This is a genomic window from Flavobacterium sp. (assembly GCF_031422135.1).
GTDB lineage: Bacteria > Bacteroidota > Bacteroidia > Flavobacteriales > Flavobacteriaceae > Flavobacterium.
On the sequence record NZ_JANOQD010000035.1, the window covers coordinates 1 to 57671 of the forward strand.

Consider the following 57671-nt stretch of genomic DNA (forward strand, 5'->3'; position numbering starts at 1 on the left):
TCCTGAAACCACTCCTGTGTTTGAAATCGTTGCTATTGCTGGGTTGGAAGACAACCAAGGGCTTATTGTAGCTGGCGTATTGATGGCTGATAAGGTGATACTATTGCTCACACAAACAGAAACTACTGCATTTGAAATTACTGGCAGGGCATTGATGGTAATATTTTCTGTGTCTTGACATCCGTTTATATTAGTATACGTTATAATCACTGTTCCTGCTGCAACACCTGTGACCAATCCTGTATTGCTAATCGTAGCTATTGCTGGATTGGAAGACAACCAAGGAGTTGTGAGTGATGGCAAAGTCGTAGCGGCTAATTGGGTTGTGGCATTGGAACAAATAGACAGAGTACCTGCTACAACTGGAGATATTACTGGACTAGCATTAATAGTAACGGTTACATCTCGATGAAAAAAACCACAACTCGGTGTATTAATGTCATAATTAACTGTAAAATTTCCAGGAGTACTTAGACTTGGATTTATAGCTCCTGTATTGAGATCCAAACTTAATATACCAGGTCCACCAAGAGGAATCGTAGCGTAAGTGTATTGTCCATTGGAAGTAACTGTTCCTGTCATAGGTTGAGCCGTCGTTGTACCTGTGCAAAATGGACTTCCAGAATAGGCTATGGAACCTGTAGGAGAGGCACTTACTGATAAAACAATAGGAGTAATTACATAACATCCTGTATTTCTATCTTCAATACGTACCCAAATGGTAACTGGAGAAATGGTTATTGCATAATTAATTAAACTAGCTGGCGCAATAACGTTTGGACCAGATAAATCTCCATTTTCAGCTGTTGTTCTATCTGTATAATATATTTCGGAATAGTCAGTCAAACTATATCCACTTGAAATGACCAAATTTTGATTTATTGTTGGGAATACATAAGGTAGAGTTCCACAATCACTCAAATTGACTGGACTGTTTACAGGTATATCTGGAAGATAAATAACATCCATAGCGTCAGAAACCTCAAAACAACCTCCTGGTCTAGTAGTGGTTACAGACCATGTTCCTGCTTGATTGACAGATATGGTTTGTGTTGTATATAATGGTTGAATAACTCCATTTAATCTCCAAACATAAGTAGGAGTTCCAGTTGTAGGTGGTGAAGCAAAAGTAGCAGTTAATGGAACAGGCGTACTATCACATTCTGTTATATCAGCTCCTAGTGTAACCCCACAAACAATATCACAGTCCGAATAACCAGGTAAAGGATAAGGAACACCTGAAGGATCAAATGTTCTTTGTTGCAATTTTATTTTTCCTTGTGCACCATTAAAATTAGTAACAAGAATAAGATAATATTGCCCTATAGTCGCACCATTAATTGTTAATGTTTCAATTGCGGCTGAAGAATAACTACAATCAATCAGGTTTCCTATTGGGTAAGCACCACCAATTCCTATATTAGTAGGACAGGCTGTAGGTGTACATACAGGATTACCGTACAAACTTGAACAATTCCCACTTGGACTTGAAAAAGGCCCCCAAGCAGCAAAATCAACATCTAATTCATTTAATGGTCCAACACCTATTGGATCCCCAGCAGCATTAAAAGTAGTATTCTGAATGATATCGTAGGCTAAAGTGCCGCCTGTATCAACCTTTAAATAAAACCAAGTTGGATTTCGAATCAATCCTAAACAAGCAATACCAGGTGAAAAAGGTTGCCCAAAAGTATTATCATATATTAATGTTTGTGTTGTGGGATTTGCAGAATTAGATCCACAAAAAGCTACGGAAGCATTGCAATTGTCATTTTGTGAAAACAAAAAATTTGCACATAAAACAAAAACAATTAAAAAAATATTTTTTTTCATCTTAAAAACTAATTAATAAATGAATAATAATTCCAATCTGAAGATTTTTCACAAGAATTGGAAGTAATTAGAGTTCTGTATTTGAAACACTTACTCATCATTTCTATGTGTTTGAACACTTTGGAACCTTTAATGGTGTTTAACTTACCATCAATAGTAAGAAAAAGTGTCTCCTTATAATGTTTGGCATTTTCATTCTTATAACAATCTAAAATAGGAATTATTTCTATTTTTATGTTTTTATTCTTACTACCAACTTGTGTGAAATCCCAATTTAGGGTGACAAATTTATCAGCATTCGAAGTTTCATCTGGAGAAGCTATGGTTTCTAGCTTGTAAACAAATTCGCAATTCGATGTTGTTTGCGCTTTTATACCTTGGGAGAATAAAAGAATTAATACTAATTTTATGTATATTTTTTTCATTTGTTAAATAATTGTTTATAAATCGAGCGAAATTTACATAAATTTAAGAAAAGTTTAATATTAATTTTTTGTTTTTTATAATTTTAACATACAAAATGATTATTTCAATGTATTTCTATTTTTATTAATTATATTTGCAGGTATAACTAATTTACAATATAATTCCTTATTTAATGGCTCATAACGACGATTTTCAAGAAGAAATTGGAGACAATCATATTGCAACAAGCGCTATAAATCCTATAAGAAAAGACGCATTTGACTTATCTGACGAACAAAAAATAGAAGCTATCAAGAAGGATGTGGAAAGCATTCTAAATACGCTTGGTATGGATTTGACTGATGATAGCTTGAGCGGCACTCCAAACCGTGTAGCAAAAATGTTTGTTAAAGAAATTTTTGGCGGTTTGAATCCTCAAAGAAAGCCAAAACCATCTACTTTTGAAAATAACTATAAGTATGGTGAAATGCTGGTTGAGAAAAACATTGTAGTTTACTCCACTTGTGAGCATCACTTATTACCTATAATTGGTCGTGCTCACGTGGCCTATATTTCCAATGGTAAAGTTATTGGGTTGTCAAAAATGAATCGGATTGTGGAATATTATGCTAAGAGACCCCAAGTTCAAGAACGTTTGACAATGCAAATTGTACAAGAATTACAACTGGCTCTTGGCACACAGGATGTTGCTTGTGTGTTGGATGCCAAACACTTGTGTGTAAATTCCAGAGGAATTAAAGACATTGAAAGCAGCACTGTAACTTCTGAATTTGGCGGTAAATTTAAAGAAGAACAAACCCGCAGAGAGTTTCTAGATTACATTAAACTGGAAACAAAATTTTAAATTGAAATCACGATAATAGCCCTGATAGAGCCGATATCCTTTGTGAAGAATGAACAAAGATAAAGGCGAAAGCAGGAAATAGCTCCAAAAAAAATGCAACTTTACAAAAATCAAAGCTTAAAAATATACAATACGCTTTCGGGCGAAAAAGAAAATTTTGAAACCATTCACACAGGAAATGTGGGTATGTATGTATGTGGACCAACGGTTTACAGCCATGTTCATTTGGGAAATGTACGTACTTTTATGAGTTTTGACATCATTAATCGATACCTTTTGCACCTAGGTTATAATGTTAGATATGTACGAAATATAACCGATGCAGGACATTTGACTGATGATGGCGATGTGAACAACGACCGATTTGTGAAACAAACTCGATTGGAAAAGTTAGAACCTATGGAAGTGGTTCAGAAATATACGGTTTACTTTCATAAAGTATTGGATTTGTTTAATTTTTTACCTCCAGATATAGAACCTACCGCAACTGGGCATATTTTAGAACAAATCGAGTTAGCACAAAAATTAATTGCTGACGGTTTTGCTTATGTAAGTAATGGTTCAGTCTATTTTGATGTATTAGAATACAATAAAAAAGGGTTGAATTATGGTGAGTTGAGCCATCGAAATGTAGAAGAATTGCTAGCCAATACAAGAGATTTAGACGGACAAAACGAAAAGAAAAATCCTCAAGATTTTGCGTTGTGGAAACAAGCTTCGCCTGCGCACATTATGCGATGGAATTCGCCTTGGGGAGAAGGTTTTCCAGGCTGGCATTTAGAATGTACTGCTATGAGTACAAAATATCTAGGCGAAAAATTTGACATTCACGGTGGTGGAATGGATTTAAAATTTCCGCACCACGAGTGCGAAATTGCACAAGGAAAAGCTTCTCACGGTGTCTCTCCTGTTAAATACTGGATGCACGCCAATATGCTTACTATGAATGGATTGCGAATGAGCAAATCAACTGGAAATTTTATTCTACCTATGGAATTGATTGAAGGTGGCAATGCTTTTTTTGAAAAAGCTTTTCATCCAAATATTGTTCGTTTTTGTTTCTTGCAAGCTCATTACCGTAGTGTTTTAGACATTTCTAACGATGCAATGGTGGCCAGCGAAAAAGGATTTGCGCGACTAATGGAAGGCATCAAATTGTTACCAACTATTGAGCCTAAAACAGTTTCTTCAATAAACATTCAAGCGTGGAAGCAAAATTGTTTTGATGCGATGAATGACGATTTTAATACCCCAATTCTGATTGCTCATTTGTTTGAAGGAATCAAGTTTATTAATTTGTTGAATGACACAAAAGAAACTATAACTGCTGAAGATTTAAAGGAATTACAAAATACAATGGCAATCTTTGTTTTTGATATTTTAGGCATTAGTAATGAAAAAGAAAACACTAACAATACTGAAAAGCTGGAAGGTGTTGTCAGTATGTTAATCGGCATGCGGAACGATGCTCGTGCCAACAAAAACTGGCAATTGTCTGATGATATTCGAGATCAATTATTAAAACTCGGTATTCAATTGAAAGATGGAAAAGACGGAACTGGGTTTAGTATTCAGTAATCAGTGTTTAAAATTAATTGCTTGTAGGTTATGCTGAAAAAAATTCTAATTTTTCCATTTCTGTTTTTGGTACGATTTTATCAAATAATAATTTCTCCGTTGTTACCAGCTACTTGCCGCTTCACTCCTACTTGCTCCCATTATATGATTGAGGCTTTAAAAAAACACGGGCTATTTTATGGAAGTTACTTAGGCATAAAAAGAATTTTTAGTTGCCATCCTTGGGGGAAAAGCGGTTATGATCCTGTTCCTTAGTTTTAGATAAAAATAATTTTTCAATTAAAGAATCTAAAATTGCTTTTCAAGAAATACTTTTGTCTAATTCTTTTTTAATTTATACTTTTGGCTAATGCCTTATGGCTTTTAACACTATAGAAATGACACACTTTTTACACTTTGTTTGGAATCCATCAGAAGGTTTTGAAATAGGTAGTTTTACACTTCGATTTTACAGTTTAATGTTTGTAATTGCTTTTACTTTAGGTTTTTTCTTAATGAAAAAAATATTTGAGCGTGAAGGTGAATCAATGGAAAAACTAGACAGTTTGTTTATGTATATGTTTTTGTCCATATTATTAGGAGCTAGATTAGGACACGTTTTATTTTATCAAACGGAGTTAATAACCGAAGATCCACTGAGTATTTTGCTTCCTTTCCGATTCAATCCTACCTTTGAGTTCACAGGATTTCAAGGCTTAGCAAGTCACGGAGCTGCAATAGCAGTTATTGTTACGATGTATTTTTATACTTCAAAAATTTTAAAGCGACCTATGCTTTGGATACTCGATAGAGTTGTAATTCCTGTAGCAAGCGGTGCTATTTTAGTACGATTAGGGAATTTTTTTAATTCTGAAATTGTGGGTGACAAAACGACATCTCCTTTTGGAATCAAGTTTGTTCAAGATGCTATTCGACCAAATGAAGCCATACAACTCACTAAAATAAGCAATTCAAAAGCTGCTTATAATGCTATTGCTACAGATCCAAATTTCGCTAGTATTTTAGATACAATACCTGCCAAACATCCATCACAATTGTATGAAGCTTTTGGGTATGTGTTTGTCTTTTTTATACTATTGTTTTTGTATTGGAAAACAGATGCTCGTTTGAAACAAGGTTATCTTTTTGGGATGTTCCTCGTTATGCTTTTTTCTGTTAGAATTGTAGTGGAATTTGTAAAAGAAAGTCAAGGTGGTTTTGAATCCGCATTAGGACTTTTATCTACAGGACAATGGTTGAGTATTCCTTTTGTGATTGTAGGATTGTACTTTGTGATTAAAGCTAAAAAAGTGGTGGTATAGTTTTGAGGTTATTTTAAAGTTTTAGGATAGTTATCTTAATAATCTATCTAATACATTTTTGATTATATATAACCAATTTTTTTTCAACATATATGCTCAAAAAATAAAACCCGTAAAAATTATTTTTTTACGGGTTATAAATAGTTTTAAAAGAAAATTATGGAGTAGACGGTCCTAAGATATTTTTGAAAGCTTTAGCAAAGAGTGCTGCATCAATATTAATACTTAAATAAGGACCACCAATATCCCATTTTTTTCTTGTTTCTAAATTTCCTGTAAATAATTGATTTCCGTAATCAAAATCATCATAACCAACAGCATAATTAACTTGACTGTAATGTAAACCACCATTAAGAAAAAGCCCATTTGTAATTTCAATATTCAAACCAAGAAAGAAATTAGTAAATGATTTATCATTTAAATTTGTTCCAACTGAGATGCCAACCCTCTCTTTAAGTGTTCTTGGCTTAATATCAAGATTACGTGGTGTTAAATGAAAAGTCAAAAACAATCCTAAATAAGCTCTAGTTTCTTTATTATCAGCTATTAATGTTGTTTCACCATTTGGCTTTATAAAAGTAGCAATATTTTCTGGATTTTTTAACCATGATGCAATTACACTTGTTCCTAAACTAACTCTATTCGTTTTTAATAAAATAATTTTTTTGGCTAATATTTCTGTTCCATTTTTCTCAATTGTAAAAGGAAAAGATGTTGTATATGGACCAAAAATTTGAGAATCATATACTTTAAGTGAAGGATTTAAAGAGGTTGCTACAGCAGCATTAGGATCAGTTTGTTGAATTTCATCTACAAGCGGTTTTGGATTAAAAACACCTTTACTCTTAATAATATATCTTAAACCTTTACTAGCAATAATGTGAAACTGAAATTTATCGTAATTATCTTTTGCACTAACTGGAAAATCATTATAAATTGGATTACAATCTTCATCTAGATAAATGTGAATAATACCTTTATTGTCTACTATAACATTTGATTGACCACCAATATAATTATATCCTTTTTCTGAAATGTCTTCTTTAACAAAATCGATTAAATCATCAAATGATTTAATACTATTATCTCTAGATTGATTATTTATTATTTCTTCACAATTTGTTTTATTTTTTGAAAATAATTTTATAGAATCACAGTAAAATATAGATTCTGCATTTTTTTTATCTTGATTTTTTATCCAAAATAATATTTTATTTTCAGCTTTTGTTAATTGATAATTTATATTACCGCAAGACTTTTCCTTTTCATCAAGTTCAGTGTAATCAGATATCTTTATGTCAACATTTCCTGTACTATCGGAATCATTTATAATTCGAATTGTATTATCTGTTCCATCTTTTCCAATTATTAATTGTGATGCATTTATTTTAACTTCAATTTGTCCATAAAAGTATTGAAATGACAAAAATGCAAAAAAGAGTGTGATTGATTTTTTCATAGTTTGGTTTTTAAGTTGTTGATTTTTAAGTTATTGATTTTTAACGTTTAAATTATATTTCTCGAAACATATATGCATAATTATCACTTTTAGCAACTAATATACCTGTACAAATCAATTCTGAATTGTCAGTAGTTTTAATTTTATAATAGATCGTTGAACCACTATCACCGTTACTTACATTTGAAATACCCGAAGTTGAAGTACCTATTTTAAATAAATAGAGTTCTTTTTTGAAATGAGAATAAGATACAGTACACATTGTTGGATTTCTATAGGAATGAAAATTTAAATATTTACTTACAGCACCAAACATACTCATAGAATTTTCATCAATTTCTATTAATTTATTGGTATCAATGTTATTAATAAATACATCATACAATTCCTTATTAATTTCACATATGCAATAATCTATTCCGTATCCATTGTAATTGCCAAATTTATATTCTAGAATAGTTCCTTTGAAAGGATTATTATTACCAATTACAAACAAAACAACTTTGTTCTTTATAATAAAATTAGGATTAACTGAAAAATTTGCAAATTCATCATCATTTGCAAAAACATGCAAATTACTCTTTGCAAAGTATTTTTTGCCTTTTTTAAAAACACTAAATGACCCTTTTGAATTTGGAGATTTAGCATTATAAGCATAACATATAGGTAATGTATCTATACCACTTATTGCCAAAAGCTCACTAGTATATAGAATTTTTAAATAGTCCTTCAAATAAAATGTATTGTAATTCAACACTATGGAGCCACTATTTTGTAATTCTAATAATTGCGTTTGTGCTGTAGCATTTGTATACTCAACTTCAATTATTTTTCTAAAAAGATTTGAACGATTATCTTGAATTGTGTTTAACCCATAAGAAACAACTCCTTCTATCTTACTAATGTCATTTTTATACAATTCAAATAATCGTTCTGCAACTTCATACTGTGATGTTTCGGCAAGTGCCATTAACTTATCTGCACTGTCATAATTGCTATAGGTCTTATTGTTAGAAAGTACTTGTTGCGTATTTTTAAATTTAAACAATATATCGAGTAAATCATGCCAAAATTTAGAACCAAGGCTCAAAAAAATACCTATAAAAATATAACCAATTGTATGATTTATTATTTTTAAAAAATAGGAATCTACATTACCTTGACTTAATAATAAAATAATAATAGAAATAACAATCCATATTAAAAATGGGGATTTAACATAGTATTGATTGACATTAGTATTGTTTTCCTGAAGTTTATTAAATAGCATTAAGCTTAAAGACCAAAGAAATATTAATAGATAGATAAATCCAAAAACTTTTTCTTTATTAATATCACTCATTAACCAACCTTGTACTATTATTGCATCATTATTGGTAAAACTTGAACTTATTTTTTTTACAATTTCAAAAAAATTAGCATTAGCCAAAGCAGCTATGATAATTCCAATTATAATATTAATTATCATTATTCTGTATTCTCTTTCCTTTTCAGCTCCCTCGGTTGGTTGACTATAAGCTAATATTTCAAGTTTTGCAGAAAGAAAAAATTTCCATTTTTTATGCTCATTTGTATAGAGAAATGGGATGTATATTATCTTGCCTTGAAAATATAATTTTATAAAGTTTGAAGCTCTTTCAGAAACAATACTCAACATCATCATAATAATGCTGAAGGATATTAAAAAATCAGTCAATCCCATATTTTCTTTTATAAATATTACCAACATAATGATATTCTTTTATTTATTAATTTGCATCTTCAACGAGCAAATTATCTTCAAAAAAACAGTATTAATGATTTTATAAGTTCTAATTATCAATTCAATAAGAGTTTTAATACAGTCGTCTATTTTTGTAACTAAAAACATTAAACTAAAAAAAAGCGTAAACACTTGTTTTTTAATGTTATAAATTTAACACTTTTTTTTTTACATAAAAAAGGGGAAAAACACCCTTTTTTCCATTAAAAAAACCATTATGAACTCTAAGTCCATAATGGTTTTTTTATTCGAAAATTTATTATCTACATTACTTCCCGATACAAAAATTAGCAAAAATATTCCCTAACAATTCATCATTGGTCACTTGTCCTGTAATTTCACCAAAGTAGTACAAGGCTTGTTTAATATCAATCGCCATTAGGTCTGACGATAAGTTTGTTTGCATACCGTATTTTACTTTCTGAATTTCTTCAAGTGCTTTAAGTAATGAATCGTAATGTCTTGTATTAGTTATGATTGTCTCATTATTACGTAATGCACCAGTATTAACAAACGATAGTAATGTGTTTTTCAAATCATCGACACCAATATTCTCTTTGGCAGATATTGTTATGAGTTTTGAGTTATGAGTTTTGAGTTGCTCCTTGATAATCTCAACTTGTTTTTCAGAAATCTTATCAATTTTGTTGACAACAATAATTAAAGGTTTTAAAGGGAATTGATTTTTGATTTTCTCTATTTCTACTTTAACAGTCTCTAAACTCACAACCGATAACGCATAACTATCCATCAAGAAAAGAACAACCTGAGCTTGTTCGATTTTCTCAAAAGTTTTCTTGATTCCGATACTTTCAATAACATCTTTGGTTTCGCGAATACCAGCAGTGTCTATAAACCGAAATCCAATACCACCAATAACCAATTCGTCTTCGATTGTATCTCGAGTTGTACCTGCAATTTCAGAAACTATGGCACGTTCTTCGTTTAGTAAGGCGTTGAGAAGTGTCGATTTTCCAACATTTGGTTCACCTACAATTGCTACTGGAATTCCGTTTTTGATAACGTTTCCTACGGCAAATGAATCGATTAATCGTTTCAATACAAACTCAATTCTGTTTAGTAATTCTTTAAATGCCCTTCTATCAGCAAACTCGACATCTTCTTCCGCAAAATCCAATTCTAATTCGATTAAGGAAGCAAAATTTAGGAGTTCTTCCCTGAGTTTAGAAATTTCGTTGCTAAAACCGCCACGCATTTGTTGCATTGCGATTTGATGCGTTGCTTCATTGTCAGACGAAATCAAATCGGCAACAGCTTCTGCTTGGGATAAGTCCATTTTTCCGTTCAAGAACGAACGCAACGTAAACTCTCCAGGTTGTGCCATTCGGCAACCCTTTCTGAGTAGTAATTGTATGATTTGTTGTTGAATATAAGAAGAACCATGGCACGAAATTTCGATAGTGTTTTCGCCAGTATAGGAATTTGTTCCTTTAAAAATAGAAAGCAATACTTGATCCAAAACTTTAGCATCATCTACAATATGACCTAAATGTAGTGTGTGTGATTTTTGTTTTGAAATATCTTTACCTGAAACAGATTGAAATACAATAGAGGCTATTTTAAGAGCATCGAAGCCAGAAATTCTAATTACAGCAATAGCACCAGCTCCTGATGGTGTGGCAAGTGCAACAATGGTATCGTGGTAAATCATTTGATGAGACGTTTCAGAGGTACAAAGTTACAACGTTGCAAAGGTTATTTAAAGGAAAAAGTATGAATTTTACTAAAACTTTAAAACCTTTGCGATTTGTATCTCAAAGCGTTAGAAACTATAACAACAATCGTTTTACTCTCAATATTAACTCAATTGGGTTAAAAGGTTTGGCTACTAAATCATCAGCACCCAATTTAAACGCTTCAATAATAGTTAAATCTTCTTTTCCTAATGCCGAAACAATGATTATAGGAATTTTAGGAAAATTGTTTTTCACGTATGAGGTAACTTCCAACCCTGATTTGTATGGCAACATAATGTCTGTGATAATTAAATCAGGTGGATTGTTCGCAATTCTTTCCATTCCTTCGTTTCCATCATTGGCAATATCAATTTCGTATCCTTCTTTTTTTAGCAGAAATTCAATAATGTTGTTTATGATTTTATCGTCTTCAATTACTAATATTTTTTTCATTACGGGTAAAATTAGGGGATTTATATATTAGAATTTGTATTGCATTGAGATAAAAACATCGTACTCATTCTGAAAATTATCTAGCTTATACTCTTGTCTATTTACTGATCCTTGAATTCCAAAAATGTAGTTCTCCCAAATTTGTTTGTGGTAACCCATTCCAAATCGATAAGAGCTAAACTTGAATCGTTCTTGGAATTGTCCTAATGTAATTCTCTCGTCTGGTGATGTGCCATATCCAAAAAATGCAGTTGCATAATCGTATTTAGTATCAAAATAGTATCTCGCTGTTGCGGTAAATGAAGGATACGATTTACTTTCAAAAAACTGCAAATAGGATTTTAAATTGAACCAGTAGTTGCCAACATATTTACCAACTCCAAATACTGCAGCATAAAACTCAAAATTTGTCGTTTTTGTATAACGTAATCCAGCATCGGCTTCCCAACCTTTATTAAAGCTATGAAAATAAGAATAAGCTAGTCGTAATTTGGGAAATACCTCATCATCATAACTGTAGGCTATATCAAACATTGAGTAGCTTTTTTTGTTATTTTTAAAATAACTTTCAATTCCAAACTGAACACCACTTGTGGAACTGTCAAAAGAAAGTCGTTTGGCATAATTTAGGTACCCAATTAATGATAGTTTTTTACGTTCCCGAATGTATTGTAATCCTATTAAGTGCCAAGGTCCAACTCCATCTCGACTAAAACTGGTATTATTATATGATATTCCAACACGATTGGAACTGCTTTTGGTTTTGAGCTTAACTAATTGTTGCTTTAAATTTTTATCGTCTGGATATTTTTCTAATAATACATTCAAATAGTCTATAGTTTGTTCATCATTTTCTTCTGCAACTACTATTTTTAGTCTTAGTAATTCAAACTCTTTATTGTCTGGAAAATGAACTAAAGCCTTATTAACCGCAGTTATTGCTTCAAAAAGCCTGTTCTGATTAATTTCAAGCTGTATTAAGTTAGTAAAAGCTTCGTTGTATTTAGGGTTTTTATCTATTACATAATTAAAATAATGTCTTGCACTATCTATTTGTTGTGTTTTATAATAAGCTCGTCCTAATGCCAAATGAAAATCTAAATAATTAGGTGCCTTTTTGATCCCTAATTGTGCCAATTTAATTGCATTTGGATAATTTTTTAAAGTATTTATTTCATAATGCGTTTTTATCAAAAGACTATCTGTATCCACTTTTTGAGCAAAAAGAGACAGATTTAAAATAAAAATTACAAAAATAGTAATACTAAATTTTTTCATATTATTCTTTTACTTTAGTAAACCCTTGTCTAGTCATAACTCCCCATTTTATTTCTTTTTTCTGTAGAAATTGTAAATAACCACTAATTGAAGCATACACATTTATAGGATGGTATAAAAGCGGTTCTAAAAAAACCATAATTATCAATATTGATAATTCTTTGATATTAGAATACTGTTGATGAATTAGCTGATCTAAATATATAGAAATTAACGTAACTACCGTATAAAAAAAGTAAACAAATACGGAAACAATGAGTAAAAAATCATAATTTATACTAAAAAATAGCATATCTATAATTAAAACGACCAATCCTAACACTTCCAGAATAGGTACAAAAAATTCGAAGAATACATAATGTGGCATTGTTACTAATCCTGTTCTACCATATTTAGGATTGAATATCATTTTTCGATGCAAAAATAGCGTTTGAACCAGTCCCCTAGCCCATCGTTTACGTTGCGTTAAAAACACTTTCATATCTGATGGAACCTCTGTCCAACATAAAGATTCTGGGATGTATTTAATTAAAAAATTTTCTTTTTTCTCATACATTAATTTTCTCATGCGTGTGATGAGTTCCATATCTTCTCCAAGTGAACTGTGCCAATAACCTCCCGCTTCGATCACTGTTGCTTTGTCAAACATTCCTAATCCTCCTGAAACCAGTAATAAACAATTGGTTTTACTCCAGGCCATTCGTCCAAACAAAAAGGCTCGAATGTATTCTAGTTCTTGAAAACGAGCAAAAAAATTGTCAGGAAAATGAGACTTATATAACATTCCATCTTTGAATTCACAAGAATTTGAAATGCGGATGGCTGCTCCACTAGCAATTACTTTGGTTGTGTTTTCAATAAATGGTTTGGTGAGCATTACAATGGTATCTTTTCGAAGGATACAATCTACATCTGTACAAATGAAAAGTGCATATCGAGAGGAATTTATTCCTGCGTTCGAAGCATCAGCTTTACTTTTTCCATTTTCTTTATCTACAACTAGTAATTTTGCATATACTGGATTTGTAGATTTGTAATGCCCTCTAACTGGTTTTGTGACAATTTTTTCTCTGTAAAAAAAGTCAACTTTAATTAAACTGAACTCGTCAATTAATTTCTGCAAAGTGTCATCAGTACTACCATCATTAATGATAATCACTTCAAACTTTGGATAATCCTGAGATAATAATGATTTAACATTGTATACAATGGTTGTAGCCTCATTATATGCTGGCGCAATAACTGAAACTCCTGTTGTATGATTGGATTTTATTAAAACGTCTTTGTGCAAGTAGTATTTAGAATTGTAATAATTCTTGATGGCCAAATACGACAAAACAGACAAAACGAGATAGATGAGAACATAAATAACAGCATATGTTCCTGAAAAAATTTCAAAATTATCAATAAATTTTTCTAAATTACTCAAGCTAAATAAGGATTGTTAACGTGTGAATAAATTTTATTTATGAGCTCATTTTCTGAACTGTTCACAAGTTCAATAGTATCAAAATGTGTATTGTCAATTTTGTGAATACAATTTACCAATTCAAATTTGATATCAATTTCAGTTTCAGTTTCTAACAACTCAATGGCAAAGTTTTTAGTTTTATAATCTCCAATTACACCTAGTGTTTTAAGTATAGAGACTTTGTTTCGAATGTTTTTTTCTTTTTTGTAATGTTCCATCAATAATTGGGAAGCATCCACTATAAATAATTCTCGTATTGCAAAAATGGTTTGTTTCCTAACCTCATCATCAGGATTTAGCAATAAAAATTTAATTTTTGGTAGACATAATTTTTCTCTATATCGAACTATTAGCTTAATACCAAGAATTACTACGGAACTGTTGCCGCTTTTAACCCAAGAATATATAGACGATGGTATTTCAGATTTTGTTTGATATATCAAATCTAAAATTTTCATTTCATCAGCACTTGGAATTTTTTTAGGATAATTATTCAAAACATCAAATTTTTCGTCAGATAATGCAATAAGAGCAATCAAAGCGTTTGATTTCAAATATTTATTCCTACTATTCAAATAAGGTTTGATTTGACATTTTTTAATTTTATAATCTAGACTTTGATAGTGATAAAATCCAAGTGATTTATAGTACCATTTACTTCTATTAATCAATTTCTTGCTATAATTGTTTAAACCAAAGTGCTTGTATATTATCAAAATTAAATAAGGATTAACTTCTCTTATGTTTTGTTTAATGTGAATGAGCTTGTTTAGAATAAGATATTTACACCATTTATTTCTAAAAACCGGCGTTTTTTTGAAGTCCCTAATTCTTGCTTTTGTTTCTTGAAAACTAAAATTAGAAAAGATTAATTCTGTCAAAAAATTATTAATCTGTTGTTCAATTTCCTTTTTTTTATTAGCTAATGCATCAAAATAATACCTGTTTAAAAGGAGCGAACCAATAAAACATAAAACTAAAATTACAAGAAAAGGAATGGCTACATACTTTAAAACATTATAAAAAAAACGAGCCGTAAAAGTTTCGTCTACATAGCGTAGTACTTGATTAAACTTTATTAAAGTAGCTATAAATTGCATTATATTGATTATAAATTATAATATTTTCATAAAAGTATAAATTATAATCATCAAATGAAACTTTTGACTGCAATATCACTAATTATATTTAATTTTAATCACTAATATTAGTGATATTTTAAAAATCTTCAAAAACTCCTAATCCAAATAATGCAAAATCATATTTTACAGGATCAATGGAATCTAAAACTCTGAGATTTGTATCTAATTCAAAAAGTGCTTTTGCATCATTTTGTTTTCGAACAAGTAGTTTTAATTTTCGAGCTACATTTCCAGAGTGAACATCTAGTGGACAAGAAAGTGACGCTGGAGAAATGGTTTTCCAAATACCGAAATCGACTCCTTTATTATCTTGACGAACCATCCAACGAAGGTACATATTCAGTCGCTTTGCTGCTGAATTATTCATTGGATTTGAAATGTGCTTTTGGGTTCGAGGTAAATGATCAATTTCGAAGAATATTTTTTTAAATTCTGAAATGCTTTTTTGCATTGAATATGATTCCGCGTTATTTGTAAAAACAGTCTCTAAACCTTTATGATTCAAATAAATATTTTGCAAACTTTTTATGAAATACGTAAAATCGTTTCCATTAAAAGTTCGGTGTACAAAACCGTCTAAAGTTTCTAATTGACTTTCTGAATGTGACATTACAAAATCATATGGGGAATTTCCCATTAGATTCATCATTTTGTGAGCGTTTTGAATAATCATCTTTCGGTTACCCCAAGCAATAGTAGCACTCAAAAAACCAGCAATTTCAATATCTTCTTTTAAAGTAAAAAGATGCGGTATTTGAATAGGATCGCTTTCTATAAAATTTAGATTATTATATAAATCAACTTTTTCGTCAAGAAACGATTTAAGCTCGACTATTTCCATTTCTAATTACTGATATTACCATCGACCATAATTAATTTTCGATCTGCCATATTTGCAAAATCTTCGTTATGAGTAACTATTATGAATGTTTGTCCGAATTCATCTCGAAGTTTAAAAAACAATTGATGCAAATTCTCGGCAGAGACAGTATCCAAATTTCCTGAAGGTTCATCTGCATAAATAATTGCAGGTTTATTTATCAGAGCTCTGGCAACTGCAACTCGTTGTTGTTCACCACCCGAGAGTTCGCTAGGTTTGTGATTTATTCGATGTGATAACCCAAGATAATCCAGTAGTCTTTTGGCTTCGGTTTCGGTTTCTAATTTTGGTTTTCCTGCAATAAAAGCGGGAATACATACATTTTCTAAAGCAGTAAATTCAGGTAATAATTGATGAAATTGAAAAATAAAACCCAGATTTGTATTTCTAAATTTAGACAAACTTTTATCATTCATTATCATCACATTTTCACCATTAATAAGTAACGATGTCTTGCTATCATTAGTCGGATGATCTAATGTACCTAAAATTTGTAATAACGTTGTTTTACCTGCTCCTGAAGCGCCTACAATAGAAACAACTTCTCCTTTTTTAATGTGTAAATCAACTCCTTTAAGAACGTGAAGTGTATCGTAGTATTTGTGAATGTTCTTTGCAATAATCATTGGCATCAATTTCCACAAAGAAACAAAGAAAATGCCTCAACATCAAATAAAGTTTTGTTAAGGAAAATTCTCAACAGATAGATTTAATTAATTTTGATTAAAATTGAATGATTATGAAAAATTTAATTCTAATTTTTATTTGTTTTATGACTAGTAGTTGTGAGTCTAAAGCTAAAACGAATATAACTATTGAATCTAAGAAAATGAATTTAGAAAAAGGAAAAGAAGTTGCCATTTTTGCAGGAGGATGTTTTTGGTGTACTGAAGCCGTTTTTTTACAGCTTGAAGGTGTAATTTCCATTATGCCTGGTTATATAGGTGGCAAAAATCCAAATCCAACCTATGAAGAAGTTTGTTCTGGTTATTCTGGCCACGCAGAAGCTGTTGAAATCATTTTTGATTCAACTAAAATTTCGTATCAAGAATTAATAGAGGTTTTCTTTGCAACTCACGATCCTACAACGATTAACAGACAAGGAAATGATGTGGGTTCGCAATACCGAAGTGAAGTTTTTTATACCAATGAAAATCAAAAAAAAATAGTCCAAGGGTACATAAACTTTTTGAATACTGAAAACACATTTGGGAAAAAAGTAATTACTAAAATTTCTGAAGCATCAACATTCTATGTGGCCGAAGATTACCATAAAAATTATTACAACCAGAATAAGAATAAATCCTATTGTGAGTATGTTATTACACCAAAAGTGGAAAAAGTAAAAAAAGAATTTAAAGATAAATTGAAAAACTAAATATGAATAACAATACATTAACTGACAAAGAAATGATTGAAATTCTGGGTGATGATCATCAAATGACTTCTTCAGAATCTCCAATACGATCGGATGCATTTAACAAAACCGATGATCAAAAAATGCAGGTTATCGAAAATCATTTTCACGAAATAATGCACGAACTAGGTCTTGATATGACTGATGACAGCTTGCAAGGCACACCGCATCGTGTAGCAAAAATGTTTGTAAATGAAATTTTTAGCGGTTTAAATCCAAAAAATAAGCCCAAAGTTTCTACTTTCGAGAATGCATATCATTATGACAAGATGCTTGTTGAAGCAGATATCAGTTTCAACTCTACTTGTGAACACCATTTTTTACCCATTTTTGGAAAAGCCCATATTGGCTATGTTTCGAGCGGTAGAGTAATTGGTCTATCAAAATTAAATAGAATTGTTGATTATTATTCAAGAAGACCTCAAGTTCAAGAACGATTGATTATGCAAATTTTTAATGACTTGAAAGTTGCTTTGAATACTGAAAATGTCATTGTAGTTATGGAAGCAAAGCATTTATGCGTGTCAAGTCGGGGCATCAAGCACGAATCAAGTTTTACATCGACCATTCAATATGGAGGGATTTTTAATGATAAAGAAAACAGAAATGATTTTTTTAATATGATACATTCTGAAAAATAAAATTTGGCATTAGTTTTGTATATTTACTTTACACAATTTAATTTAAAAAGAAATGTCACAAGAAGTACAAGTACAAACCAATACAAAATCAGATCATAAAATTGCTAAATTAATCATTGGAATTATTTTAGATTTAATAGGAATGCTATCGTATGCCATTCCTGTAGTAGCAGAAGCTACTGATATTATTTGGGCACCAATAGCTGGTTTTGTTCTAGCCATGATGTACAAAGGTTCTGTAGGTAAAATAGGCGGAATTGTCGCTTTTATTGAAGAAATTGTTCCTGGATTGGATTTTATTCCAACCTTTACATTAACTTGGTTTTACGAATTTTATATTGCCAAGAGAAACTAATAACACATCCAAATCCTCAACTAATCCTTGAGGATTTTTTTTATGATTTGAATAGAAATCCTAAACCCAAACTGTGTAGCATTTTCTTTTCAAAATTCCAAAAAAAAGTAAACTGACCTGAAATGAATCCAAAAAAAAGTAATAAAACTTGATACGCAGGAAAAACAATAATTATTTTTAAAATATAAAATAAAAACAAATTCATAGAAGCTTTTGTAATACCTAAAAATTCAAAAATGGGTTTAGATACAAAAACAGAAGAGGAACCTGTAATACCAAAAACCACAAAAATAATAACTAATTGAAAATTAGTATGTATTCCCCATCGTTGTTTTAGTTTTTCCATCAAAAAAAGTATTTTCACAAATATAAAAACTTTATCTTGAAGGTACATAACCAAATAATCTTTGTTTATAAGTATTTTGAAAATAGATCATATAATTATAAATCAAATAATTTACCTCATATCCGTAATGAATTGAGTTATTATAATCGATTTGCATTTGATATAAATTAGGATCAAAGCTCATAGGCTGAGAAGCCCTATTATTCCATTCAGTAACGTAAAAACGGTTTTTATTTTCTAAAAAATATTCTGAATGATATCCTCTAGGAAAAGACCGACCATTCAACCAATTTGAAAATCCAATGTCTATAATTATTACTTCATATTCAAGTTCATCATTGGCAATCTTTACAGTATCACCAATGATTTTTTTTGAATTGTTTGTAACATCAATAGTTTTAGTTTTACAATTAATGATACTAAATAAAATAATAAATACTATAAAAAATGTTTTCATAATGTATTGCATAAAAAAACCACGCTGGTTGACGTGGTTTGAATTATAATTTATTTTCCAAAAAGACCGCTAAGCAGTCCACCAAGTCCTCCTTTTTTGGTTGCTACTGCTACTGCATCACCTAAACCTAGCTGACCATCGCCATCTTGATCCAAAACTGATGTTAGTATATTTCCTGATTGAACTGGTGCTTGTTGCTGTGCTTGCCCGCCTAATAAACCGCCAAGCAAACCGCCTAATCCTCCCCCATCAGGTGTTTCACCATTTTGATTTAATCTACTTCCCATCGCTTTTTTTGCTAAATACCCCATTAATATTGGAGCAGCAATTTTCATAATCATCGCAATTTTATCTGAACTCACACCTGTACTTTGACTGACTTGATTTTGAATATTTTCTTGATTACCACCCAAAACGTGACCTAAAATATTTCCACCATCGGTGTCGTCATCATTACCTAAGAATCCTGACAAATTATCTAAAATACCACCGTCATGTTTTCCGCCTAGAAGTGCTCCAAGCAAACCACTTTGTCCTTCAGGTGTTGCTGCATTATCCATCATCCCTCCTACCAAAGAAGGTAAAACAGAGGAAAGAACAGAGGAAGTTTCGCCTTCGCTTGTTCCGACTTTTCCTGCAACTCCAGAAATAATTTGTTTTCCTAAGTCACTATTTAATAAATCTATTAATCCAGCCATTATATAAATTTGTTAAGTTAATAATGATATAAATGTATGAATAAATTTTATATTTCAGCTTTTAATAAACCTATAATTTGCTCTGCCAATTCAATACTAATTCTTTCTTGTGCTTCCAGTGTTGCAGCACCAATATGCGGTGTAAGTGAAACATGTGGATGCATTAACACTTGAACTGCTGGTGTTGGTTCGTTTTCAAAAACATCTAAACCAGCAAAAAGAACCTTTTTAGAATCTAATGCCTCAACCAATTCGACTTCGTTGATTATGCCTCCTCGAGAACAGTTAATAATACCCACTCCAGATTTCATTATATCAAATTCTTTTTTACCTATTATATACTCTTTTTGCGCAGGAACGTGAAGCGAAATAAAATCAGAATGTTGGAGTAAATCGTTGACTGGTTCTGTGAAAATTTCTACATTAATAAACTGACCATTATAGAATTCGACTTTTACCATAGCTTTATCAACAAAGCTATCTGCTGCAATGACTTTCATTCCCAATCCTAATGCCATTTTAGCAACTGATTGTCCAATGCGTCCAAAACCGATTATTCCTAACGTTTTTCCACGAAGTTCAATACCATCGGCATAGGCTTTCTTTAAATCATTAAAACGAGTATCGCCTTCTAAAGGCATGTTTCTATTTGAATCGTACAAAAATCTCACACCTGAAAACAGATGTGCAAAAACCAATTCTGCCACCGAATTTGATGACGAAGCTGGTGTATTTATCACTTGAATGTCTTTAGAAACAGCATAATCAACATCAATATTATCCATTCCTACACCGCCACGACCTATAATTTTTAAGGAAGGACATGCATCAATAATATCTTTTCTAACTTTGGTTGCGCTACGAACTAGAAGCACCGCTACCTTATTCTCATTTATATAATTGGCTACTTGTTCTTGTGCTACTTTTGTAGTAATTACTTCAAATCCTGCATTTTCTAATAATTGTACTCCTGTTTGAGAAATGCCATCGTTTGCTAATATTTTCATTTTTAATTGTTTAATCGATTATTGTTGGTTTGTTTAATCGAATAAACAAACTAACAAATAAACTATATTTTATTTTCTAATTCTTCCATCACATCTACCAAAACCTGAACACTTTCTAGTGGCAAAGCATTGTACATCGAAGCACGATAACCTCCCACAGAACGATGCCCAGTTAATCCAGAAATTCCAGCTTGTTTCCACATTTTGTCAAATGTTTCAGTATGGCTTTCGTTATTTAAAACAAAAGTGGCGTTCATATTGCTTCGATCTTCAATCTTGGCAGTTCCTTTAAATAAGGGATTTCTATCAATTTCAGTATATAACAATGTTGCTTTTGCGTTGTTTATTTTTTCGATAGCAGCAATTCCACCTAAATTTTTCAACCATTGCATTGTTAATAAAGAAGCATAAATAGGAAAAACAGCAGGTGTATTGTACATACTTTCAGCTTTAATGTGTTTTTCGTAATCTAAAATACTAGGAATTGTTCTTCCTGTTTTGTTCAAAATTTCTTCTTTTACAACGACTAAAGTTGTACCCGCTGGACCCATATTTTTTTGAGCTCCTGCATAAATTAAGTCAAATTTTGAAAAATCTAAAACTCTCGAAAAAATATCAGAACTCATATCGCAAACTACAGGAATATTTGTGTTTGGAAACGATTTCATTTGGGTTCCAAAAATGGTATTGTTACTCGTGCAATGAAAATAATCAGCATCAGCAGGAATAGTATACTCTTTTGGAATATAATTGTAATTTTCTTCTTTGGAAGAAGCTACTACAACAGTTTCTCCAAAGTTTTTGGCTTCTTTTATAGCATTATTTGCCCAAGTTCCTGAGTCAAGGTAAGCAGCTTTCCCATCAATTTTCATTAAATTATAAGGTGCCATCAAAAACTCCATACTAGCACCTCCAGAAATAAAAAGAGCTTGATAGCCCTTCCCTTTTAAGTCTAAAAGTTCTAAAGCCAAATCACGTGCTTCGTCCATCACGGCAACAAAATCTTTGCTTCGATGCGAAATTTCTAATATGGAAAGTCCAGAATTGTTAAAATTTAAAATGGCTTGTGCCGACTTATCAAAAACTTCTTTAGGTAATATGCAAGGACCAGCACTGTAGTTGTGTATTTTCATTTTTTTTTAATTGAAATGCAAATTTCGGAAATAAGGTTTGAAAATCCCAGTTTATTTATTAGTTAATACACTATGTTATTAACAAAAACGTTGTAGTAAAATAACTTTAGAGGCTAAATTTCCATCAAAAAAGCAATAGTATCCACATTATCAGCATAATCCCAAAGGTTTGGTTTTTGAGTTTGTCCAAATTCTATTGAACTTTCAATTATATCGTTTGAAACAATACATTGAATTAGATCTTTGTCGGTTTCTAAACGCTTTTTTAAATCATTCAAATCATCGTAAAATTCATAAAAAACAGAAGCTATAGGTGAAGCGTAGCTTGTATCTTCTTTGATGGTTAGAAACTCATTGTCTAACAACTTAAAATTACTCATCAAGAAAACAGCTTTATTATAATCGTAATTATTAGCATATTTTTCATATTTAATAACGTCTTGATAGGGAAACATACCATTAAAAAACAAATCAAAATTATAATTTTTCGGCACAAAAAGCTTGGATACATTACGACAACCTAATCCAAAATATCTAAAAATATCTTCCCCCAAAGCAATCATTTGCTCTTTGGATTCATTTCCGTTTAAAACAGCAACCGAATTTCTGCTTTTGCGAATAATGCTTGGTTTGTCTTTAAAATAATACTCAAAATATCGTGCCGTATTATTGCTTCCCGTTGCGATTACGGCATCAAAATTTTCTAATTTTCCTTCCGTAAAAGTAATTTTATGTTCCAATTCAGGCGCAACAGCAATTAAATATTTAGCTAAAAAAGGCAATAAATGCTGATCGTTTGACGATGTTTTGACTAATACCTCATAACCTGAAATTAAAACTGACAAAAAATCGTGAAAACCAACTAACGGAATATTTCCAGCAAGAATTATGGCTACAGATTTAGTTTTTTTGTCCTTTCGAACACATTCAAAAGAATATTTAGAAATCCATTGATTTAAATTATTCTCGGTTAAAGCTTCCGACCAAGAATTTAAGGAAAAAAAAACATTTTCAGACGTGTACCAACCGTTATGCGATTGGGATAATTCAATTAAATCTAAAAAATCATTATAAAACAAATTGTTGTTTAAAACAGAATCATTTTTTACAGTATTATTTTCAGAAAATTGACTTAAAAATTTCCCTAATTCAATAAAACTTGCCTTAATTTCGTTTTGTAACATTTGTTTACTTGTATATGAATGGTTTTGATTGTAATTTTGTACAAAAATAATGATTTCCTTTTTTATAAGTCTAAAATCTGAAATCTAAATTCTAAAATAAAATGGCAATAATAATAACTGACGAATGTATCAATTGTGGCGCTTGCGAGCCAGAATGTCCAAATACTGCAATATACGAAGGTGCTGACGATTGGCGCTACAAAGACGGGACTAAACTAAAAGGAAAAATTATACTTCCTGATGGTTCAGAAATCGATTCTGATGCAGCACAAACTCCGATTTCTGACGATATTTATTACATCGTTCCAGGAAAATGTACCGAATGCAAAGGTTTTCACGATGAACCACAATGTGCGGCAGTATGCCCAGTTGACTGTTGTGTTCCAGACGATAATCACGTTGAAAGTGAAGAAACACTTTTGAATAGACAAGCGTTTTTGCATAATGAATAAAGATATGGATCCTGAGTAAAACTCAGGATTTTTTCTTTGCTACAATCACATACGTATCATAAGCATAGGTTTTTCGATCGATTGTTTCTATGATTTCAAAATTGTTTAAATATAAAAATAACTGGATTTCATTTAATGTAAAAACTCTAACTGTTGATAAATCACTTCCAATTAAAGTTTTGATATCATTTGTCAAAGTATAATAGTTTGCCGTCCAATCGAGCATAAAATTTTCTAGAGTTGCTATTTCCCAATTCCCTTCTCTATAATATTTTATACCGTCATATTCTGCGTGGTGAACAATTAACTTATTTTCAATTGTGTAAGGAATAAATCGATTGGCATCTATAAAATCAAAACAAAAAATACCATTTTCCGATAGATTTCTATATACAGATGCAAATGTGCCGTTTACATCTTCATTTGTGATTAAATAACTCGTTGTTCGACCAGTTATGATTATGGAATCTTTTTTTTTAGTTAAACTAAAATTACGCATATCACTTTGAATAAAGGTAACATTTGGATTTCTTTCTTTCGCTATATTAATCATATCTTGACTAAAATCGAGCCCTAAATAATCAAAATTATTTTCATAAAAACGTTTTGCTAAATTGCCCGTTCCACTTCCTATTTCCAGAACATTTTTACAATTATTTTTTACAATTAGAGTATTGTAAAAATGATACTCTTCATCATAATCAACAAAAGTTTGATACATTAAATCATAAACTTTTGCCATTTCTCCATCGTATAAACTTGCCATAAAATTTGATTTTGAATACTAAAATTAAGAAAAAAAATGGAACAAAAAAATAGCTGTCAATCGACAGCTATTTTTAAAATACTCAGAATATGTTTAAAACTTATAATTCAATGATAAATTAAACATCGTTCCTAATTGACTAAAATGATATCCATCATAAGTCATTTGTGAGTAACGCCCGTTGAAGGTGATGTTTTGTTGTATTCTTTTTAAATTTACAGGGTTATCAATTAAAGCTTGAGCTGCTGGAGTATTAGCCTCAATTTTATATTCTGGTAAAACGTTCAATAAATTATTAACATTTAAAGCTACGGTTAATTTCTCAGATGCTGAATAAGTCACTCCTAAATCCGTCACGAGTTTAGTGAGGAAAACCGTTCTCAAATCATTAGTTCTAATGTCTAAAGCCGTATCTTTTGAAGAATAATCATTATTATTAAATTTTGTTGGACCAAAAACAGTATTATTAAGTGAGAAAACAAATTTATTTATTTCATAATCTCCACCAAAAATATATTTAAATTGTGGTCTTGAAGTAAACATCAATGCATTTTGAGTTGAATTAAATACAGATTGACCTGCTAAAGCTCCTGTCAAATTTTGAACACCAGCAGGATTTCTAATTGTACCTGCTGTTCTATTTACGGTAGTATAGTTACCAGATAAATTTAAAGCTAACTTTCCAGATCCTAATGAAATATTTCTATAGCCAGCAACAAAATCAATTCCTTCAGTTCTAGAATCTATAGCGTTAACAAAAAAGGCTTGTTCTCCAGTAGCTCCAAAGTTAATAAGATTTCCTAAAACTATTCTATCTGAAACTTTAATGTTATAGTAATCAACAGTTAAGTTAAAGTTTTTAGCGGGTTTGAAACCAAAACCTAAAGTATAATTTGTAGATTTTTCTGGCGTTAATTTAGGAACTCCAATTCTTCTTGCGGTTGTAGAAACATTGCTCGTAATTCCTGTAACTACTATATTTGTTCCAGAAAATGTAGATTGTGATTTTTCTGTATAAATTTGATGTAATGAAGGTGCTCTAAAACCAGTCGAAGCTGATGCTCTAAATGTTAACTTATCTTCCCAAAGTTTATATCTTGAACTTAATTTCCATACAATTGCATCTCCAAAGTCGCTATAATTTTCATAACGAATTGTACCATTTACTAGAAAATCTTTAGTTACATCATAAGCCGCATCAAAATAAAATCCTAAATTATAACGATTAAATTTTCCTGAATTCTCGGGTCTATTTCCTTGAAAAGAGTCAGCTCCACTTCCAATATATGAAGCTTCATCACCAGCTAAAATTTCAAAATTTTCAGTTCTAAATTCAGAACCAAAACCAATACTTAATTTATCAGACAATACTTTTGAAATATCTAAATTTCCTACATAATGGTTGAAAGAAGTCCCTCCTGGTTTGAAATCAGTTTGACCAGTATATACATTAGGGTCAGATGCATAAATGAAAGGTTCAGTAATAAAATCATCTTGTTCTCCATTTCCATTGGTGTCAGTATATGATCTGTTTTGTGAATTCGTTACAGTATATATTTGAGAATTTCCACCAGTAGTCAAACTTACATCCGTTATCCATCCATTCATTTTTGATTTAAAACCAATCGTGGCATTGTAATCATTTAAATCGCCAATAAATGTTGGTACATAACCTTCGTAAGACCCCAATGTTCCGTTTCCATATAAACTAGTTAAATAAGGCATCGAAGAAGCAGATCTCCAATAAGGAGCTCTATAATTTGCAAAAGAGTTTACTTTTTTGTACACATAGGCAGCATTATAATAAAATTGTGTATTTTCGCTCAAATCTGAACCCCCATTAATTAAAAATTTAGCTGCTGCAGTTTCAGGTGATCCGTTTACGTTTCCTCCATCGGGTCTTTTATCTAAAAATGTTTTTACTTCTGTTGGATCCGCTCCCCAAAACGACACTTCATCAACAACATTTAAAATTCCGGGTCTATTAGCTAGATTAACTTTAGAAAAATCTACTGTGTAATTTATAAAACCTTTATTTCCAATTGTAGAGCCATTGTTTAGACTTATACCATACATCTCACCATCGCCTTCAGAAGTGATTCCTGTTCTTAATGTAGACGAACCAAAACCTGTATTTTTTTTCAAAATTACATTCATTACACCTGCAATAGCATCAGATCCATATTGGGCAGAAGCTCCATCACGAAGTATTTCGACTCTTTCAATAGCGTCTGTAGGAATTGCCGAAATATCTGAACCTGTTTCTCCACGTCCAGGAGAAGTTTGGGTATAAACCAAAGCACTCATATTTTTACGTTTCCCATTAATCAGTATTAAGGTTCTACTTGGACCTAAATTTCTAATTTCGTAAGGGTCTAATAAAGATGTTGCATCATTTACGGGTGTTTGTACCGTATTAAAAGACGGTATTCTGTATTGCAAGGCTTTGTCAAAAGTAGCTTGACCTGTCGAGGTTAAATCTCTTGCTGACAACATATCAATGGGTAAAGCTGATGTCGTATTACTCCTTGGCGCGGTTCTTGTTCCCACAATTGCTACTTCTTCAAGTTGTTGTCCATCTTGTTCCTCAAGTGTAACATTAATTTCAGTAACATTTGCAGTACTTCTTTCAGCTTTTTTATAACCTAAATAGCTAAAAACTAACGTAGCTCCATCTTGTACTTTAATGAGGTACTTACCATCAAAATCAGATGTAGTTCCTGTAGAGGATCCTTTTTCTGAAATGTTAACTCCCGGAATGCCTTGCCCCGAGGCATCAGTAACTTTTCCACTAATATCTTTTTGTGCAAAAAGAAGGGTAACGTTAAATAAAAATAATAATAAAGTGATTTTTTTCATAATAAATGAATTGGTTAATAGTTGGTTGGTTGTTTAAAAATTAATTTTATTTTATTATTTTAATATTAGTATTAATCGTTATTTTTGCTTGTTTTTTATTAATAGATGTTTCAATAACAAAATAAAATATATTTTTTCAGTATAAAACGTTAAAGATATAATTTTTTGTTATTAAATTTAAATAAATAAAAAAAATATTACAACAATTGTTTAAAAATAATGATTATTGTATATTTATTTATAAATTATAATTACAGATTTTTATGAAAATATAAATGCTTTAAACTTTTAGCTTTTCTGTTTTTAAAATTATATTTGCAATCATTTGATCTAAAGTTAAAAGTGAAGAAACACTTTTGAGTAGATAAGCTTTTTTTTTGCATAATGAATAATTTTTTAGGAATTTTACATTCTATTTTCAGGTATATTTTAAAATCATTATTTACAAAAATATTTTGTTTTGTATTTGCAGTTTTTGTTTTAATTGATTTTGTTAATTTGAAAAATTACACTATTTATAATGGCAAAGTAACTGATGTTGAGAATGTCACAACCACACATAGTTCATATAGAAAGTCTGTCAAAATAAACCGAGATATCCCTAAATTTGAGTATTATCGTAAAAAGGATACTGTCAAAACTGAAGAGGGTAGTTTAGTAATGTATTCAAATTTCAATGTTAATGATGAACTTCAAATTTTAGAAAGCAAAGAAGATCAATACCAAATTAAAATTTTTAATGTTTTCTATTATTGGATTGGTTTTAATAAATTAATTATTATAACTTTTTTAGCCTTATTCATTTTTGGATTTTATAAAGTTTTTATTAAGAAAGCGGACTGATTTTAATCAAACCATTCCGTTATTACAACTTTGCAACTTTGATTAAATAAAGCTATATTTGCACACTTTTAAAATAAAACCACAATGAAAGCAGGAATTGTAGGATTACCAAACGTAGGGAAATCAACCTTATTCAATTGTTTATCAAACGCAAAAGCGCAAAGTGCTAACTTTCCGTTTTGTACTATCGAACCTAATATTGGAGTAGTAAACGTGCCCGATCCAAGAATAGAAAAACTAGAAGAATTAGTAAAACCTGAACGTGTACAAATGGCAACTGTGGATATAGTTGACATTGCAGGTCTAGTTAAAGGAGCAAGTAAAGGAGAAGGTTTAGGAAATCAATTCCTCGGAAATATAAGAGAATGTAATGCCATTATTCACGTTTTGCGTTGTTTTGATAACGACAATATTATTCACGTAGATGGAAATGTAAATCCAATTCGCGATAAAGAAACGATTGATATCGAATTGCAATTAAAAGATTTAGAAACTGTTGAAAAACGTCTCGAAAAAGTAAATCGTGCTGCCAAAACGGGTAACAAAGAAGCGCAAACCGAGAAAGCATTATTAGATCGCATTCGCGAAGTTTTATTGCAAGCAAAATCAGCAAGAACTGTAACTCCAATCGGATATGAAGAAGAAGAATTATTCGAAACATTTCAATTAATCACTTCAAAACCAGTGTTGTATGTTTGCAATGTCGATGAAGATTCAGCAGCAACAGGAAATAAATATGTAGAACAAGTTCGTGAATTAGTAAAAGACGAAAATGCTGAAGTTATTGTACTTGCAGTAGGAACTGAAGCCGATATTACAGAGCTTGAAACTTACGAAGAACGACAAGTTTTCCTAGAAGATATGGGACTAACCGAGCCAGGAGCATCCGTTTTAATTCGTGCTGCTTATAAATTACTAAAACAACAAACTTATTTCACGGCTGGAGTTAAGGAAGTTCGTGCTTGGACCATCAATATTGGAGCCACAGCACCTCAAGCAGCAGGAGTAATTCATACCGATTTTGAAAAAGGATTCATTCGTGCCGAAGTCATTTCGTACGAAGATTATATACATTATGGCACCGAAGCTAAAGCCAAAGAAGCTGGGAAAATTAAAGTAGAAGGAAAAGAATATATTGTAAAAGATGGCGATGTGATGCATTTCCGTTTTAACGTATAAACTTCAATTTTTTGAAATCAAAAGTCGAATGAAAATAATTTTTCATTCGACTTTTTTATTTTGGCTCAATTTTTGGATTTAAAATTATAAGACTATTTTTATGAAAAAACTTTTATATCTTAATTTAATTTTTGTCCTTTTTTCATCTTGTAAAGATGTTGCTTCCGAACCATTTGGAAATACTTATTATTTTGAAACCCCACAGCCAATAAATGATTCCGAATTAATTTCCATACCAAATAAATTTCAAGGTATTTTTATGAATTCAGATTCTACCTATTTAAATATTAAAGAAAATATTATTTTAACTGAAAAAAAGTATACATTTTACCTTAACAAAAAGCATTTAGATTCCTTAAAAGATGATTTTGAAATAATAAACGGAAAGTTTATCTCAAAGATTTCAAAAGAAATTTATAATTATAGAGAACTTAAAGATTCTATTGAATTAACAAACAAAGATGTTGATACTTTTTTTATTTTTTCAAATACTCAAAAAGCAAAACGTATCAATGGTAGTTTGGTTATAAATGAAAAAGATTCTATTTTTTGGAAAGTAAAATTGATTAATTTAGATAAAAAAAATCTTAAAATAACACAAATTTATTCTGATTCTGACCTAAAAAAGATGGATTCCATTACCAAAATAAAATCAAAAATGATTGATTCATCTTCATACATAATTAAGGCTTCCAGAAAAGAGTTTAGTAAATTTATAAATTTGAAAAATTTTGGATATCAACAAGAATTTAAAAAAATAACTAAATGAAGACCCTAAAACAAACCTTCAACTATTTTTTCAAAACCATTTTGGCGTTGCTTGCTTTTATTTTGATGTACATTCTTTCAGCCTTTTGCCTTTCAAAAACTATGGTCAATTCTGATGTCAGTCAAAATCAAGAAATCGATATTTATATTAAAACCAATGGAGTTCATACTGATATTGTAGTTCCATTAAAAAATGAAATTAAAGATTGGACTTCGGAAATCCAATTCCAACACACAAAATCAAAAGACTCCATAATGAATCATCTAGCCTTTGGTTGGGGAGATAAAGGTTTTTATCTTGACACGCCAGAATGGTCAGATTTGAAAGCAAGTACAGCCTTTAAAGCCGCTACAGGATTAAGTACTTCTGCAATGCATACCACATTTTACAAAACCATTCAAGAAAATGAAAGCTGTAAAAAAATTATGATTTCAAAAGAAAATTATAAAAGACTTGTAATCTACATTTCAGATAGTTTTGAAAGAAATTCAAACCAAAACATACAATGGATTTCTGGGCACAGCTATGCTAAAAACGATGCTTTTTATAATGCAAAAGGGAGTTATAGCTTATTTAAAACTTGTAATTCTTGGGCAAATACAGCTTTGAAAGTATCCAATCAAAAAGCAGCTCTTTGGACACCTTACGATGGAGGAATTTTTTGTCATTATGAGTAAATTTATATCAAAAAAAATCTCTTTAATTTATTATCTATTCTCTTTTATTGCTCATTACTTTGTCAATAACTTTAATAATCTAGTATTTTAAAGTTTATCGAATTGCTTTATATTAGCACAAAATCGACATATTTTAAAATGGCAGAATTAGATCAATATAACGAAGACAATATCCGTTCACTCGACTGGAAAGAACACATTCGTTTGCGTCCAGGAATGTACATTGGCAAGCTAGGTGACGGGTCTTCACCCGACGATGGAATTTATATTCTACTCAAGGAAGTACTCGACAACTGTATTGATGAGTTTGTTATGGGAGCTGGAAAAACTATCGAAGTCACTATGAAAGACAAGCTGGTTACCGTCCGAGATTACGGTCGTGGTATTCCGCTAGGGAAAGTAATCGATGTAGTTTCTAAAATGAATACAGGTGGAAAATACGATTCTAAAGCCTTTAAAAAATCAGTTGGATTAAATGGTGTTGGTACTAAAGCAGTGAATGCTTTGTCGAATTATTTCAGAGTAGAATCGGTTCGTGATAACCAACAAAAAGCAGCCGAATTCTGTGCGGGAAATTTAACTCTCGAAGAAGATGTTATTGAAAGCACAAAGCGAAAAGGAACTAAAGTATCTTTCATTGCCGATGAAGCTATTTTCAAAAACTATAAATACAGAAATGAGTATATCATCAAAATGCTCAAAAATTATTGTTATCTAAATACTGGATTAACTATAATTTACAACGGAGAAAAATATTATTCAGACAATGGTTTAAAAGATTTATTAGAAGAAACCATCGCCGAAGAAGATATGGTATATCCTATTATTCATCTTTTGGGTGATGATATTGAAATAGCTATAACTCACAGTAAAACTCAGTATTCCGAAGAATATTACTCATTTGTAAATGGACAAAATACGACACAAGGAGGAACGCATTTAGGTGCTTTTCGAGAATCGATTGTAAAAACCATTAAAGAATTTTACAACAAACCTTTTGAAGCTTCGGATATCAGGAAATCTATCGTTTCTGCGATTGTAGTACGTGTGGAAGAACCTGTTTTTGAGTCGCAAACCAAAACTAAGTTAGGTTCAACCGATATGGGTCCTAATTTAGCGTCAGTGAGAACTTTTGTTAATGATTTTATAAAAACAAAACTTGATAATTTTTTACACAAAAACCCAGAAACTGCAGATTTGCTTTTGCGTAAAATTCTCCAAGCAGAACGGGAACGTAAAGAACTTTCAGGTATTAGAAAACTAGCCAAAGACCGCGCTAAAAAATCTAGTTTGCACAACAAAAAATTAAGGGATTGTCGTGTCCATTTAACCGATGCTAAAAATCCAAGAAGTTTAGAAAGTACGCTTTTTATTACCGAGGGAGATTCCGCTTCAGGTTCGATTACTAAATCTCGTGATGTGAATACACAAGCGGTTTTTAGTTTGCGTGGTAAGCCTTTGAATTCTTATGGAATGTCCAAGAAAATTGTGTATGAAAACGAGGAATTCAACTTGCTTCAAGCCGCATTAGACATTGAAGAAAGTATGGAAGATCTGCGTTATAACAACATTGTTATCGCTACCGATGCTGATGTCGATGGTATGCATATTCGATTGCTGTTAATCACTTTTTTCTTGCAATTTTTCCCAGAAATGATCAAAGAAGGACATTTGTATATTTTGCAAACGCCTTTGTTTCGTGTGCGAAATAAAAAAGAAACCATTTATTGCTATTCAGAACAAGAACGCAGAAATGCGATAGAAAAATTAAAACCAAAACCAGAAATAACTCGATTTAAAGGATTGGGAGAAATTTCGCCCGATGAGTTTAAAAATTTTATTGGAGAAACTATTCGGTTGGATCCAGTAATGTTGGACAAAGCAACTTCTATCGAAAAATTATTGGAGTTTTATATGGGTAAAAACACACCTGATAGACAAACTTTTATTATCAATAATTTGAAGGTGGAATTGGATGCTGTTACAGAAGTATAAATCCCATTAAATAAAAAATACAGTTATTATTAACTATTTTTGTATCTATAAAATATAGAATTAATGATTAATAAGATATCGTTTAAGAATTATAAGCTTTTTAAAGAAAAACAAACACTAGAATTAAAACCAATTACTATTTTGATTGGTAAAAATAATAGTGGAAAAAGTGCTGTTTTGAAGTTACCAGTTATGATTGCAGGATCATTGAGTGGTGAGTTTGAAGAAGCTTTACAGTTAGATTATAAAAATGTTAGATTAGGTTCAGAGTATAGAGATTTAGTTTATAATAGGGAAATTAAGTTTACAGATTTTTTAGAATTAGATTTAATTAATGAAATCAATGATAATAATTCTAAAGAAATTAAAATTAAAATTAAATTGTCTGATAAGCCAAAGGAAAAGCCAGAAGTTTATGATTGGGAATATTTTGAAAATAAAAAATCAGTTCATAAAAGAAATGAAAAAGATATTTTTACTGGGATTAAGAAAAATGATTCTCTAATTCAAGAATTAAATTTAAATATAGATTATATAGGAGCATTTAGAGAAATTCCAAAGGTGAACTATTCTTATGATTCTAAAGATTATGAGAGTATTGGATTAAGAGGAGAGAATGCTTACTCTATATTAATTCAAGACAAAGAAGATAAAAGAGAATTACTAAATAACATCAGTGAATGGTATAAAGAAAATTTTGATAATTGGAATTTAGACATAAAAGATTTTGCAACCCCTTCAGGTATACAATATCAAGTTGTATTATCAAATGAGAAATTAAAAGATATTAATATTGTTTATACAGGACAAGGTATTAATCAAGTTTTACCTTTAATTGTTCGTTCTTATATGGATGATGAGGAACCAGTTTTAATTACAATAGAAGAACCAGAAACTCATCTACATCCTGCCGCTCATGGAAGTTTAGCTCAAAGATTTGTAGAATCTTACATAGATAATAATAATAAAAATTATCTTATTGAAACACATTCGGAGAATTTTATTTTGAGAATTCAAAGGTTGATTGCAGATCCTGAAGTAAAATTCACTAATGAAGATGTAAAAATCTACTATGTCAATTATCAAGAGGATTTATTTTCAAGTTCAATCAAAGAGATTTTGATTGATGAAAACGGAGAAATTGAAGATTGGCCGGATAATATTTTTAATGAAGGTTATGATGAATTGGTAAAGTTGAAACAAGCTCAAAAAAAGAGGAAAGAAGATGTTAATTAGTATTTGTCAAGATATATTTTCTAATTCTAGTAATGATTCGTACTTAGATAATTTATTGACCTTTTTTCGATTGGGAAAGCATCAGCTAATTTTAAATAATCCTGATGACTTTTTATCCTTTGAAAATTCAACTTGGAAAAAACAGATAAAAGGAGATGATTTGAAATTAATTACTAGAGGTTTAAAGCATCCTCAAAAATATAAAAGAGAAATTATTATTTCAGAAAATGAATTTTCTTTAGAAGAGGCTTTTTTATACTTAGATCAACCATTAGTAGTTTTAGTTGAGAATAAAGAATATGAACCCCCATTTTTTAATGCTATTATAAATAAATTTGATGATTATGAAATTGAAGATGCACATAAAAATAAATGGTGGAAATACGAAATGTTTGCAGGTTCTTCAGTTGAACAGGTAATTAATGGTGAGTTAGAAAATGAGTTTAATAACACGTGCTTTAAAAAAGAAAAGTTTAAATATTTGAGGTATTTTGTTATTATGGATAGTGACAAAACTCATATAAATATGATAAATAATACTTTAGATTATAAAATTGAATTCTTAAAAAGTGTAAAAGTTGATTATCATGTTTTACACAAAAGAGAAAAAGAGAATTATCTACCTGGGAGCAAGTTAAATTCAAAAAATATTGAATATTTTAATTGTTTTTTAAGAGTTTTTAAAGATAACGGTAAGAGACAAAGAGATTTTTTCGATATTGAAAAAGGGTTTAATAAAAAAAATAAATCAGACGGGAATTGGAAAAATAATAGAAAAGAAGAAGCTGATTTTTTTGAAATTAATGATATCGGTGATAAAGATTGGGAAATATTAAAAAAAGGTGTACTTGATAGAGATAATTTTAAGTCTACTTTCTCAAAAGATTTTAATTCAGTTGAAAAAAGTGAATTTCTGCAAGTAATTAAATACCAGCCTTTAATAAAATCAGAAATTGATGGAGAAGAAAGAAATGAGTACGAACATATTGTTAATGAAATTAAAAGATTACTATGAGTAATTTACAAATAAATACGCGTGTTCGAAGGCTATTTTATTACCTTGAAGATTTTGAGAAAGGATTAATACGAATTCCTCTTTTTCAGAGAGATTCTGTATGGAATGATAAAAAGAAATTAGAATTATTTGATAGCATTAAAAAAGGTTATCCAATAGGTTCAATATTATTTTGGAGACCAGAAATTGTAGAAGAAATATTAAGTTCTGATTATGAAATTAAGAGTATTGGTTCTTATATAATGAATGAAAGAGCTATTGATTTTTTTTATATATTAGACGGTTACCAAAGGCTTTCTACGCTATTTGGTTGTTTAATAAGTCCAGAAAAGACAAAGCTTGAAAGAGATGATGATGAATGGTTTAACAATTATAATATCATATATAATTTAGAAAGCGAAGATTTTGAAATTAATAAGAAAAGAGACCTTGCAACTCTCGATATCCATAAAATTCCTTTGTATAAATTAGTAGATACTAAAGAGTTTTATAAATTTCAAACTAATTTATTGAAGTTGACATTAGATGATGATAAGATTAATAAATATCTTAAGAATTATGAAGATGTAGGTTTTAAATTTGTAGATTATAATATTCCTTCTATTGATTTAATTGGAGGAAATATAAAAGAAGCTATTGATATCTTCAGTAGGGTAAATTCTGCAGGATCTAAAATATCAGATGAATGGAAATTATCGGCTTTAAAATCTTCAAATAATTTTAGATTAGGTTCTCTAATTAATGAGACATTAGTTGAGGTTAATAAATTTAAATTTTTTGATAAGAAAAAACTTAATTCATTAAGAGAGTTAATTTTCAGATGTGTTCAAAGTTCTTTTGGAAATTTATATTTGGATAATCAAAAAACAAGTATTTATTCTTTAGAAAAAGAAAAAGATTTTGAGCAAATTGTATCTCGAACTTTAAATTTTGGTGTAATTAAAACTGTGGAGTTTCTTATTACAGAACTTGGTGTTTTAAATTATGATATGCTACCAGCAAACATGCAGTTTATTTTTTTAGTTGAGTTTTTTAATCATAATGAAAATTTAAATTATGATAAGAAAAGTGAACTAAAAAAGTGGTTTTGGCAAACTACATATTCTAATTACTTTACTATTTATAATCCATCAAAAAGGAAAAAAGCCTTTGAGGTCTTTCAGAATTTTGCTCAATCGAAAAGCCAAATTTCTTTATATAATGATAAGCCAAATCAGAGATTTATAGTGCCTGAACTACCAGAAAAAATTACTTTTGGTTCTGTTAGGTCAAAAGCATACTTGCTTTTTATGGTAAATTTTGCTAATAATTTTAATAAATTTAATATTGAAGATAAAAATTATTTTAGTCAAGAAAAATTATTTAAGGAATTTGATACTCCCGAAAATGTAATTCCTAAATATAATTTATTTAGTTTAACAAACAATTATAAAAAGGAAAATCAATTAATTTTTATTGATATAACAAGTAAAGCAAAAAGGCAACCTGATTTGTCTCAAATGTTAGAATCTTCTCAAAATTTTGATAACTATTTCATTATTGAGAAAATGAAAGATTTATATCTTATTGACAAAAATAATAAAGAGTCAATTTTAACTTTGCGAAAACAATTAATTATTGAAGAAGAAGAAGAATTTGTAAAAAGTTTAAACATCATTGATTATATTTAATAAATATCGATTTCAATAAATGAAAGACGAAGAAGAAGATAACATAATTCCAAATTCAGAAGATGATTATCAATCCGAAGAAGGCACTTTTGATGAAAATCAAGAGGAAGAATCCGAAGAAATAATCGAAGTTGAAGCCAAACATTTTGAAGGGCAGCATTTTTACGAAAACGACGAAAATCCAGAAGATACCATTACCAAAGTTACAGGAATGTACAAAGATTGGTTTTTGGACTATGCCAAAATAAAAGCGAATTGGTTGTTGAATATACATTACCAGAAAATAACGAACAAATTTTTGCTAGTAAATACAAAACTATTTTACCTAGCAAAGAAGATTTAATAGCTTTAATCAAAAATAGATAGATAATGACAGTTATTAGTATTCTTGAAAACACTATAAAAACAAATTTAGAAAATATTCGTCCTCCAGAACATATGCGGGATCAATTAGATATTGGATATTCATTTATAAATAATGTATTGATATTATTTGAAATTCGCCCAAGTTTTATAGATAAAGATAAAATTTTGAATATTGAATTTGCAAAAACAAGATATTTTAAATCAAAAGAAATTTGGAAAATATATTGGAAAAGAGCGAATGATAATTGGGATCCTTATAAAATAGAAGAAGTAAGTAATATTGATGCTTTTTTTAAAATAATTAAAGAAGATAAATACGGATGTTTTTTGGGATAAATACTAGATAAATACTGAAATAAATTCAGCATAAATGAAAGACGAAGAAGAAGATAACATCAACGAAGAAATTAACGACGAGTTAAACGACTCGAGCTATAGCGAACAGGCGGAGCAATCAACCAACGAGGAAAGTACAGACGAAGGTTTTGAAGACATCGTTTCTACTGGAGACCATTTCTATGACCACGACGAAAATCCAGAAGATACCATTACCAAAGTTACAGGAATGTACAAAGATTGGTTTTTGGACTATGCTTCCTATGTAATTTTAGAGCGAGCTGTTCCAGCTATTGAAGATGGTTTTAAGCCTGTTCAACGTCGTATTATGCACTCTTTAAAAGAGTTAGACGATGGTCGATACAATAAAGTTGCCAATGTAGTGGGTCACACGATGCAGTATCACCCTCACGGAGATGCGAGTATTGGCGATGCAATGGTGCAAATTGGGCAACGTGAATTATTGATTGATTGCCAAGGTAACTGGGGAAATATTCTAACTGGCGATAGCGCAGCAGCTTCTCGTTATATAGAAGCACGTTTGAGTAAATTTGCTTTGGAAGTTTTGTATTCCCCAAAAATTACCGATTGGGGAATGTCGTATGATGGTCGTCGTGCCGAACCCAACAATCTTCCTGTAAAATTCCCATTATTATTAGCTTCGGGAGCAGAAGGAATTGCTGTAGGACTTTCTACCAAGGTCTTACCTCACAATTTTAATGAATTGATTGATGCTTCAATAAAAATTCTGAAAGGAAAACCATTTACCATTTTCCCTGATTTTCAAACGGCAGGAATTGCCGATATTTCTAATTATAATGATGGTTTGCGTGGCGGACGTGTTCGTGTGCGTGCCAAAATTGCACAATTAGACAAACAAACATTAGTGATTACGCAAATTCCATTTTCGACTAATACTTCTACTTTAATTGATAGTATTTTGAAAGCCAACGAAAAAGGGAAGATCAAAATCAAGAAAATTGAAGACAATACGGCTGCCGAAGTAGAGATTCTAGTTCACTTATATCCAGGTGTTTCGCCAGATAAATCGATTGATGCTTTGTATGCTTTTACGGCTTGCGAAACATCCATTGCGCCTTTGGGTTGTGTTATTGAAGACTATAAACCTTTGTTTATTGGCGTTTCGGCAATGTTAAAAATTTCGACAGATAGAACCGTTCAATTACTCAAAAGTGAACTCGAAATTCAGTTGAGCGAACTCGAAGAGCAATGGCATTTCCTTTCGCTAGAGCGAATTTTTATCGAAAATAAAATTTACCGTGACATTGAAGACAAAACCACTCGTGAAGATGTAATCAAAGCGGTTGATGATGGTTTAAAACCATTTACAAAAAAACTAAAACGAGCTGTTTCTGAAGACGATATCCTTCGTTTGTTGGATATACGAATTATGCGTATTTCTAAATTTGACAGCAACAAAGCGCAAGATAAAATAGAATCTTTGGAAGGCGATATCGAACAAGTAAAACATCATTTAGACAACTTAATCGATTTTGCGATTGATTATTTTACCAAACTAAAAGAAAAATACGGAAAAGGTCGGGAACGTCAAACTGAACTCAGAAGTTTTGAAAATATTGAAGCTACAAAAGTAGTGTTGCGAAACACGAAACTATATGTAAACAAAGAAGAAGGCTTCTTTGGAACAGGATTAAAGAAAGACGAATATGTCGCTGATTGTTCGGATATTGATGATGTGATTGTTTTTCTTCGAGATGGAAATATGATGATTTCCAAAGTTGATGATAAAAAATTTGTTGGAAAAGACATTATTCATATTGCAGTTTTCGATAAAAATGATAAGCGAACCATTTATAATATGATTTATCGTGATGGAAAAAATGGTTCTTCGTTTATAAAACGTTTCAATGTTTCGGGTGTGACACGCGACAAATCTTATGATTTAACCAATGGAACAGCAGGATCACAAGTCTTGTATTTTTCACACAATCCGAATGGAGAAGCGGAAGTAATTACCATTTTGCTACGACAAGTTGGAAGTATTAAAAAGCTAAAATGGGATGTAGATTTTGCCGATATTGCTATAAAAGGGCGTGTTAGTAAAGGGAATACGGTTACTAAATATCCAATTAAAAAAATCGAGTTAAAAGAAAAAGGAATTTCAACATTACGACCACGAAAAGTATGGTTTGACGATACTGTACAACGTTTGAATGTTGATGGAAGAGGCGAGTTGTTGGGAGAGTTCCGTCCAAATGATCGCTTGTTAACCATCAATCAATCTGGAAAATTGAAAACCATTATTCCAGAATTGACTACGCATTTTGATGAAGATATGGTAATCCTTGAAAAATGGCATCCAAAAAAACCAATTTCTGCTATTTATTTTGATGGTGAAAAAGAAAAATATTTTATCAAAAGATTTTTAGTAGAAAACGAAAACAAAGAGGAAATTTTTATTACAGAACACGAAAAATCGCAACTCGAAATTGTATCGACGGATTGGCGTCCAGTTGCTGAAATTATTTTTAATAAAGTAAAAGGTGTTCAAAAGGAAAACCAAACTATTGATTTGGAGCAATTCATTACCATAAAAGGAATAAAAGCCATTGGAAATCAATTGACTGGAGATAAATTAAAACAAGTAAACTTGTTAGAATCTTTGCCTTTTGAAGAACCTGTTGAGGTTATCCCAGAAGAATTAGAAGTAATTGAAAACGATACTGAAATTAACGATTCAAATATAGAATTAGATGATGATGGTCAGATTACGTTAAGTTTAGAATAAAATAATACATCCAAAATGTAACTAAAAAACTATTTGAAAGAATAGTTTTTTTTAGTTATTATTCAAATTCGCTTTCCTCTTCCTTTCCAGGATATTTTTTTTCAGGAACTTCCTTTTTATCCTCAGGTTTAGGTTTCTCTTCAGTTTTAACTTCTACTTTTTTGGGTGTAATCTCCGGTTTTTTAACAGTTATTACTTCTTTTTTAGGTTTTACAAGGGAATCAGAACCTAAACTAACCGCTGAATCAATTACCTTAATTTCTATTTTATTAGGAATCTCATCGTATTTTTTAGATACATTTTTCCAATTGATTATGCTAAAAAAAGTGTTGGCATACTCACGTCGTTTATTTTGAAACTTTAAATAATAGGCGTGCTCCCACAAATCAAGGTTCAACAATGGAATTCCATTTATATTTAACGTTCTCATCAAAGGATTATCATTATTAGGGGTTGTAATAATTCTTAATTTTCCAGTTTTATCTGAAATCAACCAAGACCAACCTGAACCGAAATATTGAGCTGATATAGTTACAAACTGGCTTCTAAAAGCATCAAATGAACCAAAATCTCTAATAATTGCACCCATAATATCTCCTTCTGGTTCTGCTCCACCTTTTGGTGAAATATTTTCCCAGAAAAAATTATGATTGTAATACCCGCCAGCATTATTTCTAATATCCGTATCTGATGCATTTAAATTTCTGAAAATATCTGAAAGTGACATCACCTCATATTTTTTATCTATGATAAGTTTATTCAAATTGTTAACATATCCTAAATGATGTCTTGAATAATGTATTTCGGTAGTAGCAGCGTCAAAATATGGTTCTAAATCTTTATACTCATAAGCTAAGCCAATCATTTTAAAAGAACCCTCATTTGCTTTTACTTCCGAAACTTTGCTTGAACCTCCTTCAACTTCAACAGCTTCTATAGGCACTGATGGAACATCAACTACTTCTACAAGTGTGTTTTTTTTACACGAGAAGAAGACAATACATAAAACAAAGGTTAGTATTTTAAAAAATTTCATTACTTCTGTTTTTTACAATTTCGTTTATAATATCAATATAACTTTGTTTTGCTTCCTCTTCAGAAATGTGACTTATTTGCAACCAAGCATTGTTTTTGAATGCATCTCGAATATCTAGATTTGAATAGTTCATACTACCAATACCTCCAAAAGTTGCTTGCTTGTAATAAGCATAACAACGAAGTTGAACATCTTGTGGCAAAGATGACTGTGGTATAGTTAAAGCAATCTCAACTGCTTTATTAAATAGTATATCTAAATCTTTTTCTGGCATTTAGCTAATTGCTATTATAGTTTTATTTCCAATTGCAACTTCATTCAATTTCACATTAACTTTTGTTCCTAATGGCAAAAATAGATCTACTCTTGAACCAAATTTAATAAATCCAGCATCTGTTCCTTGGACTACTTGCGTGCTTTCTTCTGCATAATTTACTATTCTTTTGGCTAATGCACCAGCGATTTGTCTATACAAAATTTCTCCGAAAACTTTATTTTCAATTACAACTGTAGTTCTTTCGTTCTCAGTACTAGCTTTTGGATGCCAGGCTACTAAAAATTTTCCCGGATGATATTTACTGAATTTAACTAATCCTGAAACACAGTAACGAGTGACATGTACATTTATTGGAGACATAAAAATTGAAACTTGTAAACGTTTGTCTTTAAAATATTCTGGTTCAAAAACCTCTTCAATAACGACTACTTTTCCATCAACTGGAGCTACAATATGATTGTCATTTGAAACAATTGTTCTGTTAGGATTTCTAAAAAACTGTAATACAATTACATATAAAAACAAGGCAATAAGTTGCAATGCCATTCGCAACCAGTTAATAGAAATTAATTCTCCTGCTAATACAATACTTATAACGAACAATACTGTTGCTATTAAAATAATTTTGTAACCTTCTTTATGAAACATAAGCTATAATTTTGTGTAATAAAAATAAAAATGGTGCTACAAATATAATACTATCTAATCGATCTAGCACACCGCCGTGACCAGGCATTATAAATCCGCTATCTTTAACATTTGCAATTCTTTTAAATTTGGATTCTACTAAATCACCAATAGTTCCAAAAACACTAACAAATAATGCTGTTAAAATCCAAAAACTAGTTGTTTTCAAAAAAGAATAATACGCAATAATTATTCCTGCAATAATTGAAAATAATAATCCTCCAACGAAACCTTCAATAGTTTTTTTTGGTGAAATAGATTCAAATAATTTATTTTTACCTATGGATTTTCCTACTATATAAGCAAAGGTATCATTTGTCCATATTAATATAAAGATACAAATAATTAATATGGGTTCAAAATGATGTTCAGATGGAATTTTTACAATAAAAATAAAAGGCAAAATAACATAACCAATTAATAGTATCCATTTGGATATTTTGCTTGATGGTGTGCTTGTATTTTTAAACAACCAAATCATTAATTGAATAAGAATAATTATTGAAATTATAATTAATCCAGTATCAATAAATAAATCGTTTGGCAGTAAAAAACTAAAAATAAGATACAGAAAACCAGCAAGAATTAATGCGGGAATTTTTTCTAATTGAATCAAATTACAGAATTCACTAATGGATTGCAGCAAAAAAAGACCAAAAAGCAATAGAAAACTTTCTTTTGAAAAAAGAGTGGCAGAGACTAATAGTGAAATATAAATAAATCCAGATAATGAACGTGTTATTGTTTCATTCATTTTACAAATCTTCTAATAGTAGTAAATACAAATTCTTAGCGCAACTTCCATAATGCAAAAAATTTTCGTCTTTTGCTTTTTCAAAATAATTAATCGTTGTTATGTTGGTTGGATAATTTGTAGTATACTTTCTTTTAATTTCTCGCAAACCATCACCCTTATTAGCAATAATTTGACTTGTAGTGGCAACTAATACTATATTATCTGGTAATTCGTTTGGTTTTTTCTGTTTTATCTGATTGGAAGAAAACAATATAGAACCTTCATCAGCAATCAAACTTTCACAGCTGGCTAATAAAAAACGTGGTGATTTAGGATTTTCGAACTCAATTTTATTTTCTTCAAGCATTGTGAACAATCTTGACTCTAAACATAAAGCTTCTGATTCAAACCAATCGTTTTCTTCTAAGATATTTTCAAATTGTTCATTCAATTCAGAGGTGTTTTCACAATACAAAAATTTGCCCCCATTTTTTTTAAAATTATAAGTAAACTGTTCGTCAACAGGAAGTTCAGCATTGACATCTTGTGATTGACTGTATGTTGTATCATCAACTTCATCGGAAGTTTCACTACTTGAACCAAAAAATTTTTTGAAAATACTCATAATTAGTTTAAAACTGAAAATTAATGTTTTATAACTATCAAAGATAAAAAAATCTTAACCTAAACGAGTATTTAGATTAAGATTTTTAAGTTTGTTATTAACGAAGTTTTAAACAATTTCTGTCAAAACCTCTTTATCAAAAGGTCTTTTTCCAAAAATTGTTTCTAAATCATCTTTAAAAATAACCTCTTTTTCAATAAGAATATCTGCAAGTTGATTCAATTTGTCTTTATTTTCTTGAAGTATTGCAATAGCTCTTTGATATTGCTCCTCAATCATAATTGATATTTCCTGATCGATTGTCCGAGCTGTTTCTTCAGAATATGGTTTTGAAAAATTATAATCTGTTTGCCCGGAAGAATCGTAATACGTTATATTACCAATCTTATCATTCAACCCATAAATGGTAACCATAGCACGAGCTTGTTTGGTTACTTTTTCTAAATCGCTTAAAGCACCAGTCGAAATTTTATCAAAAATCACTTTCTCCGCAGCGCGTCCACCCATAGTAGCACACATTTCGTCAAGCATTTGATTGGGTCTAACAATTTGTCTTTCTTCAGGCAAATACCAAGCTGCACCTAAACTTTGACCACGAGGAACAATAGTCACTTTGATTAATGGTGCTGCGTGTTCAAGCATCCAACTTACAGTAGCGTGACCCGCTTCGTGAATAGCAATTGCTTTCTTTTCTTCTGGCGTAATGATTTTATTTTTCTTTTCCAATCCACCAACTATTCTGTCTACAGCATCCAAGAAATCTTGTTTGTCAACGGCTGTTTTGTCATAACGAGCAGCAATAAGAGCCGCTTCATTACATACATTAGCGATATCAGCACCTGAAAAACCAGGTGTTTGTTTTGCTAAAAAGTCGGTATCTAGTCCTTCTACTTTTTTAAGTGGTGCTAAATGCACATCAAAAATTTCTTTTCGTTCCCGAACATCTGGTAAGTCCACATATATTTGACGGTCAAAACGACCCGCTCTCATTAAAGCTTTGTCTAATACATCAGCTCTATTTGTTGCTGCTAAAACAATTACATTGGAATTGGTTCCAAAACCGTCCATTTCAGTTAATAATTGGTTTAATGTATTTTCACGTTCATCGTTTCCTCCAGAAAAGTTTCCTTTTCCACGGGCACGTCCCACAGCATCAATTTCATCAATAAAAATGATGGCTGGCGATTTTTCTTTGGCTTGCTTGAATAAGTCTCTTACTCGCGATGCGCCTACTCCTACAAACATTTCAACAAAATCAGAACCAGATAGTGAGAAAAATGGAACTTTTGCTTCGCCAGCAACAGCTTTAGCTAACAACGTTTTACCTGTTCCTGGAGGTCCAACAAGCAAAGCTCCTTTAGGAATTTTTCCTCCTAAATTTGTGTATTTTCCTGGGTTCTTAAGAAATTCAACTATTTCTTGTATTTCTTCTTTTGCGCCTTCTAATCCTGCGACATCTTTGAAAGTAGTTTTAATGTCGTTTTTTTCGTCAAACAATTTAGCTTTTGATTTTCCAATACTAAAAAGTTGACCACCACCGCCACCAGCTCCACCACCAGACATACGGCGCATTATGTATATCCAAACACCTATTAACAAAACTATAGGCAACAAATTAAATAATATACCTGTCCAATCATCTGATGTTTTATAATCGTAAGAAAGTATTTTGTTTGCTTTTTGAGCTTCGTCTAGTTTGTTCTGAAAAATTTCGTCGTTTCCAATCTCTAAAACATAATGAGGCCCAAGATTGGGTTTTCCCAATAAATCTTCTTTAGGAAGTTTGGAATGTGTTTTTTGACTTAAGGCAGCTTTTTTTATAAAAACTTCTGCAGTTTTCTTATTGTAAACAACTACTTTTTCAATTTGACTTGAATCTAGAAATTGGTAAAATTTTGAAACGGAAGTTTTAGTTGGCTCAACCCATTTTGAGTCGCCAGAAGCCCACATAAATACGAAAATTGAAGCGACTAAAATATAAATCCACCATGGATTGAACTTGAAATTATTCTTTTTGGTCTCGTTTGACATACTTAATTTTTATTTAATATTTGTTTTCAATAGACGTAATTTTTGCATCACCCCAAAGACTTTCAATGTCATAATATTCGCGAATGTGTTTTTGAAAAACGTGTACTACCACATGAACATAATCCATTAAAACCCAATCCGCTACATCTGCACCTTCTACGTGCCAAGGTTTGTCTTTAAGCTCTTTTGAAACCACTTTTTGCACTGAATTTACAATGGCATTTACTTGTGTATTTGAGTTTCCGTTACAAATTACAAAATAATCGCATACTGTATTTTCAAGTGCTCTTAAATCAAGAATATCTATATCGTTCCCTTTTACTTCTTCTATTCCTTTGATAATGTTTGCTAGCAATACATCATTATTAATCTCTTTTTTCGCCATCTATTTCTTAAAAATATTTTTTTTACAAAGTTATTGATTTTTGTGCTTAATTTGGTGGTAAATTAATGTTAATTCTAAATAGTTTCAAAAAACGCACACAATGAAGTTAATCAAACTCGATGCCATAGATTCCACAAACGATTTTTTAAAAGGATTATCACAAAATCAAAGCCTTGAAAACTTTACTGTTGTAACTGCCAAAACGCAAACTAAAGGCAAAGGTCAGATGGGTTCTATATGGGAAACAGAATCAGGTAAAAACTTAATTATCAGTATTTTAATAAAAGAATCTATCTTGAATATTAATGAATTATTCCATCTAAATGTTATAGTCACTGTAAGTATAATTCAAGTTTTAAACACTCTAAAAATACCCTATTTACAAATTAAATGGCCTAACGACATAATGTCAGATACTAAAAAAATTGCGGGTATATTAATTGAAAATAGTATTAAGGAAAATGAAAAAATTGATTCTGTGATTGGAATTGGACTAAATATCAATCAAACTAATTTTGAAAAACTGCCAAAAGCTTCTTCTTTAAAGAATATAACGAACAAAGAATTTGATGTTGAAGAAATTATTGAAAAAATAGTTTTGAAAATCGAAGAGAATATTAAAAAGAACACTATTTCTTTTTTTTGGGAAGAATACCATCGCTTTTTATTCAAAAAAGGCATCCCTACTTTATTTGAAAATCCGAACAAAGAACGATTTATGGGAATTATTGAAAGGGTCAATCCTGATGGAAGACTTGAAGTATCGTTGGAAGATGATAGTGTTAAATCTTTTGGAATCAAAGAAATAACAATGATTTATTAATTTAAGTTGCTAGTTAATTTTTTATTTAAATCACAATCAATTACTTGATAATAGTAGTAAAAATTAGTGTAATTAGAATAGAAATACTATTTTTATTCAACACAGATTTTAGAAATTTTTAAATTCTGTGTACAAAAAAAGATTCTTCTTCTATGGTTGATTTAAATTAATAACTAGCAACTTAAATTAATTAAAATAAAATTTATAATTAAAGTTTTACCATATTTTCAGCCAAGGTCGCAATAAACTTACTTATTGGTCCTTTTATCATCATAGCCATCATCGCATTAAATTCACCATCAAATAAAAGTTGTATTTCTGTAGTATCAGTTGATATTTCAGAGATGTTTGCTGTCAATGTAAAAGGTAATTTCTCACTAGCCGCACCTAATATTATTTGAGAATTAGGCTTTTTTTCTTTCATTTTTAATTTAATTTCTGGCATTCCTTTTAAACCAAAAATAAAGGCATTCTCGTCTAATACTTCAAACTTTGAAATGGTATCAGGCATTAATTTTTCAAAACTTTTAACTTGTGATAATTCGTTAAAAATATATTCTGACGATTTTTGAACCGTAACTTTTTGACTTTCTAAATTCATTAATTAGATTGTTAGATTAGTAGACTTCTTAGATTTTTAGACTTTGCTGATTTCGATTAACCGAATTACCAAATAAACATTAAACTTCTACATTCCATTCTGAAGGGTTTTTTTTCCATTCTTGTAGCAATTCTTGTTCTGTTTCAGTTATATATTCTTTGGCTACAGCCAATTCTAGTAAACATTCATAATTACTCAAGGTAAATAAATCGACATTGGCATTTTTAAAATTTACTTCTGCCACTTCAAATCCATACGAAAATATGGCTACCATGCCTTTAATATTTGCTCCTTCATTACGCAAAGCCTCAACGGCAAGTAAACTACTATTTCCTGTGCTAATTAGGTCTTCTACCACAATTACGTTTTGTCCTTTTTGCAAAAAACCTTCTACTTGATTGAGTCTGCCGTGTTTTTTTGGTTCTGGTCTCACATATACAAACGGAATTCCTAATGATTCAGCAACAAGTATACCAATTCCAATGGCTCCAGTAGCAACACCAGCAATAACATCAGGTTTTCCAAATTGTTTTTCAATGTTTTTAGAAAATTCATCTCGAATATAATTTCTGATGGCTGGAAATGAGAGGATTATCCTGTTATCACAATAGATTGGCGATTTCCATCCTGAAGCCCATGTAAAAGGATTTTCAGAATTCAATTTAATTGCATTTATTTGCAAAAGCAATTCGGCAGTTTGACTAGCTGTATCTTTATTAAAAATCATAATACAAATGTATAAAGTTTTTGTGAACGACAAGCCACTTTTTTTAACAAATGAAATCAAAAAAGAAACTGATTTCAAATTTTTCTTGTTGGAAAGTGCTGACATCAATCAGATTATCATCAATTTTTTTCAAAATAAATTGGACAAAGCGTATCTGTATCATCCTGACGAAAAGGAGATTATGAAAACTTTAAAGGCTAAAATACCTGTAAGTAAAGCTGGTGGTGGATTGGTTTATAATAAAAAAAATGAAGTACTTTTTATTTTCAGAAATGGGAAATGGGATTTGCCAAAAGGCGGAACCGAAAAAGGGGAAGAAATAGAAGACACCGCCATTCGCGAAGTGGAAGAAGAAACTGGAGTGACCAACCTTGTCATTGCTGATAAATTGCAAAAAACCTATCATATTTTCAAACGAAACGGTGTTTACAAATTAAAAATTACGCATTGGTTTGAAATGAGAACCAGTTTTGAAGGCACACCCATTGGGCAACTCGAAGAAGGAATCGAAAAAGTTGCTTGGTTAAATTCTGATGAAATTAAAGAAGCTCTAAAAAATTCATACGAAAATATAAAGTTATTATTTGAAGAAGAAAAAGTGATTTAAAAAAGTTCAAAATCATTCTAAAATTCTATAAACAGGATAGTGCAAATGTGCCTTTTCGTAATAAGGTGAATTTTTGTAAACCCAATCCAATTGCACTGATGGGTTTTCGGCGAAAGCTTTATCAGAAATTTTCTTTTCTTGAAATTTAGTTTTAATTTCAGGATTTTCGTTGAGATACTTAGCCGCTAAATCTTCAAAGACATAATCGGAATATCCTTCTTTTTGTTGCAAAATAGTATCGAAAAAATTCCAATTAAAAAACGAATCAATAGCTTCAGGCTCTAGTGTTTCTAGCAAATATTTGATGGCTGGTTGCGATGTTGAAAACAAAAAATCTCCTTTAAAGAATTTTATTTTTTGAATAGATTTTGACACTTTTGTATTTCTGTGATTGTAATGACCTTCATAAGCAGACGTTGCCGTTTTGTAGTCGATAATTCTATAACTTTCTACTTCAATTAGGGTGTCTTTTTTTAAAACCGAATAGTTGCAATTGTTATTTTTCAGTAAATCAATAACTTCCCATTGCGATTTCGGAATCAAATAGGCAATAGGTATGACCACTTCGTGAACCGATTTATAGGCTGGATAAAAATTAATTTCCTTATTGAACGGTTTGGTTTGGTCATAAAATAATCGTTGTCCAGAAGTGACATCACTTTTTTTGTAGCCACTTTGAAAACCAATAAAATTCATTTTAGTAACTTGCGTCGAATCCAATTCCCATTTGATTGGATATTTCTCATTTGGATTGTATTGATTGGCATTTTTAGTTCTTGCAAATTTCAATTCTGACACATTTTGATCTACATATTTGATTGTACTTACCATAAAATCATAAGTAGTCTGAACACGTTTTGCATAATCCTTCAGCATATGTGTTTCCACTACATAACCTATTGTATTAAAAAGTGATGTGTAACCCGTTGTATAGCGTGGAGATTCAAAAAACTGAGCAAAGCCTTCATCTGGCGAACCGTCCCAAATGTTTACATAAGGTGTGGTTTCCACTTTTTTAGATTTTAAATCCGTAACAATGGCTGGTGTCATTTTATGTTGCAAAAAATCACCCAACTCCTTCCCTAGTTTGTTGTGCTGCGTTTGAATATATGTTAAAACATATTGATAATCGGCGCCATTACTCACGTGATTATCGATAAATACTTCTGGATTGAGTTTATGGAAAATTTCGACAAAACTTTTGGTGTTTTTAGTATCCGATTTGATAAAATCACGATTCAAATCGAAGTTTCTTCCGTTGCCCCGAAAACCGTATTCCTCAGGACCATTTTGATTGGTTCTCGAAGTGGAATTACGGTTTAAAGCACCACCGATATTATAAATAGGGATGGTAACAATAATGGTGTTTTTAGGAATTTTAATTTTTCCTAAAGCCAAATCCCGAAACAATTGCATTGTGGCATCAATCCCATCAGGTTCGCCAGCGTGAATTCCGTTATTGATTAAAATGATGGCTTTATTTTTTTGAATCGCTTTAAAATCAAATGTTTTATCCGCATTAAAAGTCACTATATGCAAGGATTCGCCAGAATCCGTCAAACCCATTTGCTCCATTTTGATGGTTTGAAAATCAGTATCTAATATTTTATAATAATCGATAGTTTCCTGATAATTGGCTGATTGGTTTCCGTTTCCTTTTTCGAAAAAAGTTTTGTATTTATTGTCTTTTTGGGCTGAAATTGAGAATGTAATAAATAGAAAAGAAAGAATAAATAATCTCATTTTGCACGTTTTGTAATTTAATTTCAAATGTAAATAAAAAAACGGAACGCAGATGACACGGATTTGATAAATCAAAAACGCGGATTTATGCGGATTTTAAAAAAAAATAATTATTTAAATAGAGAATTGGAACGCGGATAACACGGATTTATACGGATTTCAAAAAAATTTAAATATACTATAGATGTAGATTTTTTTTTGACACAGATTTTAGAAATTTTAAAAATTTCTAAAATCTGTGTTGCATAAAATTAATAAGTAAATAATTATGATTTGCATAAAAAAATGGAACGCAAATAACACGGATTTCAAAAAATGCTAATTCGTAATTCGTATATCGTAATTCAAAGACTATCTTTGCAAAATGAATAACAAGCACCATTCCAATAATATATTGCTCAATTTGGGTATCGAGAACCTAAATGAAATGCAAGAAGTAGCACAAAGTGCTATTCTAAATGATACCAATGTTTTGTTGCTTTCGCCAACAGGATCAGGAAAAACATTGGCTTTTTTGTTACCAATTTTTGAGATGCTACAAGAAGAAATTGCTACTGTTCAATGTTTAATTCTTGTGCCATCTAGAGAATTGGGATTGCAAATTGAGCAAGTCTGGAAAAAAATGGGAACCAATTTCAAAGTAAATGTTTGTTATGGTGGACATTCTATTGAAACAGAAATCAAAAATTTAAGCAATCCGCCAGCTGTTTTAATAGGAACTCCAGGCAGAATTGCAGATCATATGGACAGAGGAACTTTCAAATTTGATGCTATTGAAACTCTTATCTTAGATGAATTTGACAAATCGTTGCAATTGGGTTTCCACGAGCAAATGTCATTTATTATCAACAGATTGCCAAAATTAAACAAGCGCGTTTTGGTTTCTGCCACTTCAGATATTGAAATCCCAAAATATACTCGAGTTATCAACCCAACCGTTTTGGATTTTATTCCTACGGAAGAAGAAAATACCAATCTTTCGATTCAACTAGTAATTTCAAAAGAAAAAGACAAGATACAAAGTTTGTTTCATTTGATTTGTTCTTTAAAATCCGAGTCAGCGATTGTTTTTTGCAACCATCGCGATGCAGCTGAGAGAATTAGCGATACCCTTTGCGAAAAAGGAATTTATGCCACTTATTATCACGGCGGAATGGATCAAGACGAACGAGAACGCGCTTTAATACAGTTTAGAAATGGAAGTATTTCCTATTTAATTACTACCGATTTAGCGGCTCGTGGACTAGATATTCCAGAAATGAAGCACGTAATTCATTATCATTTGCCTTCAAAAGAAGACGAATTTACACATAGAAACGGGCGAACTGCTAGAATGTTGGCCTCAGGAACATCGTATGTTTTGATTCACGAAAGTGAAAAAAAATTAGATTATATTGATTATAAAATGGCAGTTCTACATGTTGACAATTCATCTCAACTACCAAAAGCACCAGAATTTCAAACCATTTACATTTCAGGTGGAAAGAAAACCAAGCTGAACAAAATTGACATTGTGGGTTTCTTTTCTCAAAAAGGGAAATTGGAGAAAGGCGATTTAGGGGTAATTGAAGTGAAAGATTTTGTTTCTTTTGCAGCTGTAAAATCTAAAAAAGTGAAAGATTTGCTTCAAAATATTCGGGACGAAAAAATGAAAGGTAAAAAATTTAAAATAGAAGTGGCACGAAAAGTAGTTAAAAAAGAAGAGGAAAAATAAGGTTGTGATTGATTAAATTGCAATACCACTTTATGTTTAAAAATAATGGAATCACCATTTGAGATTTCTCCTTCGTCGAAATTGACAATATTATCAATAAATAAGAAAGATCAAACATCAAAAAATGCTCCATCTACATAATACCAAATTCCATTTTCATTCTTAAAAGTAGATTTTTCGTGATGTATTTGAGGTTTTTTATTTACATCTAAATAATGCGCCTTAAATTCCACTATGGTTTCAGAGAAATTTAATATTTCTAATTTAATCCATTTATTTTGAGTAGCAAAATCGAAAACATCCTGCTTATTATAGAATTTTCGTGTTGAAGTATGCGTAGTTTGAATTAGATAATCAATATTTTGAACACAATACGCAGAATATCTGGAGCGCATTAACACTTGAGCAGTTGGTGCTTTTTCGGTACCAAGAAGATAGTTTTCACAACAGTTTTCAAATGTATTTTCGGCGCTACAATAACAATCACTCATACCTTGGTTTCAATTCAATTCGTTTGAATACAAATGAACAAAAATTAGTTTGTAATGTCTATTCTTTAAAACTAAACTTTTTTTAGAAACAGGATTATGCTTTATCTTTGATAAAAAAATGCAAATCAGAATTGAAGCCAATCAAATAGCCGAATCCTTTAACATCAAGAAGTTTCGAACCGAATTTCAGGCAGAAGCGCATTCTGGTTCTACTTCAGAGGTATTCTATGCCTTAGAAAATAATAAATATTTATACCTTTTTGATTATGGTGTTGTTGTATTTGCTAATTATGATGCTGTAGAAAAAACAGAGTTTATTCGGTTTATTAAAAACTATTCGACCGAAAATGTTGATTTAGACTTATCCGAACAATATCAAATTGAGACAGACGAAAAAATAACTAAAGTAATTATCAAGAATAATTATGTAACTGTTCCTGAAATAAATCCCTCTATTTTAAGAATTGTGATGCTCAATATTGGGCAATCAGTAGCTTTAGAATATTATGAGGTATTAACAGACAAGCTGATTACTTCTTCCAAAGAATATATTCTAGAATTAGAAAAACGAGGTAAGTTGAGTATTTCCAAAATAAATTTACTAAAATATATAGGTAAAGTACTCAACGTAAAAAATAGTATTGTAGATAACTTATACATTCTTGACGACCCCAATTTAGTTTGGGACAACGAAGATTTGAATTTTCTAAACCGACAATTAAAAGCCAATTTTGATATCAACACTCGTTTCAAGGATCTTGATTATCGATTACAGATTGTAGAAAATAACCTGACGCTTTTTACCGATGTTTTAAATGTTCGAGAAAGTTCTCGACTAGAATGGATTATAATTATATTGATAGTGATTGAAATATTAATTGCCTTATTTTTTCATTGAAAAACTTCTTCGTGCCACTTTGCTCAATAGTGTGAGATATAAAAACGGCTTTCCTGATTTTGAAAGCCGTTTTATGTACCACATAACGTTCTATATTGCCAGTACATATTAATCTAAAAAATTATGAATGGCTAATCCCTCTTTTTTTTGACACTATATTCGGCTATGTGGCTTTTATTTTAATAATTGATTTTTAAAAACGCAAACCTTTGATGAGTTTGTACTCTGCCGAATCGGTGCCATATTGCGATTTTACAGCTTCTTTGATGCGGGAAGCTGTTTCTAATAGTGTTTTGAAAATATTTTGGCGCTTGGCAATGGTTGGTTTGAACGCACCATATTTTAAGGTCACTTCGTTGTTTATAGCATTGGCTTGTGCAAACTGGATGCGTAAATTGTCAGCGGTTTATAGGTGTACAAGTAAGTTAAGATTAAAAAAATATAGTAATCAAAATATTCAAAATGTGGAAAACCGTAAAATTATTTATTTTGCGGTTTTTATATTTGTGGGAAATAGAGGAGTGATAAAATTGATAAAGTGGGTTTAAAATGGTAAGTTTGAAACCATATAAAAAATTATAATAAGAATAACAAAATATGTTTGAACAAACTTTTAAGAATATCGACGATATACTTCATAAAGATGCTGGTTGTGGTAGCGAATTGGATTATGTAGAACAAACCTCGTGGGTGTTGTTTTTGAAATACTTAGACGATTTAGAAGAAGATAAAAAGAATGCTGCATTATTGACTGGAAAAGAATACCAACCTATTATTGCAAAAGAATACAAATGGGATACTTGGGCTGCTCCTAAAGATGCTGATGGTAAAATAGACCATCATACAGCTTTGACTGGCGATGACTTGACCGACTTTGTAAACAACCAACTCTTTAATTACCTCAAAAAATTTAAAGCTTCTGCTGAAAGTGCTGATACTTTAGAATACAAAATAGGCGAAATTTTTAGCGAGTTGAAAAACCGAATACAAAGTGGTTATAACTTGCGTGAAGTGATTAACCGCATTGACGAATTGCGATTTCGTACCCATGCAGAAAAGCACGAAATGAGCCATTTGTATGAAGACAAGATAAAAAACATGGGCAATGCAGGGCGTAATGGTGGTGAATATTACACGCCTCGCCCACTGATTAGAACTATTGTAAAAGTAGTGGCTCCTAAAATAGGCGATAAAATATACGATGGTGCCGTGGGTAGTGCAGGCTTTTTGTGTGAAGCGTTTGATTACCTAAAAAGTTCTAAAAACCTCTCGACTACTGAAGCGGAGCTATTGCAAAAAACCACTTTTTACGGCAAAGAGAAAAAGTCGTTGGCGTATATTATTGGGATTATGAACATGATCTTGCACGGTGTAGAAGCACCCAATATTATACATACCAATACGCTTACCGAAAACTTGGCCGACATACAAGACAAAGACCGCTATGATGTAGTTTTAGCCAACCCACCTTTTGGTGGAAAAGAACGTGCCGAAGTACAACAAAACTTTCCTATAAAGACAGGAGAAACGGCAAGTTTGTTTATGCAGCATTTTGTAAAAATGATGAAAGCTGGCGGACGAGCAGGAGTAGTTATTAAAAATACTTTTTTGAGTAATACTGATAATGCCTCAGTAAGTTTACGTAAAATGCTTTTAGAAAACTGTAATTTACATACGGTTTTAGATTTACCTGGTGGAACCTTTACAGGTGCTGGAGTAAAAACCGTAGTGTTATTTTTTGAAAAAGGTATGCCTACCGATAAAGTTTGGTTTTACCAATTAAACTTAGACCGCAACTTGGGTAAAACCAACCCATTAAATGAAAAAGATTTAGCCGAGTTTGTGGAGTTGCAAAAAACCTTTGCCGATAGCGAGAACTCTTGGAGTATAAAAGTAGCCAACTTAGACTCTAACACTTTTGACTTAAGCGCCAAAAATCCCAACAAAAAAGAAGCTGCTACTTTGAGAGCACCACAATCTATTTTGCAAGAAATGAAAACGCTTGATGCGGAAACAAATAGTATTTTAAACTCAATTTTGGAAATGTTATGAGTTACAATAATAGTTTACTTTATGAATTGGTTCAAGTAAAAAAAAGATTAATTTCAGAAAAAAAAATACTTGATAAAAGAGATAAAAATATCTATCCTATCTCAGAAGCACCTTATTTAATTCCCAAAGAATGGACTTGGTGCTATCTATCTGATATTTCAATAATTCAAGAAGGTCCTGGAATTAGAAAACATCAATATACTAATGAAGGCATCCAATTTTTAACGGTTACAAATATTTTAGAGGGAGATGTAGATTTAAAAAAATCAAAAAAATATATTTCTTTAAATGAATATAATAATACATATAAACATTTCACAATAAATTATGGTGATATTGTTACAGCTTGTTCAGGTGGAAGTTGGGGAAAATCTGCTATGTTTTTGAATAATGAAACTCTAATTTTAAATACTAGTACTTTAAGATTACGCTTTTTTGATGATTTAGGCAGTAATAAATACTTGTATTATTTAACTAAAACTGATTATTTTAAAAATAACTTGAGTTCTTATTCTACTGGTCAACAACCTAATTATGGATATTCTCATTATTCAAAAATACCAATTCCTTTACCACCACTCCAAGAACAACAACGCATTGTTTCTATTTTAGATGAAGCGTTTACTGCTATTGATAAAGCTAAAGCTAATACCGAGCAGAATTTAAAAAATGCGAAGGAGTTGTTTGAAAGTGAGTTGCAAAGGGTATTTAGTGAAAAAGGTGATGGTTGGGAGGAGAAAACTTTGGGTGATGTTTTACAAAAAACAAAAACCATTGATCCAACTAAACAACCTGAAAAAGAATTTGTTTATCTTGATGTATCAAGTGTAAACAAAGAAAATAAAGAAATAGAAAATGTAACTATTCTATTAGGAAAAGATGCTCCAAGTAGAGCAAGAAAAGGTATAAAAGCTAATGATGTAATTTTTGCTACAGTAAGACCAACACATAGCAGAGTTGCTATTATTACTGATGAATATGATGGACAAGTTTGTAGTACAGGTTATTTTGTTTTAAGAGCCAAAGAAATGCTAAATAATAATTTGGTATTCTATTTTCTTTTAACAAACAGTTTTAATAAACAAATGGAGAAATTACAAAAAGGAGCTAGTTATCCTGCTGTAACTGATAGTGAAGTTAAAAGTATAAAAATATCATTCCCAAAATCCCTAAAAGACCAAAAAACTATAGTTTCAAAACTAGATGCGTTGAGAGAGCAAACCAAGAAGTTAGAAGCGGTTTATGTGCAAAAATTGCAGGATTTAGAGGAGTTGAAGAAGAGTGTTTTGCAAAAGGCGTTTAGTGGGGAGTTAACGAGTAAAAGGGTTGAATTAGTAAAAAAATAAACTTACAGGTTGATTTTATGAAAATAGTTAGTACATTTGTTCCCAATCTATATGCTTTTCAGTTTCCTAATGGGGAATTTGATGAGTTGGGACGTGTATTTGATGACTGGGAAAATCCATTGTTTCTATTTGAATTCTTTCAAGAAAATGAAACCGATTTAAAAGAAGAATTTTCTATTGCAGAAGCCGTTGAAAAGACAAGAGAACAAGTAAAAAAGTTTAGAAAAAGGATGCTAGATTTGGCTAAAGCAAATCCACACCAATTGAACGAATTTTTTGCTAATTTATACAATAATGAATACAAAACAGCTATACTACCACACCAAAAAGCCAAACAAAGTTGGCTACGACTGTATGCCTTAAAAATCACAGAAGAAGATAAACAAGACCTTTATGTTATAACAGGAGGAATGATTAAATTAACCCAAAACATAGAAGATAGAGATCACGGTAAAGAAGAACGAAATAAAATCATTCAATGTCGAGATTATTTAAAAACTATTGGAGTTTATGACAATGAATCATTCTTTGAAATATGCTTTTAGTTATGGAAAAAAACAAAAACATCGAAAACTTTTTGAAACACGTTTCAGAAAA

57 protein-coding genes and 1 pseudogene (1 of these 58 running past the window's edge) are annotated in these 57671 nt (G+C 30.8%); 27 read left to right on the top strand and 31 right to left on the bottom strand.

Features of this window, described 5'->3' with window-relative positions; all coding sequences use genetic code 11:
* Positions 1–1833 (bottom strand): Ig-like domain-containing protein (locus RMO70_RS05810; protein ID WP_310555483.1); only part of this gene is annotated, 1833 nt, incomplete at its 3' end.
* 8 nt (positions 1834–1841) lie between these two features.
* Positions 1842–2258, bottom strand: a complete 417-nt coding sequence (locus RMO70_RS05815; RefSeq protein ID WP_310555484.1) for a hypothetical protein — start codon at positions 2256–2258, stop codon at positions 1842–1844.
* A 173-nt stretch (positions 2259–2431) separates the two neighbouring features.
* On the opposite strand from RMO70_RS05815, the gene folE (RMO70_RS05820) reads away from it, so the two are divergent.
* From folE (RMO70_RS05820) to lgt, 4 genes are all read left to right on the top strand, one after another.
* Positions 2432–3103: a GTP cyclohydrolase I FolE gene (gene folE / locus RMO70_RS05820; protein WP_310555485.1), complete on the top strand. Its 672-nt coding sequence runs from the start codon at positions 2432–2434 to the stop codon at positions 3101–3103.
* A gap of 93 nt (positions 3104–3196) precedes the next feature.
* Complete coding sequence (cysS, locus tag RMO70_RS05825) at positions 3197–4681, top strand: cysteine--tRNA ligase (RefSeq protein WP_310555486.1); 1485 nt, start codon at positions 3197–3199, stop codon at positions 4679–4681.
* A 30-nt stretch (positions 4682–4711) separates the two neighbouring features.
* Positions 4712–4936 carry a membrane protein insertion efficiency factor YidD gene (yidD, locus tag RMO70_RS05830; RefSeq protein WP_310555487.1) on the top strand — a complete coding sequence of 75 codons (225 nt, stop codon included), beginning with the start codon at positions 4712–4714 and terminating at the stop codon, positions 4934–4936.
* Between the two features lie 122 nt (positions 4937–5058).
* Positions 5059–5982 (top strand): prolipoprotein diacylglyceryl transferase, encoded by a 924-nt coding sequence (lgt, locus tag RMO70_RS05835; protein ID WP_310555488.1) that lies wholly within the window; start codon positions 5059–5061, stop codon positions 5980–5982.
* A 157-nt stretch (positions 5983–6139) separates the two neighbouring features.
* On the opposite strand, the gene RMO70_RS05840 is transcribed toward lgt, so the two are convergent.
* The 9 genes from RMO70_RS05840 to RMO70_RS05880 all read right to left on the bottom strand — a co-directional run bounded on the left by RMO70_RS05840 (position 6140) and on the right by RMO70_RS05880 (position 16750).
* Positions 6140–7441 carry a hypothetical protein gene (locus RMO70_RS05840; protein ID WP_310555489.1) on the bottom strand — a complete coding sequence of 434 codons (1302 nt, stop codon included), beginning with the start codon at positions 7439–7441 and terminating at the stop codon, positions 6140–6142.
* A gap of 52 nt (positions 7442–7493) precedes the next feature.
* A complete protein-coding gene (locus RMO70_RS05845; RefSeq protein WP_310555490.1) occupies positions 7494–9170 on the bottom strand; it encodes a hypothetical protein in 1677 nt (558 codons plus the stop codon).
* Between the two features lie 301 nt (positions 9171–9471).
* The gene (mnmE, locus tag RMO70_RS05850; protein ID WP_310555491.1) at positions 9472–10875 is read right to left on the bottom strand and encodes a tRNA uridine-5-carboxymethylaminomethyl(34) synthesis GTPase MnmE; all 1404 of its coding nucleotides are present in this window, start codon (positions 10873–10875) and stop codon (positions 9472–9474) included.
* Positions 10876–10993: 118 nt separating this feature from the next.
* The gene (locus RMO70_RS05855) at positions 10994–11353 is read right to left on the bottom strand and encodes a response regulator (protein ID WP_310555492.1); all 360 of its coding nucleotides are present in this window, start codon (positions 11351–11353) and stop codon (positions 10994–10996) included.
* Positions 11354–11380: 27 nt separating this feature from the next.
* Positions 11381–12631: a YaiO family outer membrane beta-barrel protein gene (locus RMO70_RS05860; RefSeq protein ID WP_310555493.1), complete on the bottom strand. Its 1251-nt coding sequence runs from the start codon at positions 12629–12631 to the stop codon at positions 11381–11383.
* A gap of 1 nt (position 12632) precedes the next feature.
* Positions 12633–14060: a glycosyltransferase gene (locus RMO70_RS05865; protein ID WP_310555494.1), complete on the bottom strand. Its 1428-nt coding sequence runs from the start codon at positions 14058–14060 to the stop codon at positions 12633–12635.
* A complete protein-coding gene (locus RMO70_RS05870) occupies positions 14057–15202 on the bottom strand; it encodes a hypothetical protein (RefSeq protein WP_310555495.1) in 1146 nt (381 codons plus the stop codon). The genes RMO70_RS05865 and RMO70_RS05870 overlap by 4 nt, the downstream gene beginning before the upstream one ends.
* Before the next feature lie 118 nt (positions 15203–15320).
* The gene (locus tag RMO70_RS05875; RefSeq protein ID WP_310555496.1) at positions 15321–16085 is read right to left on the bottom strand and encodes a TIGR02757 family protein; all 765 of its coding nucleotides are present in this window, start codon (positions 16083–16085) and stop codon (positions 15321–15323) included.
* Between the two features lie 2 nt (positions 16086–16087).
* The gene (locus RMO70_RS05880) at positions 16088–16750 is read right to left on the bottom strand and encodes an ABC transporter ATP-binding protein (protein ID WP_310555497.1); all 663 of its coding nucleotides are present in this window, start codon (positions 16748–16750) and stop codon (positions 16088–16090) included.
* 203 nt (positions 16751–16953) lie between these two features.
* Here RMO70_RS05880 and msrA point away from each other — a divergent pair, with 203 nt between their 5' ends.
* The 3 genes from msrA to RMO70_RS05895 are packed head-to-tail and all read left to right on the top strand — an operon-like array spanning position 16954 to position 18537.
* The gene (msrA, locus tag RMO70_RS05885; protein WP_310555550.1) at positions 16954–17502 is read left to right on the top strand and encodes a peptide-methionine (S)-S-oxide reductase MsrA; all 549 of its coding nucleotides are present in this window, start codon (positions 16954–16956) and stop codon (positions 17500–17502) included.
* Between the two features lie 2 nt (positions 17503–17504).
* Complete coding sequence (folE, locus tag RMO70_RS05890) at positions 17505–18182, top strand: GTP cyclohydrolase I FolE (RefSeq protein WP_310555498.1); 678 nt, start codon at positions 17505–17507, stop codon at positions 18180–18182.
* A gap of 52 nt (positions 18183–18234) precedes the next feature.
* Positions 18235–18537 (top strand): hypothetical protein, encoded by a 303-nt coding sequence (locus tag RMO70_RS05895; RefSeq protein ID WP_310555499.1) that lies wholly within the window; start codon positions 18235–18237, stop codon positions 18535–18537.
* A 40-nt stretch (positions 18538–18577) separates the two neighbouring features.
* Here RMO70_RS05895 and RMO70_RS05900 read toward each other — a convergent pair whose 3' ends face one another.
* The 6 genes from RMO70_RS05900 to RMO70_RS05925 all read right to left on the bottom strand — a co-directional run bounded on the left by RMO70_RS05900 (position 18578) and on the right by RMO70_RS05925 (position 23362).
* Positions 18578–18883, bottom strand: coding sequence for a DUF6787 family protein (locus tag RMO70_RS05900; protein ID WP_310555500.1), 306 nt, complete (start codon positions 18881–18883; stop codon positions 18578–18580).
* 31 nt (positions 18884–18914) lie between these two features.
* Positions 18915–19340, bottom strand: a complete 426-nt coding sequence (locus tag RMO70_RS05905) for a DUF6146 family protein (RefSeq protein WP_310555501.1) — start codon at positions 19338–19340, stop codon at positions 18915–18917.
* A gap of 50 nt (positions 19341–19390) precedes the next feature.
* On the bottom strand, positions 19391–20038 hold the full coding sequence (locus RMO70_RS05910) for a DUF937 domain-containing protein (protein ID WP_310555502.1): 648 nt from the start codon (positions 20036–20038) through the stop codon (positions 19391–19393).
* Positions 20039–20085: 47 nt separating this feature from the next.
* Positions 20086–21045 carry a D-2-hydroxyacid dehydrogenase gene (locus tag RMO70_RS05915; RefSeq protein ID WP_310555503.1) on the bottom strand — a complete coding sequence of 320 codons (960 nt, stop codon included), beginning with the start codon at positions 21043–21045 and terminating at the stop codon, positions 20086–20088.
* A gap of 62 nt (positions 21046–21107) precedes the next feature.
* Positions 21108–22178, bottom strand: coding sequence for a 3-phosphoserine/phosphohydroxythreonine transaminase (serC, locus tag RMO70_RS05920; RefSeq protein ID WP_310555504.1), 1071 nt, complete (start codon positions 22176–22178; stop codon positions 21108–21110).
* A 113-nt stretch (positions 22179–22291) separates the two neighbouring features.
* Positions 22292–23362 carry an acyl-CoA reductase gene (locus tag RMO70_RS05925; RefSeq protein WP_310555505.1) on the bottom strand — a complete coding sequence of 357 codons (1071 nt, stop codon included), beginning with the start codon at positions 23360–23362 and terminating at the stop codon, positions 22292–22294.
* 101 nt (positions 23363–23463) lie between these two features.
* Here RMO70_RS05925 and RMO70_RS05930 point away from each other — a divergent pair, with 101 nt between their 5' ends.
* Positions 23464–23814, top strand: a complete 351-nt coding sequence (locus tag RMO70_RS05930) for a 4Fe-4S dicluster domain-containing protein (protein WP_310555506.1) — start codon at positions 23464–23466, stop codon at positions 23812–23814.
* A 22-nt stretch (positions 23815–23836) separates the two neighbouring features.
* On the opposite strand, the gene RMO70_RS05935 is transcribed toward RMO70_RS05930, so the two are convergent.
* Positions 23837–24580 (bottom strand): class I SAM-dependent methyltransferase, encoded by a 744-nt coding sequence (locus tag RMO70_RS05935; RefSeq protein ID WP_310555507.1) that lies wholly within the window; start codon positions 24578–24580, stop codon positions 23837–23839.
* 93 nt (positions 24581–24673) lie between these two features.
* A complete protein-coding gene (locus RMO70_RS05940; protein WP_310555508.1) occupies positions 24674–27439 on the bottom strand; it encodes a TonB-dependent receptor domain-containing protein in 2766 nt (921 codons plus the stop codon).
* Positions 27440–27823: 384 nt separating this feature from the next.
* Between RMO70_RS05940 and RMO70_RS05945 the strand changes: the two genes are divergently transcribed.
* The 11 genes and pseudogenes from RMO70_RS05945 to RMO70_RS05995 all read left to right on the top strand — a co-directional run bounded on the left by RMO70_RS05945 (position 27824) and on the right by RMO70_RS05995 (position 40295).
* Positions 27824–28282: a hypothetical protein gene (locus RMO70_RS05945; protein ID WP_310555509.1), complete on the top strand. Its 459-nt coding sequence runs from the start codon at positions 27824–27826 to the stop codon at positions 28280–28282.
* 84 nt (positions 28283–28366) lie between these two features.
* Positions 28367–29461, top strand: coding sequence for a redox-regulated ATPase YchF (gene ychF / locus RMO70_RS05950; protein ID WP_310555510.1), 1095 nt, complete (start codon positions 28367–28369; stop codon positions 29459–29461).
* Positions 29462–29561: 100 nt separating this feature from the next.
* Positions 29562–30230 (top strand): hypothetical protein, encoded by a 669-nt coding sequence (locus RMO70_RS05955; protein WP_310555511.1) that lies wholly within the window; start codon positions 29562–29564, stop codon positions 30228–30230.
* The gene (locus RMO70_RS05960; RefSeq protein WP_310555512.1) at positions 30227–30907 is read left to right on the top strand and encodes a TIGR02117 family protein; all 681 of its coding nucleotides are present in this window, start codon (positions 30227–30229) and stop codon (positions 30905–30907) included. The genes RMO70_RS05955 and RMO70_RS05960 overlap by 4 nt, the downstream gene beginning before the upstream one ends.
* 138 nt (positions 30908–31045) lie before the next feature.
* The gene (locus RMO70_RS05965; protein WP_310555513.1) at positions 31046–32902 is read left to right on the top strand and encodes a DNA topoisomerase IV subunit B; all 1857 of its coding nucleotides are present in this window, start codon (positions 31046–31048) and stop codon (positions 32900–32902) included.
* A gap of 63 nt (positions 32903–32965) precedes the next feature.
* Complete coding sequence (locus RMO70_RS05970; RefSeq protein ID WP_310555514.1) at positions 32966–34138, top strand: DUF3696 domain-containing protein; 1173 nt, start codon at positions 32966–32968, stop codon at positions 34136–34138.
* Positions 34128–35153, top strand: a complete 1026-nt coding sequence (locus RMO70_RS05975; RefSeq protein WP_310555515.1) for a hypothetical protein — start codon at positions 34128–34130, stop codon at positions 35151–35153. The genes RMO70_RS05970 and RMO70_RS05975 overlap by 11 nt, the downstream gene beginning before the upstream one ends.
* Positions 35150–36823 carry a DUF262 domain-containing protein gene (locus RMO70_RS05980; protein ID WP_310555516.1) on the top strand — a complete coding sequence of 558 codons (1674 nt, stop codon included), beginning with the start codon at positions 35150–35152 and terminating at the stop codon, positions 36821–36823. The genes RMO70_RS05975 and RMO70_RS05980 overlap by 4 nt, the downstream gene beginning before the upstream one ends.
* A gap of 19 nt (positions 36824–36842) precedes the next feature.
* Positions 36843–37064: pseudogene (locus RMO70_RS05985) on the top strand (hypothetical protein); the annotation flags it as partial.
* Between the two features lie 128 nt (positions 37065–37192).
* Positions 37193–37525 carry a DUF3024 domain-containing protein gene (locus RMO70_RS05990; protein ID WP_310555518.1) on the top strand — a complete coding sequence of 111 codons (333 nt, stop codon included), beginning with the start codon at positions 37193–37195 and terminating at the stop codon, positions 37523–37525.
* Between the two features lie 34 nt (positions 37526–37559).
* On the top strand, positions 37560–40295 hold the full coding sequence (locus RMO70_RS05995; protein WP_310555519.1) for a DNA gyrase/topoisomerase IV subunit A: 2736 nt from the start codon (positions 37560–37562) through the stop codon (positions 40293–40295).
* A gap of 58 nt (positions 40296–40353) precedes the next feature.
* On the opposite strand, the gene RMO70_RS06000 is transcribed toward RMO70_RS05995, so the two are convergent.
* From RMO70_RS06000 to rsfS, 7 genes are all read right to left on the bottom strand, one after another.
* Entirely contained in the window at positions 40354–41331 is a 978-nt protein-coding gene (locus RMO70_RS06000; protein WP_310555520.1) for a superoxide dismutase, read from the bottom strand.
* The gene (locus tag RMO70_RS06005) at positions 41318–41605 is read right to left on the bottom strand and encodes an acyl-CoA-binding protein (RefSeq protein ID WP_310555521.1); all 288 of its coding nucleotides are present in this window, start codon (positions 41603–41605) and stop codon (positions 41318–41320) included. The genes RMO70_RS06000 and RMO70_RS06005 overlap by 14 nt, the downstream gene beginning before the upstream one ends.
* Complete coding sequence (locus RMO70_RS06010) at positions 41606–42256, bottom strand: phosphatidylserine decarboxylase family protein (protein WP_310555522.1); 651 nt, start codon at positions 42254–42256, stop codon at positions 41606–41608.
* Entirely contained in the window at positions 42246–43049 is an 804-nt protein-coding gene (locus RMO70_RS06015) for a phosphatidate cytidylyltransferase (protein ID WP_310555523.1), read from the bottom strand. The genes RMO70_RS06010 and RMO70_RS06015 overlap by 11 nt, the downstream gene beginning before the upstream one ends.
* Position 43050: 1 nt before the next feature.
* Positions 43051–43656: a lactate utilization protein B/C gene (locus RMO70_RS06020; protein WP_310555524.1), complete on the bottom strand. Its 606-nt coding sequence runs from the start codon at positions 43654–43656 to the stop codon at positions 43051–43053.
* Positions 43657–43764: 108 nt separating this feature from the next.
* Positions 43765–45687 (bottom strand): ATP-dependent zinc metalloprotease FtsH, encoded by a 1923-nt coding sequence (gene ftsH / locus RMO70_RS06025; protein WP_310555525.1) that lies wholly within the window; start codon positions 45685–45687, stop codon positions 43765–43767.
* Positions 45688–45700: 13 nt separating this feature from the next.
* Positions 45701–46072: a ribosome silencing factor gene (rsfS, locus tag RMO70_RS06030; RefSeq protein ID WP_310555526.1), complete on the bottom strand. Its 372-nt coding sequence runs from the start codon at positions 46070–46072 to the stop codon at positions 45701–45703.
* A gap of 100 nt (positions 46073–46172) precedes the next feature.
* Here rsfS and RMO70_RS06035 point away from each other — a divergent pair, with 100 nt between their 5' ends.
* Positions 46173–46895, top strand: a complete 723-nt coding sequence (locus RMO70_RS06035; protein WP_310555527.1) for a biotin--[acetyl-CoA-carboxylase] ligase — start codon at positions 46173–46175, stop codon at positions 46893–46895.
* A 208-nt stretch (positions 46896–47103) separates the two neighbouring features.
* On the opposite strand, the gene RMO70_RS06040 is transcribed toward RMO70_RS06035, so the two are convergent.
* Positions 47104–47496: an SRPBCC family protein gene (locus RMO70_RS06040; protein ID WP_310555528.1), complete on the bottom strand. Its 393-nt coding sequence runs from the start codon at positions 47494–47496 to the stop codon at positions 47104–47106.
* A 79-nt stretch (positions 47497–47575) separates the two neighbouring features.
* Complete coding sequence (gene pyrE / locus RMO70_RS06045) at positions 47576–48223, bottom strand: orotate phosphoribosyltransferase (protein ID WP_310555529.1); 648 nt, start codon at positions 48221–48223, stop codon at positions 47576–47578.
* A gap of 7 nt (positions 48224–48230) precedes the next feature.
* Between pyrE and RMO70_RS06050 the strand changes: the two genes are divergently transcribed.
* On the top strand, positions 48231–48830 hold the full coding sequence (locus tag RMO70_RS06050; RefSeq protein ID WP_310555530.1) for an NUDIX domain-containing protein: 600 nt from the start codon (positions 48231–48233) through the stop codon (positions 48828–48830).
* Positions 48831–48842: 12 nt separating this feature from the next.
* Here the strand turns inward: RMO70_RS06050 and RMO70_RS06055 are convergent, their stop codons facing one another.
* Positions 48843–50573 (bottom strand): M14 family metallopeptidase, encoded by a 1731-nt coding sequence (locus RMO70_RS06055; protein WP_310555531.1) that lies wholly within the window; start codon positions 50571–50573, stop codon positions 48843–48845.
* Between the two features lie 364 nt (positions 50574–50937).
* Here RMO70_RS06055 and RMO70_RS06060 point away from each other — a divergent pair, with 364 nt between their 5' ends.
* Entirely contained in the window at positions 50938–52287 is a 1350-nt protein-coding gene (locus tag RMO70_RS06060; RefSeq protein ID WP_310555532.1) for a DEAD/DEAH box helicase, read from the top strand.
* Between the two features lie 110 nt (positions 52288–52397).
* Here RMO70_RS06060 and RMO70_RS06065 read toward each other — a convergent pair whose 3' ends face one another.
* Positions 52398–52778, bottom strand: a complete 381-nt coding sequence (locus RMO70_RS06065; protein ID WP_310555533.1) for a YchJ family metal-binding protein — start codon at positions 52776–52778, stop codon at positions 52398–52400.
* A 118-nt stretch (positions 52779–52896) separates the two neighbouring features.
* Between RMO70_RS06065 and RMO70_RS06070 the strand changes: the two genes are divergently transcribed.
* On the top strand, positions 52897–53676 hold the full coding sequence (locus RMO70_RS06070; RefSeq protein ID WP_310555534.1) for an RMD1 family protein: 780 nt from the start codon (positions 52897–52899) through the stop codon (positions 53674–53676).
* Positions 53677–53869: 193 nt separating this feature from the next.
* On the opposite strand, the gene RMO70_RS06075 is transcribed toward RMO70_RS06070, so the two are convergent.
* Positions 53870–54028: a hypothetical protein gene (locus tag RMO70_RS06075; protein ID WP_310555535.1), complete on the bottom strand. Its 159-nt coding sequence runs from the start codon at positions 54026–54028 to the stop codon at positions 53870–53872.
* Between the two features lie 245 nt (positions 54029–54273).
* Between RMO70_RS06075 and RMO70_RS06080 the strand changes: the two genes are divergently transcribed.
* The 4 genes in view from RMO70_RS06080 to RMO70_RS06095 are tightly spaced (at most 17 nt apart) and all read left to right on the top strand, a layout consistent with a single transcriptional unit that may run on beyond the window.
* A complete protein-coding gene (locus tag RMO70_RS06080) occupies positions 54274–55728 on the top strand; it encodes a class I SAM-dependent DNA methyltransferase (protein ID WP_310555536.1) in 1455 nt (484 codons plus the stop codon).
* The gene (locus tag RMO70_RS06085; RefSeq protein WP_310555537.1) at positions 55725–57074 is read left to right on the top strand and encodes a restriction endonuclease subunit S; all 1350 of its coding nucleotides are present in this window, start codon (positions 55725–55727) and stop codon (positions 57072–57074) included. Before RMO70_RS06080 ends, RMO70_RS06085 begins: the two co-directional genes overlap by 4 nt.
* A 17-nt stretch (positions 57075–57091) precedes the next feature.
* A complete protein-coding gene (locus RMO70_RS06090) occupies positions 57092–57619 on the top strand; it encodes a hypothetical protein (protein ID WP_310555538.1) in 528 nt (175 codons plus the stop codon).
* Positions 57620–57621: 2 nt separating this feature from the next.
* Positions 57622–57671, top strand: partial view of a helix-turn-helix transcriptional regulator gene (locus RMO70_RS06095; protein WP_310555539.1) — the 5' end (the start) only. Its footprint extends 421 nt past the window's final position; the window shows 50 of its 471 coding nt (coding positions 1–50); its start codon is at positions 57622–57624; the stop codon falls past the right edge of the window.

Excerpts from the sequence above, each read along its gene's own strand:
- RMO70_RS05925 (WP_310555505.1), bottom strand. The coding sequence starts at position 23,362 with ATGTTACAAAACGAAATTAAGGCAAGTTTTATTGAATTAGGGAAATTT.
- RMO70_RS05995 (WP_310555519.1), top strand. The coding sequence starts at position 37,560 with ATGAAAGACGAAGAAGAAGATAACATCAACGAAGAAATTAACGACGAG.
- RMO70_RS06085 (WP_310555537.1), top strand. The coding sequence starts at position 55,725 with ATGAGTTACAATAATAGTTTACTTTATGAATTGGTTCAAGTAAAAAAA.
- RMO70_RS06080 (WP_310555536.1), top strand. The coding sequence starts at position 54,274 with ATGTTTGAACAAACTTTTAAGAATATCGACGATATACTTCATAAAGAT.
- lgt (WP_310555488.1), top strand. The coding sequence starts at position 5,059 with ATGACACACTTTTTACACTTTGTTTGGAATCCATCAGAAGGTTTTGAA.
- folE (WP_310555498.1), top strand. The coding sequence starts at position 17,505 with ATGAATAACAATACATTAACTGACAAAGAAATGATTGAAATTCTGGGT.
- RMO70_RS05990 (WP_310555518.1), top strand. The coding sequence starts at position 37,193 with ATGACAGTTATTAGTATTCTTGAAAACACTATAAAAACAAATTTAGAA.
- RMO70_RS06020 (WP_310555524.1), bottom strand. The coding sequence starts at position 43,656 with ATGAGTATTTTCAAAAAATTTTTTGGTTCAAGTAGTGAAACTTCCGAT.
- RMO70_RS06000 (WP_310555520.1), bottom strand. The coding sequence starts at position 41,331 with ATGAAATTTTTTAAAATACTAACCTTTGTTTTATGTATTGTCTTCTTC.
- ychF (WP_310555510.1), top strand. The coding sequence starts at position 28,367 with ATGAAAGCAGGAATTGTAGGATTACCAAACGTAGGGAAATCAACCTTA.
- RMO70_RS06040 (WP_310555528.1), bottom strand. The coding sequence starts at position 47,496 with ATGAATTTAGAAAGTCAAAAAGTTACGGTTCAAAAATCGTCAGAATAT.
- RMO70_RS05870 (WP_310555495.1), bottom strand. The coding sequence starts at position 15,202 with ATGCAATTTATAGCTACTTTAATAAAGTTTAATCAAGTACTACGCTAT.
- ftsH (WP_310555525.1), bottom strand. The coding sequence starts at position 45,687 with ATGTCAAACGAGACCAAAAAGAATAATTTCAAGTTCAATCCATGGTGG.
- cysS (WP_310555486.1), top strand. The coding sequence starts at position 3,197 with ATGCAACTTTACAAAAATCAAAGCTTAAAAATATACAATACGCTTTCG.
- RMO70_RS05980 (WP_310555516.1), top strand. The coding sequence starts at position 35,150 with ATGAGTAATTTACAAATAAATACGCGTGTTCGAAGGCTATTTTATTAC.
- mnmE (WP_310555491.1), bottom strand. The coding sequence starts at position 10,875 with ATGATTTACCACGATACCATTGTTGCACTTGCCACACCATCAGGAGCT.
- RMO70_RS05955 (WP_310555511.1), top strand. The coding sequence starts at position 29,562 with ATGAAAAAACTTTTATATCTTAATTTAATTTTTGTCCTTTTTTCATCT.
- RMO70_RS05965 (WP_310555513.1), top strand. The coding sequence starts at position 31,046 with ATGGCAGAATTAGATCAATATAACGAAGACAATATCCGTTCACTCGAC.
- RMO70_RS05900 (WP_310555500.1), bottom strand. The coding sequence starts at position 18,883 with ATGGAAAAACTAAAACAACGATGGGGAATACATACTAATTTTCAATTA.
- RMO70_RS05855 (WP_310555492.1), bottom strand. The coding sequence starts at position 11,353 with ATGAAAAAAATATTAGTAATTGAAGACGATAAAATCATAAACAACATT.
- RMO70_RS06010 (WP_310555522.1), bottom strand. The coding sequence starts at position 42,256 with ATGTTTCATAAAGAAGGTTACAAAATTATTTTAATAGCAACAGTATTG.
- RMO70_RS06035 (WP_310555527.1), top strand. The coding sequence starts at position 46,173 with ATGAAGTTAATCAAACTCGATGCCATAGATTCCACAAACGATTTTTTA.
- RMO70_RS05970 (WP_310555514.1), top strand. The coding sequence starts at position 32,966 with ATGATTAATAAGATATCGTTTAAGAATTATAAGCTTTTTAAAGAAAAA.
- RMO70_RS06055 (WP_310555531.1), bottom strand. The coding sequence starts at position 50,573 with ATGAGATTATTTATTCTTTCTTTTCTATTTATTACATTCTCAATTTCA.
- RMO70_RS05940 (WP_310555508.1), bottom strand. The coding sequence starts at position 27,439 with ATGAAAAAAATCACTTTATTATTATTTTTATTTAACGTTACCCTTCTT.
- RMO70_RS05860 (WP_310555493.1), bottom strand. The coding sequence starts at position 12,631 with ATGAAAAAATTTAGTATTACTATTTTTGTAATTTTTATTTTAAATCTG.
- RMO70_RS05880 (WP_310555497.1), bottom strand. The coding sequence starts at position 16,750 with ATGATTATTGCAAAGAACATTCACAAATACTACGATACACTTCACGTT.
- RMO70_RS05840 (WP_310555489.1), bottom strand. The coding sequence starts at position 7,441 with ATGAAAAAATCAATCACACTCTTTTTTGCATTTTTGTCATTTCAATAC.
- RMO70_RS05975 (WP_310555515.1), top strand. The coding sequence starts at position 34,128 with ATGTTAATTAGTATTTGTCAAGATATATTTTCTAATTCTAGTAATGAT.
- RMO70_RS06050 (WP_310555530.1), top strand. The coding sequence starts at position 48,231 with ATGTATAAAGTTTTTGTGAACGACAAGCCACTTTTTTTAACAAATGAA.
- RMO70_RS06005 (WP_310555521.1), bottom strand. The coding sequence starts at position 41,605 with ATGCCAGAAAAAGATTTAGATATACTATTTAATAAAGCAGTTGAGATT.
- RMO70_RS06065 (WP_310555533.1), bottom strand. The coding sequence starts at position 52,778 with ATGAGTGATTGTTATTGTAGCGCCGAAAATACATTTGAAAACTGTTGT.
- RMO70_RS06060 (WP_310555532.1), top strand. The coding sequence starts at position 50,938 with ATGAATAACAAGCACCATTCCAATAATATATTGCTCAATTTGGGTATC.
- RMO70_RS06090 (WP_310555538.1), top strand. The coding sequence starts at position 57,092 with ATGAAAATAGTTAGTACATTTGTTCCCAATCTATATGCTTTTCAGTTT.
- RMO70_RS05910 (WP_310555502.1), bottom strand. The coding sequence starts at position 20,038 with ATGGCTGGATTAATAGATTTATTAAATAGTGACTTAGGAAAACAAATT.
- pyrE (WP_310555529.1), bottom strand. The coding sequence starts at position 48,223 with ATGATTTTTAATAAAGATACAGCTAGTCAAACTGCCGAATTGCTTTTG.
- RMO70_RS05815 (WP_310555484.1), bottom strand. The coding sequence starts at position 2,258 with ATGAAAAAAATATACATAAAATTAGTATTAATTCTTTTATTCTCCCAA.
- rsfS (WP_310555526.1), bottom strand. The coding sequence starts at position 46,072 with ATGGCGAAAAAAGAGATTAATAATGATGTATTGCTAGCAAACATTATC.
- RMO70_RS05875 (WP_310555496.1), bottom strand. The coding sequence starts at position 16,085 with ATGGAAATAGTCGAGCTTAAATCGTTTCTTGACGAAAAAGTTGATTTA.
- RMO70_RS05905 (WP_310555501.1), bottom strand. The coding sequence starts at position 19,340 with ATGAAAACATTTTTTATAGTATTTATTATTTTATTTAGTATCATTAAT.
- folE (WP_310555485.1), top strand. The coding sequence starts at position 2,432 with ATGGCTCATAACGACGATTTTCAAGAAGAAATTGGAGACAATCATATT.
- RMO70_RS05930 (WP_310555506.1), top strand. The coding sequence starts at position 23,464 with ATGGCAATAATAATAACTGACGAATGTATCAATTGTGGCGCTTGCGAG.
- RMO70_RS05945 (WP_310555509.1), top strand. The coding sequence starts at position 27,824 with ATGAATAATTTTTTAGGAATTTTACATTCTATTTTCAGGTATATTTTA.
- msrA (WP_310555550.1), top strand. The coding sequence starts at position 16,954 with ATGAATTTAGAAAAAGGAAAAGAAGTTGCCATTTTTGCAGGAGGATGT.
- RMO70_RS05935 (WP_310555507.1), bottom strand. The coding sequence starts at position 24,580 with ATGGCAAGTTTATACGATGGAGAAATGGCAAAAGTTTATGATTTAATG.
- RMO70_RS06070 (WP_310555534.1), top strand. The coding sequence starts at position 52,897 with ATGCAAATCAGAATTGAAGCCAATCAAATAGCCGAATCCTTTAACATC.
- RMO70_RS05960 (WP_310555512.1), top strand. The coding sequence starts at position 30,227 with ATGAAGACCCTAAAACAAACCTTCAACTATTTTTTCAAAACCATTTTG.
- RMO70_RS05845 (WP_310555490.1), bottom strand. The coding sequence starts at position 9,170 with ATGTTGGTAATATTTATAAAAGAAAATATGGGATTGACTGATTTTTTA.
- RMO70_RS05915 (WP_310555503.1), bottom strand. The coding sequence starts at position 21,045 with ATGAAAATATTAGCAAACGATGGCATTTCTCAAACAGGAGTACAATTA.
- serC (WP_310555504.1), bottom strand. The coding sequence starts at position 22,178 with ATGAAAATACACAACTACAGTGCTGGTCCTTGCATATTACCTAAAGAA.
- RMO70_RS06015 (WP_310555523.1), bottom strand. The coding sequence starts at position 43,049 with ATGAATGAAACAATAACACGTTCATTATCTGGATTTATTTATATTTCA.
- yidD (WP_310555487.1), top strand. The coding sequence starts at position 4,712 with ATGCTGAAAAAAATTCTAATTTTTCCATTTCTGTTTTTGGTACGATTT.
- RMO70_RS05895 (WP_310555499.1), top strand. The coding sequence starts at position 18,235 with ATGTCACAAGAAGTACAAGTACAAACCAATACAAAATCAGATCATAAA.